Raw genomic sequence first — 55,392 nt, 5'->3', positions numbered from 1 at the left:
TAGGGAACTCCGACGCGCGCGAACAGCAGGCGCATGTAGTCGTAGATTTCGGTAACGGTACCGACTGTCGAACGCGGGTTGCGCGACGTCGTCTTCTGCTCGATCGAGATCGCCGGAGAAAGCCCTTCGATCTGATCGACATCCGGCTTCTGCATCATCTCCAGGAACTGTCGCGCGTAGGCGGACAGGCTTTCGACATAGCGTCGCTGACCTTCGGCGTAGATCGTGTCGAAGGCGAGTGAGGATTTTCCCGATCCCGACAGACCGGTCATGACGATCAGCTTGTTGCGCGGCAGATCGAGGTCGATGCCCTTCAGATTATGCTCGCGCGCGCCACGGATGGAAATGGTCTTCAGTTCGCTCATGGTACTCAGCTTGTCGGAGTTCGAAAGTCTCTATTTAAGATCGGCAATGCGCATGTCGAGCGCCAATCCCAAAAACAACGGGTCTTCGTGATTCAGTTGACAGGATAATAAACACAAATTAGAACAAAGAAAGAACAAATAATCAATATCATGTGGATACGCAAAATGGCGGGGCGTATCCTTCGGCGCCTGACGCTACTATACGCGCCATGATGAAGGGCCGCCTCCCGCGAGGCGCCGCAAGAGACAGGAAAGAGCGATATGGCTGGCAGTGTCAACAAGGTTATTCTGGTCGGGAACCTCGGAGCAGATCCGGAAATCCGCCGCACGCAGGATGGCCGGCCGATTGCCAACCTGAACATTGCCACCTCGGAAACCTGGCGCGACCGCAACAGCGGCGAGCGCAAGGAAAAGACCGAATGGCATCGCGTCGTCATTTTCAACGAAGGTCTCTGCAAGGTTGCCGAGCAGTATCTGAAGAAGGGTTCGACCGTTTATATCGAAGGTCAGCTCCAGACCCGGAAATGGCAGGACAAGGATGGTCAGGATCGTTACTCGACCGAGGTTGTGCTGCAGGGCTTCAACTCGACGCTGACCATGCTCGGCGGCCGTGGCGACGGCGCCGGGGCAGGCGGTGGGCGTGGCGGTTCGGATTACGGTGGATCCGGCGGCTTTGGCGGCGGTTCCGGCAATTATGGCGATGACTACGACCGTCAGCCTTCCGCTCCGGCCGGTCGCTCCGGTGGTTCCGGCAGCAACTTCTCTCGCGACATGGATGACGACATTCCGTTCTGATTTTGGGGCGAATAGCGAATAGAACTAGACGGCCTGCTAGATGTCCACATCATCTATTCGCTATTCGCTATTCGCTATTCGCTATTCGCTATTCGCTATTCGCTTCAAATCGCAAATGCCGATCGAATGCCATCCACCACGAACTGCACCGCCAGCGCGGCGAGAATAACGCCGAGAAGGCGGGTCAGGATGGCCCGGCCCGTGACGCCGAGAAAGCGATCGATGCGCTCGGCGATTACCAAGGCGGCGAAGAGGATGCCAAGGCAGAGCGCGATGACGGCAATCAACTCAAGCCGATCTATCGTGCTTGAGAATGAACCTGACAGCAGGATCGTCGCAGAGATCGCACCCGGACCAGCGATCAGCGGCAATGCCAGCGGAAAAACCGCGATATTATGTATGTGATCGCGGGTAATCGCGACCTCGCCAGTTTTTTCCTTCCGTTCGTTTCGCTTTTCAAAAATCATCTCGAACGCGATCCAGAACAGCAGCATGCCGCCGGCAATGCGGAACGCGCCGATGGAGATCCCGAGCAGGCTGAGAATGCCGTTTCCGAAAAGTGCGAACGCGGCGAGGATGAAGAACGCGATCAGCGAGCCTCGCCAGGCGACGATGAAACGCTGCTGACGGCTCATGCCCATCGTCAGGCTGAGGAAAATCGGCGCCAGACCTGGCGGATCGATCGTCACGAGAATGGTGGTCAGCGCATTGATCAAGAGATCGAGGTGGTTCATGCGTCGCTCCCCAGGCTCTGCTTTTGGCGGCCGTTTGCGCTATTCGTAGGCGAGTGCGACAGGGAAGGGAAGCGACTGCCACGCTTTTGCCTACTAAATGCCGTTTCACACCCCTGAAGGGCGAAAAGCCTGTTCAAAACCCACCCTCGAAATTGGCGCTATCGAGCGCATTCCGCTATAAAAATCTGTCTGATTCTGAACAAAGATCGTGATCGAAATTGACTGAGCAAAGCACCCCCGGCGGCGGCAAGAACCCACCAGGCATCGAACCCATTTCCATCATGGAGGAGATGCAGCGCTCGTACCTCGACTATGCGATGAGCGTTATCGTCAGCCGCGCGCTTCCCGATGTCCGTGACGGCCTGAAGCCGGTGCATCGCCGCATCCTGTTCGGGATGAGCGAACTGGGCATCGACTGGAACAAGAAATACGTCAAGTGCGCCCGTGTTACCGGGGACGTGATGGGTAAATACCATCCGCACGGCAACCTCGCGATCTACGACGCACTTGCGCGTATGGCTCAGCCATGGTCCCTGCGTCTTCCGCTGATCGATGGTCAGGGCAATTTCGGCTCGATCGACGGCGATCCGCCGGCGGCCGAACGCTACACCGAGTGCCGGCTTGAGAAGGCCGCCCATTCGCTGCTCGACGATCTCGACAAGGAAACCGTCGATTTCCGCGACAACTACGACGGCACGCTCAGCGAGCCGACGGTCGTGCCCGCGAAGTTCCCGAACCTCTTGGTCAATGGCGCGGGCGGTATCGCCGTCGGCATGGCGACAAACATTCCGCCGCACAACCTCATCGAAGTCGTCAACGGCTGTATCGCTCTGATCGACAATCCGGGCATTGAGCTTCCCGAAATGATGGAAATCATTCCCGGCCCCGATTTCCCGACCGCTGCTCTGATTCTCGGTCGTTCCGGCATCCGTTCCGCCTACGAAACAGGCCGCGGCTCTGTGATCATGCGCGGGCGCGCGACCATCGAGCCAATGCGCGGCGATCGCGAGCAGATCATCATCACCGAAGTTCCCTATCAGGTGAACAAGGCGACGATGATCGAGAAGATGGCCGAACTGGTCAAGGACAAGCGCATTGAGGGCATTTCCGACCTTCGTGACGAATCCGACCGGCAGGGTTACCGCGTCGTCGTCGAGCTGAAGCGCGACGCCAATGCCGAAGTCATCCTGAACCAGCTTTATCGCTACACGCCGCTGCAGACTTCCTTCGGCTGCAACATGGTGGCGCTGAACGGCGGCAAGCCGGAGCAGATGACGCTGCTCGACATGCTGCGCGCCTTTGTCGCCTTCCGCGAGGAAGTCGTCAGCCGCCGTACCAAGTACCTTCTGCGCAAGGCGCGCGAGCGCGCCCACGTCTTGGTCGGTCTGGCGATTTCCGTCGCCAACATCGACGAGATCATCAAGCTGATCCGCGAAGCGCCGGATCCGCAGACGGCCCGCGAACAGTTGATGACCCGCCGTTGGCCGGCGGCCGACGTCGAGGCGCTGATCCGTCTCATCGACGATCCGCGTCATCGCATCAACGAAGACCTGACCTACAATCTCTCCGAGGAACAGGCACGCGCCATCCTCGAGCTGCGTCTTGCCCGCCTGACGGCGCTTGGCCGAGACGAAATCGGCGATGAACTCAATAAGATCGGCACCGAGATCAGCGATTATCTCGACATCCTGTCTTCGCGCGTTCGCATCATGACCATCGTCAAGGACGAGCTTGCTGCCGTTCGCGACGAGTTCGGCACGCCGCGCCGCACCGAGATCACCCTCGGCGGCCCGGAAATGGAAGACGAGGACCTGATCGCGCAGGAAGACATGGTGATCACCGTGTCGCACCTTGGCTATATCAAGCGCGTTCCGCTGACGACCTATCGGGCGCAGCGTCGCGGCGGCAAGGGCCGTTCCGGCATGGCGACCCGTGATGAGGATTTCGTCACGCGTCTGTTCGTTGCCAATACCCATACGCCGATCCTTTTCTTCTCCTCGCGCGGCATCGTCTACAAGGAGAAGGTCTGGCGCCTGCCGATCGGCACGCCGCAGTCGCGTGGTAAGGCCCTCATCAACATGCTGCCGCTGGAAGCCGGCGAACGCATCACCACGATCATGCCGCTGCCTGAGGACGAGGCGACTTGGGAGAACCTTGACGTCATGTTCTCGACGACACGCGGTACGGTTCGTCGCAACAAGCTGTCGGATTTCGTCCAGGTCAACCGCAACGGCAAGATTGCGATGAAGCTTGAGGAAGAGGGCGATGAAATCCTTTCCGTCGAGACCTGCACGGATCAGGACGACGTGCTTCTGACGACGGCGCTTGGCCAGTGCATTCGCTTCCCGGTCGATGACGTCCGCGTCTTCGCGGGTCGCAACTCAATCGGCGTACGCGGCATTTCGTTGGGTGATGGTGACCGCATCATCTCCATGACGATCGTCGGCCATGTCGATGCCGAGCCATGGGAGCGCGCGGCCTATCTCAAGCGCGCTGCCGCGGAGCGCCGCGTTGCCACCGGCGAAGACGAAGAAATCGCGCTTGTCGGCGAGGAGGTTACGGAAGAAGGTCAGCTGTCAGACGAGCGTTATGAAGAGCTGAAGGCGCGCGAACAGTTCGTGCTGACGGTATCCCAAAAGGGCTTCGGCAAGCGTTCCTCGACCTATGATTTCCGCACCTCCGGTCGTGGCGGCAAGGGTATTCGGGCGACCGATACCTCGAAGACTTCGGAGATCGGCGAACTCGTCGCCGCCTTCCCGGTCGATGATGGCGACCAGATCATGCTGGTTTCGGACGGCGGCCAGCTGATCCGCGTCCCCGTCGGCGGTATTCGCCTCGCCAGCCGCGCGACCAAGGGCGTCACCATCTTCTCGACTGCCAAGGACGAGAAGGTTGTTTCGGTCGAGCGCATCAGCGAGCCGGAAAGCGAGGACGAAGAGGACGGCGCCGTTGAGGCGGTTGTCGATCCGCAGGCCCCGGAATCCGGAAGCAGCGACGAAGCCTGATCTCGAACAGACGGGCGGTCCAGACAAAACAGAGAAGCAGGGCGGCGAAAGCTGCCCTTTTTCATGCAAAAAACAAATAGTGATTGCTAATTGATTAGTATTTGCTATCATTTTTTTATGATTGAAGCTGAACCCGTCACATCCATCATGCGTGCGCTTGCCGATCCGACAAGGAGGGCGGTGTTCGAGCGCATCGCCCGTTCTGAGGAGATTACCGTCGTGGAACTGACCCGGGGCAGCAAGGTCACACAGGGCGCCATATCGCAGCACCTGAAGACGCTGAAGCTGGCGGGTCTTGTCAGCGAGCGTCCGGAAGGGCGCAATGTTTACTACCGCGCGGAGCCGGCCGGCCTAAAACCGCTCGCTGACTGGATGGAGCACTACGGCGTGTTCTGGCGCGAACGTTTCGCCGATCTCAGAAACCTGCTAAAGGAAATCGATCCATGAACAAGGCCATCGCCACGGAAACGCAGGCCATTGTCATCGACGACGTTTTTCCGCATCCCGTCGAGGTTATTTGGAAAGCCTTGACATCGGGCGCCTTGATGTCGCGATGGCTGATGGAGCCCACGGGCTTCGAACCTGTCGTCGGCAACCGCTTTACCTTTCAGACCACACCCGCGGGGGCCTGGGACGGAACGATCCATTGCGAGGTTCTGGAGGTCGTAGCCAACGAGCGTCTCTCCTATGCCTGGAAGGGCGGCCATGACAGCAACGAGGATTATGGATCGCGGCTCGAAACCGTTGTCACTTTTACACTCGCGCAAGTGGCTGAGGGCACGCGACTGAGACTTATCCATTCCGGTTTCATGCTTCCGAAGAACGACAGCGCCTATCGCAATATGAGCGAAGGATGGAAAAAGGTTGTGCGGCGGCTCGATACAGTGATTGCAGACGAAGTGTCGTCCCGGAAATTTCACTGATGAAACATCACTGATGGAGGAGAACGATATGAGCATTCCTTATGCTGGGGGCTGCGCCTGTGGCGCGATCCGGTACACCATCGCCGGCGAGCCCGCCGTCATGGTCGATTGCCAGTGTCGACAATGTCAGCGCGGCAGCGGCACAGGCCACCAGTCGCACCTGACATTTGTCGCCGCCGAGGTGGACATACAGGGAAAAGCCTCTGTCTGGCAGACCGTCGGTGACGGTGGGACCGTAAAACAGCGTGGGTTCTGCCCGACCTGCGGCTCGTCAGTGTACATGACGTTTCCCGCCATGCCGGATGTCTTCATCGTAACGCCGGCCAGTCTGGACGATCCAGGCCGATATGCGCCGCAACTTACGTCCTGGACCGCTGCGGGATATGCGTGGGATCACCTCGACCCGGCGTTGCCCAAGTTCGAAAGAATGCCGCCCGCCTGATGCGCAAAAGAAAACCGGACGGGCAGGGGAGCCGTCCGGTTTTGAGATTGCGGCACTGGAGGTTGCCGCAGAATTTGAAACGTTTGCTAGACCTGAAAGCCGCCATCCCTCATCTTAAGGTCGGCGCGGTCGCGCTGAAGCTGGACAATCGTCTTGGTAAAATCCACGAGGAACACGAGACTAATCACGGCGGATGCAATCATCATTGTTATTGCCATTGTCGCAGTCCTTACTTGAAGGCGACGTTTGAACCGGTCGACTTGCGATCCTGACGAGCTTCGTCTTTCAGCGCGTGAACGGTTGCAAAGAGCATTGCAAAAAACATTGTCATCGACAGAAGCATAAGTCCCATGGCGGTCATCCTTTCGTCTCAACAACGGCAGAGCCGCTGGAAAGTTCCGTCCTTTGAGCTTCACCCTAAGCTTCGTGCCTTGAAGCTGCACTGAACGTGCTCTTCATCTAGCGTTCATTTGGACGTGGAGATGTTTCCTAGGGAACAGCCTGCAAGCGGGGGGTCGTTTCCCTTGCGGTCAAGCACAGTCCATGACAAAAGGCTGGGCAAACGGAACAGGCGCGATGACGACAGCTTTCTATCCCGGCTCCTTCGATCCCATGACCAACGGACATCTCGATGTTCTGGTGCAGGCGCTTAATGTCGCATCAAAGGTGATTGTTGCTATCGGTATTCACCCGGGAAAAACGCCGCTTTTTTCCTTCGACGAGCGATACGTTCTGATACGCCAGTCGCTGGGTCAGTTCCTGCCTGAAAAGGTTGGCGACATCGATATCGTATCCTTCGACAACCTTGCTGTGGATGCCGCGCGAGCCCATGGCGCAACCATGCTCGTGCGCGGCCTGCGCGATGGAACCGATCTCGATTATGAAATGCAGATGGCCGGCATGAACCGCCAGATGGCACCGGACATCCAGACGCTGTTTCTGCCGGCAGGGGCCGCCTCCCGGCCCATTACCGCCACGTTGGTCCGTCAGATCGCGGCCATGGGCGGCGATGTCAGCGCCTTCGTACCCTCTGCCGTCAATCAGGCGCTTGCCGCCCGACGCAAATCCTGACGCCACGGCGTCGTTCTCACGGGAGCTACCATGAACATTCTGAAACTTGCTTTTGCCGGCGCATTGCTTCTCGCTTCGGTCTTGGGCAACGCCTTTGCCCAGGCGAAAGACTATCTGACGATCCAGTTGAAGGACGGCCCGGTCGTCATCGAGCTCGCATCCGATGTCGCGCCGAAGCACGTCGCGCGCCTGAAGGAACTGGCCGAGGCCGGCGAATACAACAACGTCGCCTTCCACCGCGTGATCCCGGGTTTCATGGCCCAGACGGGCGACGTTCAGTACGGCAATATGGAAAAGGACTTTCAGGCTGGCATGGCCGGCATGGGCGGCTCTTCCAAGCCGGACCTTGAAGCCGAGTTTTCCGAAGTTCCTTTCGCACGCGGCACGGTCGGCATGGCGCGCAGCCAGGACCCGAACTCCGCCAACTCCCAATTCTTTATCATGTTCGCGCCCGGCGACTTCCTGAACGGCCAGTACACGGTCGTCGGTCAGGTGGTCGAAGGCATGGAGAATGTCGACAAGATCAAGATGGGCGACGAAGCCAACAACGGTTCCGTCACCGACCCCGACCGCATGATCAGCGTCAAGGTCGGCAAGTAAACACCGTATAACCAAGGAGAAAAGCCATGGCCGAGATCAAGGATCCGGAAAACACCATCATCATGGAAACGACGCAGGGCAAGGTTGTGATCCAGCTCCTGCCGGACCTGGCCCCCGGTCACGTCGCGCGTATCAAGGAACTGGCGAACGAAGGCGCCTATGACGGCGTCGTCTTCCACCGCGTCATCGACGACTTCATGGCCCAGACCGGCGACGTCCAGTACGGCAAGAAGGGTTCCGAAAGCTTCAACCCGGCACGCGCCGGCATGGGCGGCTCCTCCAAGCCGGACCTCAAGGCTGAATTTTCCAACATGAGCCATGTGCGCGGCACCTGCTCCATGGCCCGCAGCCAGATGCCGAACTCGGCCAATTCCCAGTTCTTCATCTGCTTTGCCGACAGCCCGTGGCTGAACAAGCAGTATTCGGTCTGGGGCCAGGTCATCGAAGGCATGGAAAACATCGACAAGATCAAGCGCGGCGAGCCGGTCAAGGATCCCGACAGCATCGTCTCGATGAAGGTTGCCGCAAACGCCTGATCCGGGTTATTGCCAGAACCCGTCCCGCTGCCGTGATGGCGCCGGGGCGGGTTTGCCGTTTAAAGAAGACTGTGATGCGCGTCGATCTGTTCGATTTCAATTTACCCGAGGAAAACATCGCGCTGCGGCCCGCAAGCCCGCGTGACAGTGCGCGGCTGCTTGTCGTCAAGCCCGGCGAACCGCTTGAGGATCGCGGCGTGCTCGACCTCGTTTCCTACTTGCGCCCCGGCGATGCTCTTGTTTTCAACGATACCAAGGTGATCCCGGCCCAGCTCGAAGGCATTCGCCGCCGGGGCGAGGATGTGGCGACCGCGGTTTCGCTGACCTTGCATATGCGGGTCGCCGCCGATCGCTGGAAGGCCTTTGCGCGGCCGGCAAAGCGCCTGAAGCCGGGAGACCGGATTTCCTTCGGTCGCGAGGATGCCGGTGCCTGCATGGCGGGCACGCTGGATGCAACGGTGGAAGGGAAAGGCGATGCCGGCGAAGTCACGCTTCGCTTCGATCTGTCAGGCCCGTCGCTCGATGAAGCGATTGCGACTGTCGGCCATATCCCGCTGCCACCCTATATCGCGTCGAAGCGCCCGGAAGACGAAAAGGACCGGGCAGACTATCAGACCGTCTATGCGCGGGAAGAAGGCGCTGTCGCCGCGCCAACGGCCGGGCTTCATTTCACCGACCGGCTCTTTGAATTGCTGGATACGGCCGGCGTTGAACGGCATTTCGTGACCTTGCATGTCGGGGCAGGGACATTCCTGCCGATGAAGGTCGATGACACCGACGATCACGTCATGCACCATGAAGTAGGTTACGTCAGTGAAGCAACTGCCGAGCGACTGAATGCGGTCAAGGCGCGGGGCGGACGCATCGTCTGCGTCGGCACGACCTCACTGCGGTTGATCGAAAGCGCTGCGAAAGAGGACGGCGAAATCGAACCGTGGTCAGGGTCGACCGGCATCTTCATCACGCCCGGTTATCGCTTCCGCGCCGTCGATATGCTGATGACCAATTTTCACCTGCCGAAATCGACGCTGTTCATGCTGGTTTCGGCGTTCAGCGGGCTGGAGACGATGCAGGCGGCTTATGCTCACGCCATCGAGACCGGCTACCGTTTCTATTCCTATGGCGATTCCAGCCTGCTTTTCCGGGACAACCGATGACCGAAAATTTTGAATTCAAGCTGCTGGCGACCGACGGCAAGGCGCGTCGCGGCGAAGTCTCCATGCCGCGCGGCACGATCCGCACGCCGGCATTCATGCCCGTCGGCACCGTCGGCACCGTCAAGGCCATGTATCTCGATCAGGTACGGGATCTTGGCGCCGATATCATCCTCGGCAACACCTACCATCTCATGCTGCGTCCCGGCCCGGAGCGTGTCGCGCGCCTCGGCGGCCTGCATGAGCTGATCCGCTGGCCTTATCCGATCCTGACGGATTCGGGCGGCTTCCAGGTCATGTCGCTCTCGGGCCTGCGCAGGCTCGACGAGCAGGGCGTGACCTTCAAGAGCCACGTCGATGGTTCGCTGCACCATATGTCGCCGGAGCGCTCGATCGAGATTCAGGGGCTGCTCGACAGCGATATCCAGATGCAGCTCGACGAATGCGTGCGCCTGCCGGCCGAGCCGAAGGAAATCGAACGGGCGATGGAAATGTCCTATCGTTGGGCTGAGCGCTGCAAGGTTGCCTTCGGCAACCAGCCGGGCAAAGCGATGTTCGGCATCGTTCAGGGCGGCGATATCCCAGAGCTTCGCGTCCGTTCGGCGCAAGCCCTTTCCAGCCTCGATCTCACGGGCTACGCCATCGGTGGTCTCGCCGTCGGTGAGCCTCAAGCGGTCATGCTCGACATGATCGATACGACCAACCCGCATCTGCCGTCAGAGAAGCCGCGTTACCTGATGGGCGTCGGCACGCCGGACGACATCCTGAAATCGGTTGCCCGCGGCATCGATATGTTCGATTGCGTGATGCCGACCCGGTCCGGTCGGCACGGCTTGGCGTTTACCCGTCATGGCCGCATCAACATCCGTAACGCGCGCCACGCCGAAGACATGCAGCCACTTGACGACCAGTCGTCCTGCCCGGCGGCACGGGATTACTCGCGTGCCTACCTGCACCATCTCGTGCGCGCCAACGAGGCGCTGGGCGGCATGCTGCTGACCTGGAACAACCTGTCCTATTATCAGGATCTCATGGCCGGCATTCGCAAGGCGATCGAAGATGGTCGCTATGAGGATTTCATGGCCGAGACCCAGGAAGGTTGGGCCCGGGGCGAAGCGCTCAACCGCGGTTGATATGCCTCGGAAACAACAGGCGCCGGAGTTTCAGATTTCCGGCCCCGGTGCCTGTTGCAGCATCTGCACGCCGTTGATCTTGTAGCTGCCATCCGGCTGCTTTTCCAAAAAGTAAAGTGCGGTCCAATCCTTGCCATCCGGCGCCGAGATCAGCACTTCCTGCACAATCCGTCCGCCTTCGATCTTGCTGCGACCGAAGGCGAAATTTCCGGGCCGGTAGACCGGAGAATAACCGCGCCTTACCATCTCGAAGAAGACATCCTCATTGGGAAACTTGCTGCGGATCTGCGGCGAGGCAAAGGAGTAAGCCTGCGTCTTGTCATCTGCAAGGAAGGCTTCGATCTGCTGCTGGATGATCGATTGAGCGGTGTCGATTGGTTCCGCGGCATAGCCAGTATGCGGTAGGAGGAGGGCCGCGATCAGGGCGAAAGATCTTATGCGAGCGTCCATGCTCAGTCCCCTCTGTTCTCCATGGTTGCATGCTGTGCCGTTACGATGGATGGTCGGGAAAAGTTTCGTCACATCTAAAATTTGAAATAAATTATACAGATCATTGGCTTGCGCCACCGTGCGAATGTCGTTTCGTAGATTTGGAACGGCCCGCTTGGAATGCGTTGACGTTAACCCTACGCGTGAAGGTTAATTTTAGGTTGCGCTTGCGTGCGGCGGCGGTTCGGAGCGTTATGGCGTTGCCGGAGGAAACTTCGGTTTTTCAGCACCAAAATTATATTGCCCTTCCCCGGTGGCGGGGAAGGGCTCAATTTTTAGCTTCACGCGGGAATCGCGCAGCAATCACTTAAAACCAGCAGCCTATTGGTCGTCGACGATTGCCTCGGGGCGATCTCCACCTTCAGCGTGTTCATAGTGCCAGAGCCCGGCTTCATCCTGAAAGCTGATTTCTTCGTCTTCACCACCAACCTGCTGCTCGGCTGCCGCAGCCTTCGCCGCCGCCAGGGCGATCTCGCGTGTCGGAAAGGTCTCCGAAAACACGTCGGCGAGCTTGTAGGCCCAGCCGCCATCATGCTCCACGATTGAATACACCACTCTGGTCATGTTTTTCTCCCTCGGCAATTCATCTGAATGCTTGTTTCGATGCAGGCGCCCGTGAGCCAACTGCGCATCTGGAACGGCCGGGAGAGCATATTCGTTCCGGGATCGGCGTAGCCGTTCACCGCTGGGCATCCCCAGGGCCACGACAACCGTACCATTATTTTTCAGTGAAGGCGATTTGTACTTCTGCCTTTGCCCGAATGAAATCGGCGGCAACCTGCGAAGGTGCCGCCGATCTCAGCTTCAACGATGTACCACTTTTTAACGGATACGCTTTGCAGCCGGCTCCGGCGTGAGTTCGCCATTCAGGCGACGGTCGAGATAGTCTTCGCATTCGGCCATCAATGTCTCCACCTGGCCGTTGAAGAAATGGTTCGCACCCGGCACGGTCTTATGGGTGATCAGGATACCCTTCTGCGCCTTCAGCTTTTCGACGAGGTTGTTGACGTCTTTCTCCGGCGCCACCTTGTCAAGCTCGCCATTGATAATGAGGCCGGAGGATGGGCAGGGCGCCAGGAACGAGAAGTCATAGGTGTTCGGCTGCGGCGCGATCGACATGAAGCCTTCGATCTCCGGGCGGCGCATCAGCAGTTGCATGCCGATCCAGGCGCCGAAGGAGTAGCCGGCAACCCAGCAGCTCTTCGAATCCGGGTGCATGCTCTGCACCCAATCGAGGGCCGACGCAGCATCGGAAAGTTCGCCGGCGCCATGGTCGAATTCGCCCTGGCTGCGGCCAATGGAGCGGAAGTTGAAGCGAAGCGTGGTAAAACCGCGCTTCTGGAACATGTAGAACAGCTGGTAGACGATCTGGTTGTTCATCGTGCCGCCAAACTGGGGATGCGGATGAAGCACGATCGCGATCGGCGCGTTCTTCTGCTTGGACGGCTGGTAGCGGCCTTCAAGGCGACCGGCGGGGCCGTTGAAAATGACTTCGGGCATTGTGTCTCCGGGTACTCTTAACGGCTCTAAAAACCGATTCAGCGCTGAACTGTCTTGACGAAATCAGTCAGCTTTTCTAGAACACAGTTTAGAACCATTCAAAACTGATCACGGGTTTCCGTGGTGGTGTCGTCTCTTACGGCAAGCGAAGCGAAAATTTCAAGAAAAATGCACCGGCCGTTTGCCTTTAGATGGGTTGACGCCGCTGTTTGGCAAGGATCATGACGCAGCCACGCATCTATATGGACTGGAATGCGACGGCGCCGCTTCTGCCCGAAGCGCGCGAAGCCTGCATCAACGCGCTGGATCTCGTTGGCAACGGGTCTTCTGTCCATGCCGAAGGCCGGCGCATGCGTACGCTGATCGAAAACGCGCGCCGCTCCGTCGCGAGCCTTTGCGGCGCTTCCCCTGCGAGCGTGATCTTCACCAGCGGCGCAACCGAAGCTGCCAATCTGGTGCTCACGCCCGATTTTCGCATGGGCAAGACGCCTCTGAAGATCGGTCGTCTCTATGTCTCGGCGATCGAACACCCAGCTTTTCGCGAAGGCGGGCGGTTCGGCAAGGATCAGGTCGAAGAGGTTCCGGTTACGTCGGCCGGCATCATTGATCTCGATGCCCTGAAGGCGGCGCTTTCGGCTCATGATCGGGCAAGTGGTCTGCCAATGGTTGCGGTCATGTATGCCAACAACGAGACCGGTATCGTCCAGCCTGTCGAATCTGTGGCGGCCTTGGTGAAAGAGGCGGGCGGCATCTTCGTGGTTGATGCGGTGCAGGCGGCTGGCCGCGTGCCCTTGTCGATTGACGATATTGGCGCTGACTTCATGGTGATCTCGTCCCACAAGATCGGCGGCCCCAAGGGCGCAGGCGCGCTTGTTGCCCGTGGCGAAATCCTGATGCCGTCAGCCTTGATCCGTGGCGGTGGACAGGAAAAGGGGCATCGTTCCGGAACGGAAAACGCGGTTGCCATCGCGGGCTTTAGAGCTGCGGCTGAGGTTGCGGCTTACGATATCGATGGTCGCATGGCAGGGATCAGCGCCGAACGCGATCGGCTGGAAGCCGCAATGCTCGAAGCGGCGCCCGATGTACTGATCCATGGCAAGGATGACGCACGCATCGGCAACACCTCGTTTTTCACCCTTCCGGGGCTCAAAGCCGAAACCGGCCAGATCGCCTTCGATCTCGAAGGCGTCGCCCTATCCGCCGGTTCGGCATGCTCATCCGGTAAGGTCGGGCAGAGTTATGTGCTGACGGCGATGGGCCATGATGCAAGCCAGGGCGCGCTCAGGATCTCGATCGGTCCGGGCACGACGGATGCCGAGATTGATCGTTGCGCCGAGGTATTTGCAAAAATTTCGGGGCGCAGGCGGCTTCCAGTCGCGGCCGCGTGATCAGAAAAGCTGCGGAAACGCAATTTTCCGCTTGGCAAACGGGGTGAAAATCGCCCTTTAGCCACTACATAAGCGGTACGCCAAAAACGTATCGGGATGACAAGCTGCCGGACCTTGTATCCGGCAAGATTGGAGAACGACATGCCAGCTGTCCAGGAAACAATCGATCAGGTCGCCCTGATCGACGTGGACCAGTACAAATATGGTTTCGAAACCAAGATCGAGATGGACAAGGCCCCTAAGGGACTTTCCGAAGAGATCATCCGTTTCATTTCCAACAAGAAGCAAGAGCCGGAATGGATGCTTGAATGGCGCCTTGACGCCTATCGCCGCTGGCTCACCCTGGAAGAGCCGACATGGGCTCGTGTCGATTATCCGAAGATCGACTTCAACGACCTTTATTACTATGCAGCTCCCAAGGGACAGACCGGTCCGAAGTCGCTCGACGAAGTCGATCCGGAATTGCTGAGAGTTTACGAAAAGCTCGGCATCCCGCTGCGCGAGCAAGAGATGCTGGCTGGCGTCAAAACGTCCAAGATCGCCGTCGATGCGGTCTTCGATTCCGTCTCGGTCGTCACCACCTTCAAGGAGGAGCTGAAAAAGGCCGGCGTGATCTTCATGTCGATCTCGGAAGCCATCCGCGAATATCCCGATCTCGTGAAGAAGTACCTCGGCTCGGTCGTTCCCACGACCGACAACTTCTATGCGACGCTGAACTCTGCTGTTTTCACGGACGGCTCGTTCGTTTTCGTGCCGAAGGGTGTTCGTTGCCCGATGGAACTCTCGACCTACTTCCGCATCAACGAGAAGGGCACCGGCCAGTTCGAGCGCACGCTGATCATCGCGGAAGAGGGCGCGTACGTCTCCTATCTCGAAGGCTGCACCGCGCCGCAACGCGATGAAAACCAGCTGCATGCCGCCGTGGTCGAGCTCGTTGCGCTCGACGATGCCGAGATCAAGTATTCCACCGTCCAGAACTGGTATCCGGGCGACAAGGAAGGCAAGGGCGGCATCTATAATTTCGTGACCAAGCGTGGCGATTGCCGTGGCAACCGCTCTAAGATCTCCTGGACGCAGGTCGAGACCGGTTCGGCGATCACCTGGAAGTATCCGAGCTGCATCCTGCGCGGCGACGACTCGCGCGGCGAGTTCTATTCGATCGCCGTATCGAACGGTTATCAGCAGATCGACAGCGGTACCAAGATGATCCATCTCGGCAAGAACACGTCGAGCCGTATCGTCTCAAAGGGTATCGCCGCCGGCTTCAGCCAGAACACCTATCGCGGCCAGGTTTCGACCCACCGCAAGGCGTCCAATGCCCGCAACTTCACCCAGTGCGACAGCCTGCTTATCGGCGGCAAGTGCGGCGCCCATACCGTGCCCTATATCGAGGCGAAGAACTCGACGGCGCAGTTCGAGCACGAGGCAACGACCTCCAAGATCTCCGAAGACCAGCTGTTCTACTGCCTGCAGCGTGGCATTCCCGAAGAAGCCGCGATCGCGTTGATCGTCAACGGCTTCGTCAAGGAAGTCATTCAGGAGCTGCCGATGGAATTTGCGGTCGAAGCACAGAAGCTGATCGGCATCTCGCTCGAAGGAAGTGTCGGTTAACCACCGTCGTCATCCTCGGGCTTGTCCCGAGGATCTGCGGAGTTGCTTTGGAGAGGTGATTGAGCGGTTTCGTGTACATGATGTCCGACAAGCCCCGAGGAGTCATTTATATCGGGGTGACATCTGATCTGACGGCACGAATTTGGGAACACCGCAATCACATCCACGAAGGATTTACTGCGAAATATCGGGCGGAAAATTTGGTTTGGTTTGAAACGCATCCGAACATCGTTCTTGCGATACAACGCGAGAAATCGCTGAAGAGGTATCGAAGAGAATGGAAGATCGAATTGATCGAAGGCCTTAATCCGACATGGCTGGATTTGTTCGAACGGATCGGGGAAATCGACAATATCTACCGTCCACATCCGAGTACAAAAATGTGGAATGATTACAATTGATAGGCTGTTAGATCCTCGGGACAAGCCCGAGGATGACGACGGTCTGGTTAAGGCGCGGAAAACCTGCTGGCGCATGGGCTACGCGGACCTGCCATACTAGGGAAAGTAAAAATGCTTGAAATCAAGAACCTGCACGCCCGTATTGCCGAAGATGGCACCGAAATCATCCGCGGGCTGAACCTCACCGTCAAGGCCGGCGAAGTCGCTGCCATCATGGGGCCGAACGGCTCCGGCAAGTCGACGCTCTCCTACATCCTGTCGGGCCGTGAAGACTACGAAGTCACCGAAGGCGATATCCTTTACAACGGCGAGAGCATTCTCGAGCTCGATCCGTCCGAGCGCGCCGCCAAGGGTATCTTCCTGGCGTTCCAGTATCCGGTCGAAATCCCGGGCGTTGCCACGATGCAGTTCCTGAAGGTCGCACTGAACGAGCAGCGCAAGTATCGCGGTGAGGAAGAACTGACGACGCCGGATTTCATCCGCCGCGTCAAGGAAGCCTCTGCCCGTCTGCAGATCAACCCGGACATGCTGAAGCGTCCGCTCAACGTTGGTTTCTCCGGCGGCGAGAAGAAGCGCGCCGAAATCCTGCAGATGGCCCTGCTTGAGCCGAGCCTCTGCATTCTCGACGAAACCGACTCGGGCCTCGATATCGATGCGCTGAAGATCGTTGCCGATGGCGTCAACGCCCTGCGTTCGCCGGACCGTGCCGTGATCGTCATCACCCACTACCAGCGCCTGCTCGAATACATCGTTCCCGATACGGTCCACGTTCTCTACAAGGGCCAGGTCATCAGGTCCGGCGACAAGTCTCTGGCGCTCGATCTCGAAGCAAACGGTTATGCCGACATCATCGGCACGGCTGCCTGAGGAGGTTTTTCATGAACATCCAGACGGCAATCACGATGACGACTGCCGAGACGGCTCTCGTCGATGCCTATACCACCCAGCTCGGCGACCTTCCAGGCGATGGCGCCGTGCTTTCGGCGCGCGACGCTTTGCTGAACGCGCTGAAGACGGAAGGGCTGCCAACACGTCGCATCGAAAGCTGGCACTATACCGACCTGCGCGCTCTGCTGCGCAGCGTTCCGGCCTTCGATTCGACAGCCTTTGCCGAGGGCGTCGATCCGCTGGTCGAAGATTCGACGGTGCTTCGCATCATCAACGGCAAGGCCTCGGTCTCCGGCGTTCCGGATGGCATCCATGTTCGCCGCTACGGCGACAGCTTGGTGGATGGCGTGGCAGCTGCCGATCTCGTCGAACGTGGCTCTGACGATGCCATCGGCCGTATCAACGGCGCCTTTGTCCGAGACGGTTTCGAAATCGAAATCCCCGAGGACACGGAGCTTGCGCGTCCTTTAGAACTGCAACTCGTGCAGAGTGCCGGCCAGAGCCACAGCCGCCTGCCGGTGACCTTCGGGGCGAATTCGAAGGCGGTGGTGATCGAGCGTCATCTGTCGACCAACGATGCGCCGAGCCTCGTCAGCATCGTCAGTGATCTCATCGTCGATGATGGCGCCGATATCACCTGGATCATCCTGCAGCAGCAGGGCGCGTCCGACAATCATCTCGGCCAGATCAACTTCGACTTGGGCGCGGATGCCAAGCTGAAGCTATTCGTCATCAATGCCGGCGGCAAGCTGGTGCGCCAGGAGGTGCATGGCGTGACGACGGGCGAGGACTCCGACTTCCAGATGCGGGGGATCAACCTGCTCGGTGGCGACAGCCATACGGACGTGACCTTCACGCTCGGCCATGACGTGCCGAACACGACGTCGATCGAAGTCATCCGCAACGTGCTGTTCGATCGCGCCAAAGGTGTGTTCCAAGGTCAAATCCGGGTTGCCCCGGATGCGCAGAAGACCGATGCGCGCATGGCCTGCAACACGCTGCTGCTCTCCGACGACGCCGATTTTTCGGCCAAGCCGGAACTGGAAATCTTTGCCGATGACGTACAGTGCGGCCATGGCGCGACGGTAATCGATCTCAACCCCACGCACCTCTATTACCTGCAGGCGCGCGGCATTCCGGAAGGCAAGGCTCGCGGCATGCTGGTGAATGCCTTCGTCGATGAAATCGTCGAGGAACTGGAGGACGAGGCGCTGATCGAGCATCTGGAAACGATCATCGCCGCCTGGCTCGACAAGCACGCCTGATTGGACATTCGACATGGAACACACGGTACCGGTGCCCGCCTACGACGTTGACGCGATCCGCAAGGATTTCCCAATCCTGTCGCGTCAGGTCTATGGCAAACCGCTCGTCTATCTCGACAATGGCGCCTCGGCCCAGAAGCCGCAGGTGGTCATCGATGCCGTGTCCCATGCCTATTCCAATGAATATGCCAACGTCCATCGCGGCCTGCATTTCCTGTCGAATGCCGCGACGGATGCCTATGAAGCCGCGCGCGAAAAGGTGCGCCGCTTCCTTAATGCGCCTTCTGTCGACAACATCATCTTCACGAAATCCTCGACGGAAGCGATCAACACGGTCGCTTACGGCTACGGCATGCCGAAGATCGGGGAGGGCGATGAGATCGTCATCTCGATCATGGAGCATCATTCCAACATCGTGCCCTGGCATTTCATCCGCGAACGGCAGGGCGCGAAGATCGTCTGGGCGCCGGTCGATGACGAGGGCGCGTTCCATATCGACGATTTCGTCAAATGCCTGACCGACAAGACCAAGCTCGTCGCGATCACGCATATGTCGAATGCGCTGGGTACTGTCGTTCCCGTCAAGGAAATCTGCCGTATCGCCCATGAGCGTGGCATTCCGGTGCTGGTCGATGGTAGCCAGGGCGCCGTCCATATGCCGGTGGATGTACAGGATATCGATTGCGACTGGTATGTGATGACAGGCCACAAGCTCTACGGCCCGTCCGGTATCGGCGTCCTCTACGGCAAGGCCGATCGTCTGAAGGAAATGCGGCCCTTCATGGGCGGTGGCGAAATGATCCTTGAGGTGACCGAGGATGTGGTCACCTACAACGATCCACCACACCGCTTCGAAGCCGGCACACCGCCGATCGTTCAGGCGATCGGCCTCGGCTACGCGCTGGACTACATGGAAAAGATTGGCCGCGCCGCGATTGCGGCTCACGAAGCTGATCTTGCTGCCTATGCCTATGAGCGGCTGTCCACAATCAACTCGTTGCGCGTCATCGGCAATGCGCCCGGCAAGGGCGGTATTTTCTCCTTTGAACTCGAAGGCATCCACGCCCATGATGTGTCGATGGTGATCGACCGGGCAGGGGTGGCGGTACGCGCCGGCACCCATTGCGCCATGCCGCTCTTGAAACGCTTCGGCGTGACCTCCACATGCCGTGCATCCTTTGGCCTCTACAATACCCGGGCCGAAGTGGACGTTCTGGTCGAAGCGCTCGACCAGGCCCGGAAATTCTTTGGGTAAGGAAGACTACGATGAGCCTTGATACGACCGAAGACAAGATCGACGTGCGCGAAGGCATCGTGCATTCCGCCATTCCCACCGATGAACTGGCGCGCCTCAGCGACGACATCATCTCGGCACTGAAGACTGTCTACGACCCGGAAATCCCGGCCGACATCTTCGAGCTCGGCCTGATCTACAAGATCGACATCGAAGATGACCGCATGGTGAAAATCGTCATGACGCTGACAGCACCCGGTTGCCCGGTTGCCGGCGAAATGCCGGGCTGGGTGGAAAATGCCGTCGGCGCCGTGGAAGGCGTGTCCGGGGTCGAGGTCACCATGACCTTCGATCCGCCATGGACGCCGGACCGTATGTCGGAAGAGGCGCAGGTCGCGGTCGGCTGGTACTGAGTTGATCCGTTAAGATCGGCGCATTACATTTGATTCTGGAAGCACCGGGCCTTGAACCCGGTTGTGCAAGGAGAGTGGTCCCATGGGCTTTGCAGTGATGAGCTTGACCGAAGCGGCAGCGGTCCGAGTGAACGAAATCGTCGAGAATGCCGGCGACGACGCCAAGGGTATCCGCGTTTCCGTCAAGAAAGGCGGTTGCGCCGGCATGGAATATGCCGTCGATCTTGTAACCGAACCGAACCCTAAGGACGATTTGATAGAGCTTGGTGGCGCGCGCGTCTGGATTGCGCCGGAGGCGGTGCTTTATCTTCTGGGCACCCGCATGGATTTCGAAGTGACCAAGCTTCGCTCCGGCTTTACGTTCATCAACCCGAACCAGACGTCCGCGTGCGGCTGTGGTGAATCCGTGGAACTGAAACCCGCCGATCTTGCGGCGCTTGCTGCGGCGGGCGGTGCGACGGTCCGCGCGGTCTGAATCCAGATTTTCCGGCCCGCAACAAAGGCGTCGGCTGGCTCCGTATTGCATTTTGGTATTGATGTGTATGATGCGCCTCTCCATCGTCGCGCTGGGTTCATACCATGCCGTTTGCCAAAGAAAATTTCGAGAACGCACTCTTCGAGACCTTCCCGGAGTGCGTCATCTTTGCCGACGATAAGGGAATGATTCTGTCCCTGAACGCAGCCGGAAAAGCGATTTTTGGCTACAAGGATGAAGAACTCGTCGGCCGGTATGTCGCCATGCTGCATGCAGACGAGGGCGAGTTCAACATCGCGAAAGACCAGGGCTTTCTTTCGCAGTCCCCAAAAACCTTCGATCAGCTGGTGTTTCGCTACCGTCGCAAAGATGCCAGCGAGTTCCTCGGGCAGCTCACCGGCAGCAGGGTCTTGGATGCGGAAGGGGCCTTGCAAGGATATATCGGCGTCGTTCGCGACGTCACCGAACAGGTGGCCCGCGACGAATATAGGCGCGCGCTCAAGCAGGCCACGGATGCGGCGCTGGATGCCGTCCCCGTCGGGTTTGCGATCTTCGACGAAAACCTGAAAGTCCTTCTGTTCAATCAGGCCTATCGCAACATGTGCGGCAAAGCTGCCTACAGTGTGGCTGTTGGCGCTACGCTGGACGATATCCTGCAGGCGAACATGGCGGTTGGGAACTATCTCGATGTTCCGCCCGGTAGCCCGGGGGCACAAGAATGGCTGAAACAACGGCGAGCCGACAATTCTGGGCCTTCCAGCCCGGTCATTTTCCGCCATGGCGACGATCGCTGGATCCGCTCGGAAAGCCTTTCGACCCCGCACGGTCACATCGTCAGTTTACGGATCGACGTAACGGATATCAAACAAGCGGAACTGGCGCTGGAAGCCAAGCGACGCGAGTATTTTTCGCTTTTGCAGGTGTTGCCGGAAATGGTCCTGCGCGTCGACGACAAGCTGAACATCCTGTTCGCCAACAATCACTACGCCGCCCGCTACAACATGACCGGCGAGGAGATCGCAGGAAAAAACGGCCGGGACCTGTGGCCGGCCGAGCAATTGAACATGGTGACGGAAGCGTTTGATCGCTTCACGCCGGATCAGCCGGTGCGCTCGAAGGAATACCGCTACACCGGTGCTGACGGGCGGGACAGCTGGGTTCTTTGGACGGGCGTTGCGACCTTCGTTTCGGGCAAACCCGTTGAACTGGTAACGGTGGGGCGGGACGTAACGGAACTTAAGGACCAGCAGGACAGGCTTTCCGAACAAGCTGCCGAACTGCAGCGCAAGAACGACGCGCTGAACCAGTTCACGGCCACCGTCTCCCATGACCTCAAGGCGCCGCTGCGGCATCTTTCCATGTTCTCGGATATGATTTCCGAAGATGTCGCTTCGGGGCATCTCGATGAATTGCCCGTCTATACGCAGCATTTGCGGCAGAGTGCCCGCCGTATGGATCAGTTGATCGACAGCCTTCTGGAATATGCCCAGATCGTCGATCAGATCGACAACTGGCAGCATGTAAGCCTGAGCGATGTTATCGCCGATACGGTGTCGAATCTCGACAGTTTCATCCATGAAGCGGGGGCCATCATGGAGCTTGGCCCCCTGCCCAGAGTGCGCGGCGACGGCGAACTCTTGAAACGCCTGTTGCAGAATCTGATTGGCAATGCCGTAAAATACCGCCGCGATGACGTGGTGCCGGTCATAAAAGTTTATGGTGATGCGGAAAACGGCGTGGCGCGGCTCTATGTCGAGGATAATGGAATAGGCGTCGATCCTCGCTATGCGAAGAAAATCTTTGATGTCTTTCAAAGGCTGCACCGGGATGAATCGCGATACCCGGGCACCGGGATCGGCCTTTCGCTGGCAAAGCGTATCGCCGAAAGCCACAATGGTTCCATCGAACTTGACACGACCTTCCAAGGCGGTGCACGTTTCATCGTGACGCTTCCAGAAGCACCAAAAGCGGAAGATTAGAAAACGTGGCCACCGCCGTAAAAAGACTGCTTGTCGTCGAAGACGATATGGTGGATGCGCGTTTTGTAATTCGAGCTTTTTCCGCCATCGGCGGCAATATCGAGATCATTCATGTTGTAGATGCCGACCACGCACCCATTTCGCTGCATGCCGGCCAGTTCGATTATGTGCTGATGGACATCAACATTCCCGGCACGGATGGCATGGAATTGCTCAAGCAGATCCGCAGCAATGAAAAGACCGCCGTTTTGCCGGTTATCATGCTGACCTCGTCGATGAACCCGCGCGACGTCTACCGTTCCTATGCCTACGGAGCGAACGCCTACACGATCAAGCCATCCTCCATCAGCGGCTACCGGGAGTTTGCCGAAGGCTTTTCGCGATTCTGGCTGGAGGTGGCCGTGCATCCGCACACGACGTTGCCGCATTAACAGGCTTGTGCCGTCTACGACAAGGGCGCCCCATGGCGCGCGAGCTTCGCGCGCCATGGGGCTTTCTGAATTACTCGGCCGCCTCGGCATATTCCTCCAGAGGAGGGCAGGTGCAGACGAGATTGCGGTCACCATAGACGTTGTCGACACGGTTGACCGACGACCAGTATTTGTCGACCCGGAAGGCGCCCGGCGGGAAGCAGGCCTGTTCGCGAGTGTAAGGGCGATCCCATTCACCAACGAGATCTTCGACCGTATGCGGTGCGTTCTTGAGCGGATTGTTCGTCCGGTCCATGCGGCCTTCCTCGATGTCGCGGGCTTCCTGGCGGATGGCGAGCATGGCATCGCAGAAGCGGTCGAGTTCCGCCTTGGTCTCCGATTCCGTCGGCTCGATCATCAGCGTGCCGGCAACCGGCCAGCTCATGGTCGGGGCGTGGAAGCCGCAGTCGATCAGGCGCTTGGCAACGTCATCGACGGTCACACCGGCGCTTTCGACCAGCGGACGGGTGTCGATGATGCACTCGTGCGCAACGCGACCCTTGGCCGACTTGTAAAGCACGTCATAGGCGCCCTTCAGGCGGGCGGCAATGTAGTTGGCGTTGAGGATCGCCACCTTGGTCGCCTGGGTGAGGCCTTCGCCCCCCATCATCAGGCAGTAGCTCCAGGAGATCGGCAGGATCGAGGCTGAGCCGAAGGGAGCCGCCGACACCGCACCCGTGCCGCCGAGGCCCGGAATTTCCGGGTGGCTCGGGAGATAGGGAGCAAGATGCGCCTTGACGCCGATTGGTCCCATGCCGGGACCGCCGCCGCCATGCGGAATGCAGAAGGTCTTATGCAGGTTGAGGTGGCTAACGTCGCCGCCGATATCGCCGGGGCGGGCAAGGCCGACCATGGCGTTCATGTTGGCGCCGTCCATATAGACCTGACCACCATGCTTGTGGGTGATCTCGCAGACTTCGCGGACGTTTTCTTCGAAGACGCCGTGGGTCGAGGGGTAGGTGATCATGCAGCAGGAGAGATTGGCCCCATACTGCTCGGCTTTGGCGCGGAAATCGTCCATATCGATGTCGCCATTGTCCGAGACCTTGACGACCACGACCTTCATGCCGGCCATCTGGGCGGAGGCCGGGTTGGTGCCGTGGGCGGAGGTCGGGATCAGGCAGACGTCACGATGGTCGTCGCCCTGTGCGAGGTGATAGGCGCGGATCGTGAGCAGACCGGCATATTCCCCTTGAGCCCCCGAGTTCGGCTGCATCGAGATCGCATCGTAACCGGTGATCACGCAGAGCTTCTGCGAGAAGTCATCGATCATGGTGCGATAGCCTTCTGCCTGATCTGCCGGCACGAAGGGGTGGATTTCCGAAAATTCCGGCCAGGTGATCGGCAGCATTTCAGCCGTTGCGTTCAGCTTCATCGTGCAGGAGCCGAGAGGGATCATAGACCGGTCGAGCGCGAGGTCGCGGTCGGCGAGGCGGCGGATATAGCGGGTCATTTCGCTTTCCGCGCGGTTCATGTGAAAGATCGGATGGGTCAGGTATTCACTGGTGCGCAGCAGGGCTTCCGGCAGGCGATAATCAGGATCGAATTCCTCGACCTTGAAGTCGCCACCGAAGGCACGCCAGACGGCTTCCAGCGTCACCGGGCGCGAACGCTCGTCAAGGCTAATGCCGATCTTGGTGTCGCCGATCTTGCGCAGGTTCACTTCCTCGGCGACCGCGGTCTTCAGGATGATGCCCTGCAGCTTGCCGACATCGACGGTAATCGTGTCGAAGAACACCTCCGGCTCTACGGTATAGCCGAGCTTTTCAAGGCCCATGGCGAGGCGCACGGTCTTCTGGTGCACGCTCTGGGCAATCGCCTTGATGCCTTTCGGACCATGGAAAACGGCATACATCGAGGCCATGACGGCGAGCAGCACCTGCGCGGTGCAGATGTTCGACGTCGCCTTTTCGCGGCGGATGTGCTGTTCGCGGGTCTGAAGCGACAGGCGATAGGCGCGGTTGCCGCGAGCATCGACGGAAACACCGACAAGACGGCCCGGCATGGAGCGCTTGTAGGCATCCTTGACGGCCATGTAGGCGGCATGCGGACCACCGTAGCCGACCGGAACGCCGAAGCGCTGGGTACAACCGATGGCGATATCGGCGCCCATTTCGCCCGGCGACTTCAGAAGCGCCAGCGACAGCGGGTCGGCCGCGATCACGGCGATGGCGCCAGTCTGGTGCAGACGGGCGATCAGGTTCGAGAAATCGCGAACGTGACCAAAAGTGCCCGGATACTGGAAGATCCCGCCAAAAACATCGGCGGCGACCAGATCCGTGTCGGGATCGCCGACGAGGACCGACCAGCCGAGCGGCTCGGCGCGGGTTTTCAGCAGCGCGATGGTCTGCGGGTGGCAGTTTTCATCGACAAAGAAGGTCTTTTTCTTCGACTTCGAGACGCGCTCGGCCATGGCCATGGCTTCGGCGGCGGCGGTCGCCTCATCGAGCAGCGAGGCGTTGGCGACATCGAGGCCGGTCAGGTCGCATACCATGGTCTGGTAGTTCAAGAGCGCTTCGAGGCGACCCTGGCTGATTTCCGGCTGGTAGGGCGTATAGGCCGTGTACCAGGCCGGGTTTTCCAGAATATTGCGCTGGATGACCGGCGGCGTGATCGTACCGTAGTAGCCCTGGCCGATCAGCGAAACGAGCTTCTTGTTGTGGTTGGCGGTCTCGCGCATCTTGTCAAGCGCTTCGCGCTCGGTCATCGGCGCGCCCCATTCGAGCGGGCTCTTCTGGCGGATCGACGGCGGAACGGTGTCGTCGATCAGCGCATCGAGGCTCGGATAGCCGATGACCTTGAGCATCTCGGCCATCTCGTCGGGCGAGGGGCCGATGTGACGCCGGTTGGCGAAGTCATAAGGCTTATAGTCGGTAAAGGTGAAATCGGTGGGCATGCTCATCAGGCGATAAGCTCCTTGTAGGCGGCTTCATCGAGCAGCGCATTCACGGCCGAAGGATCGGAGAGTTTCAGCTTGAAGAACCAGCCGGACCCTTGAGGGTCGCTGTTGACCAGCGACGGGTCGTCGACGATGGCCTGGTTGCTTTCGACGATCTCGCCATCAAGCGGACAATAGACGTCGGAGGCTGCCTTGACGGATTCGACGGTCGAAGCGGTGTCGCCCTTGGCAAAGGCGGAACCTGCCTCGGGAAGCTCTACGAAAACCAGGTCGCCCAGCTGTTCCACCGCGTAGGCGGTGATGCCGACGGTCGCAACGTCACCCTCGATCTTCAGCCATTCATGTTCATCGGTAAATTTCAGCATCGGGTTCAGCTCCTGATCAGCGCTTGTAGCTTGGGGTGACAAAGGGAAGGGCAGAGACGGTCACGGGCAGGTATTTGCCGCGAACTTCCGCAAAAAGAATGGTGCCGGGGGAGGCGAGGTCGGTCGGGACATAGCCCATGGCGACCGGCGATTCCGCGCTGGGGCCGAAGCCGCCCGACGTAACGTTACCCACCTGCTTCTGGCCTTCGGCATCGGCAAAAAGTAAAGCACCACGGCGAACGGGTGCTTTGCCCTCAGGTTTCAGGCCAACGCGACGTCGGCTTGCGCCGCTCGATAGCTGGCGAAGGATGACATCCGCGCCGGGATAACCGCCTTCGCGGCTGCCACCGATGCGACGGGCTTTCTGCAAGGCCCATTCGAGACCGGCTTCCACCGGTGTCGTGCCGGTGTCGATATCATTGCCGTAAAGACACAGGCCCGCTTCGAGGCGCAGAGAATCGCGGGCGCCAAGGCCGATCGGCAGGACATCGGGATGCTGGAGAATACGGCGGGCAACATCTTCAGCGGAGACCGCCGGAATGGAGATTTCAAATCCGTCTTCGCCGGTGTAGCCGGAACGGGAGATGATGCAGGGCACGTCATGCAGTTCGGCCTCGGCCACATCCATGAAGCGCATCGTGGCGATATCCGCCCAGAGTTCCGCCAGAACGGTGACGGCATGGGGGCCCTGCAGTGCGATTAGGGCTCGATCCTCGAGCATTTCCAGATCGCAGCTATCGCCGAGATGCGCCTGCAAATGCGCGAAATCGGCATCCTTGCAGGCGGCATTGACCACCAGGAACAGATGATCGCCACGGTTCGCCACCATCAGATCATCGAGAATGCCGCCGTCGGCATTGGTAAAGAGCGCGTAACGCTGGCGACCTTCGCCAAGGCCGAGAATATCGACGGGAACGAGCTTTTCGAGCGCGAGCGCCGCGTCCTCGATCCGACCGGACTTCGCCGTCAGCCGGATCTGGCCCATGTGCGATACGTCAAACAGGCCGGCGGCGGCGCGGGTGTGCAGATGTTCCTTCAAAACACCGGCCGGATATTGCACGGGCATGTCATAGCCGGCAAAGGGTACCATGCGGGCACCAAGCTGCAGATGCAGGGCGTACAGCGGTGTCTGTTTCAGGGGGGAATGATCGTCCAAATCCGGCCTCCAGGTCTGGCGCAATGCGCCGGCTCCAACTCATCGGCACACTTATGGCGCCGTTCATAGAGCCCCCTCTGTCCCGTTGCCTGAGATTGTTATCCCTTCGGCGAGCGCAAGCGCTTCTCTCCAGAGTCCTATCGGCACCTTGCTGGTCCTTTGGCCTGAGAGTTTCCGGGGCGGTTGCTCCTTCGGCACCGGCATAGACCGGATTCTCCCAACAAGATCGTTTTCAGATAACGGCGATGGCCGATGCTTGGCAAGCGTAAAATGTCGCGCTCGAACAGATTTCTGTCGCTTCACATTCAATGCGCCGGCGGTGCAGGAATAGCGTACTATGACAAGTGGCTGGCAGAGATGAATATTCCGAGTGAAGCGGGTGAGGGGTCGGAACCGGCAGTCCAAACAAGACACGCATACGGTGCACTCAACGCAGTTCAGTCGTCTCGCTGTTCTTCGGGGTCAACCGACGGATCGTCTTCAAGGAACTCGCGGTAGGACCGCACGGCATCATTGTAGTTGCGCTGCGGCAGGCGTTCGCGACCGCTGAGCAGCATCAGGGAGGCGGATGTCGGGCTGCGCAGCGCGGCGAGTGCCGTATGCACGGTCTCGAGTTCCTGCCGATGTTCCGTCGCCAGGATATCCATGGCCTGTTCGGCTGCGCCATCGGCACGCACGCGCGCAGACGGCTTAACGGCTTCCGCCGCGTAAGCCGCTGTCACCGCGGACATGGTGACGACCTGCGTCATGGTTCGATACCCGAGGGGCCTCCATAAGATACGAAGGACCATGGTCGCACGACGCCATTTGCAGCCTGGTCAATTTTGATGCGTGCATTTTAGTCAAAGTTTAAACAGCGATTTCGACCGATTGCCGTGGTGCCGCTTCAGGAATGGACGGTTGACCTCGTTCGCAATAAAACGTGACCGAGGTCAACTGGGAGAAGGACGACAAACATGGACAGTTTCACTGGCGGTTGCCTTTGTGGGGACGTCCGGTTTGTTGCGTCGGGACAGCCATATCGTGTGGGAATCTGTCATTGTCTCGATTGCCGGAAACATCACGGCGCGCTTTTTCACGCATCTGCGATCTTCCCGGAGAATGCGGTGGAAATTGAAGGTGAGACGCACGATTACAACGGTCGACATTTCTGTCCACGTTGCGGCTCATCCGTTTTTTCTCGCACTGCGGACGAACTTGAGGTGAACCTGGGATGCCTCGATCTCACCGACCAGTTTAAGCCGACCTACGAACTATGGACCATAAGACGCGAAAGCTGGCTTCCGCCATTTCCGCTGGCAAAGCGATACGAGCAGGACCGCAGCGACAATGGACGAACCGAGGAGTAGGAGCCATGTAAATAGAATCTGCCCTGCTGTGGATTCATGCTGAACCGCGACTTGCGGGACGCTTGAAGCTAACCGGTATGCCGCATCTGGGCGAGCAGTTTCTTTCGAAAGACCTCTGCCGGCGTTCGATAGCCAAGGCATTTGCGCGGCGTTGCGTTTAGCCGGTTGCAGATCTCAATGAGATCGGCATCAGTGATGGATAAAGGGTCGACCTCTCTCGAAAGCCATTTCCGCACTCTGCCGTTGGTGTTTTCGACGGTTCCTTTTTGCCACGGCGACTGCGGGTCACAGAACCAGGTCTGGGTGCCGATGCTGGCTTGCAGATAAGGCCAGTCGGTGAACTCCGTGCCGCGATCGAAGGTGATGGAGCGACGCGCAAGATGGGGCAGGGCTTGCAGGGCCTGGACAAGGCCATCCATGACGGGTCTGGATTGCCGGTCATTGTTGCGAAGGAAGATGGCAAAGCGGCTCACGCGTTCGACGAGCGACGTCACATTGGCTTTTCCGAACTTCTTGCGGAACTGAATGAGATCGCATTCCCAGTGCCCGAACTGCTTTCGTTCAGCGACAGTATCGGGGCGGCGTAGAATGTTGAGTTCCGGGTTAAACCGTTGGCCATGCTTGCGTCTTGCATGTCGAGGTCGCCGCCGAGCCCGATGCTCCGGGAGGTGCCGCCATAGCTTGATCGCTTGGCCGTCGGGCGAATACGCGAACTTATAGATCGTTTCGTGACTGACCGATATCGGATGCCGCTCCAAACGCATCCTTCCTGCGATCTGCTGCGGCGACCAACCGTGCTTGATCCGATCAATCACCGACTGACGGACGCGCGAGAACCGCGCCAGCTTCCTCAGCTTGGCGCGTCGTTCGCGGGCCATGTCATGCGCCGTTACGCAGTAATAGCCGTTGAGATCCGGGATGACCTCGTCGATGAACATGTTGCGCTTGATCTCCCGGAAAATCGTCGAGCGATGACGCCCAAGCTTCTCGGCGATGATGCCAACAGTCAGGCCCGCCATACGCCAGCGGGCGATCTTGCGCCGTTCATCCATGTCGATATGCGAAAAGGTACGTTTCATTGCAGCTTCCTTGCGAGTGACAACCCATTGGTATCATTCGCAAGTCGCACTTCATCCTTGAACCCACCTGCTGATGAATCTATATCACATAAGATAGATTATGGAACTAATTCCTCTTGCTGAATTCCACTCAGTTGCCAATGACTTCGTTCCTCGCTTGACCTGCAATGCCGCTGCGGCTTAAGCGATGCTATACCAACCGTCAGCGAAAGACGAAAAGCCGATGAGCGATCTGCGCATTCTTTCCGATGCCTTCATCCCCGAACTTCCGGGACGCTATAACGGCAAGGTCCGTGAAAACTACGATCTGTCCGACGGCAGCCGCATCATCATCGCGACGGATCGGTTGAGCGCCTTCGATGTTATCCTGACGGCCATTCCGTTCAAGGGTCAGGTTCTGACCCAGACGGCACGCTACTGGTTTGAGCAGACCGCCGACATCTGCCCGAACCATGTCATCAGCTATCCTGACCCCAACGTCGTGATCGGAACGCGGCTCGATATCCTGCCGGTCGAGATCGTTGTGCGCGGTTACCTTGCCGGCACAACCAGCACGTCGATCCTGACCAAATACCGCAATGGGGAGCGCGCCATGTATGGCATTACGCTGCCGGACGGCATGAGGGACAACGAAAAGCTGCCGCAAGCCATCATCACGCCGACCAGCAAAGCCTTCGACGGCGGCCATGACGAACCGCTCTCGGCCGAGGACATTCTGGCCCAGAAGCTGTTGACGCCAGAGCAATGGGAAACGGTGTCGCGCTATGCGCTCGCCTTGTTCGAACGCGGCCAGCAGCGGGCCGCCGAACGTGGCTTGATCCTCGTCGACACCAAATACGAATTCGGCACGGACAAGGATGGCCGTATCGTTCTCGCTGACGAAATCCATACGCCGGACAGCAGTCGTTACTGGATTGCCGACAGCTACGAACAGAGCTTTGCCACCGGTGAAAGGCCGAAAAGCTTCGACAAGGATTTTGTGCGCGCCTGGGTTACCGAACGCTGCGATCCGTACAAGGATCCGATCCCGGAAATTCCACGCGAACTGGTAGAGCAGACATCGAAGGTTTACATCGAAGCCTTCGAGACGATCACAGGACAGGGCTTCGTTCCGGATCTTGCCGGCAATACGGTTCTGGAGCGTATTCGCGACAATCTGAAACCGTATTTCAGCTGATTGGAGCGGCCACGCCGCTTACAGCAACACGTCCAGACGCATGCCGTCATAGGCGGGCTCGATATGCTCAGGCGTTTCGCGCATCACGGTGTCGTAGTCCAGCGGCACATGCATGTGCGTCAGCACAGCGCGCTTCGGTGCAATGCGCTCTATCCAGCCTAGCGATTGCTCCATCGAGAGATGGCTGGGATGGAAGCGATACTGCAGCGTGTCGATCACCAGGACGTCGAGACCAGCCAGTCTTTCGACCGTTTCAGACGGGAAATCGCTGACATCACAACAATAGGCAAAATCGCCGATGCGGAAGCCAAGTGATGTAATGCTGCCGTGATGCTGCCTGAGCGGCATGAACTGGATCGGGCCACCGGCGCCATCGATCGTGATTGGCGACAGTTCCTCGTCAAAAAGATTGGCTTCGACGATCGGCGGATAGCCGCTTCCTTCCGGCGTTTCCAGGCAATAGCGAAAGCCTTCGCGGATCCGGTCCATCGTATAGCCATCGGCCCAGATCGGCATGCGCCGCGAAGAATTGATGACGTAGCCGCGCAGATCGTCGATGCCGTGGATGTGGTCGGCATGCGGATGGGTGTAGATCGCGGCATCAAGATGGTCGACACGCGCTGCGATCATCTGCTGGCGGAAATCCGGGCCGGTGTCGATGACGACAACGGTTTTGCCGCCATCTTCCGCGATCTGTTCGACAAGCAAGGCCGCGCGTGTGCGCCTATTCTTGGGATTTTCCGGGTCGCAGGCACCCCAGTCTCCGGTGATGCGCGGCACGCCGGGCGACGAACCGCAGCCGAGAATGGTGAAAGTTCGCCGCACCGCCATCAATTACGCAACCCGCGGCATTTTGGAGAACACACGGAAAGCGTTTTCGGTGGTGATGTCAGTAATTTCAGCTTCGCTGACACCGATGGTTTCGGCAAGAACCTGGGCCGTATGAGCCACATAGGCCGGTTCGTTGCGCTTGCCGCGGAATGGCTTTGGCGCCAGATAAGGCGCATCCGTCTCAACGATCATGCGATCATGCGGAACGGTCTTGGCGATTTCACGCAGCTCTTCCGATTTCGGGAAGGTCAGGATGCCGGAAAACGAGATATAACCGCCAAGTTCGACACCGACCCGCGCTAGGTCCGGACCCGAAGAGAAGCAGTGCAAAAGAAAAGGAAAGGCCCCCTTCCCTGTTTCTTCCGTCAGGATCGCAGCCATGTCCTCGTCGGCCGAACGGCTGTGGATGACCAGCGGCAGCCCGGTTTCCCGTGCAGCTGCGATATGCCGGCGAAGGCCGATGGCCTGCGCATCGCGTGGTGCATTGTCGTAGAAATAATCGAGACCGGCCTCACCGATCGCAACGACCTTCGGGTGGGCGGAAAGCCGCACCAGATCGGCGGTTTCGACATCCAATTCCTCATCCGCGTTGTGTGGATGGGTTCCAACCGAGCAGAAGACATTGTCATATCCTTCGGCGATGCCAAGGATCGTGTCGAACTTCTTCACACGCGTCGAGATCGTGATCATCTGTTTGACGCCAGCCGCCATGGCACGTTCCACCACGGCATCGCGCTCCGGTTCGAAATCCGGAAAATCCAGATGGCAGTGGGTGTCGATCAGCATCTTACGCTTCCGGTGCCACGTAACGCGGGAAGACCGGCTTCGGAGCTTCGAGCGGCGTGCCCGCAACCAGTCGGCCCGTTTCGCCGAGGAAAGCGAAACTGCGCTGATCTGCCGGTACCGCGACGAGATCGAGCAGTTTCGCTGCCGAGTCCGGCACGAAGGGCTGTAACAGGATCGCAACCTGACGCACGACATCGGCGGTCACATAGAGCACTGTGCCCATGCGGGCCGGATCGGTCTTTTTCAGCGCCCAGGGCTCCTGGCCGGCGAAATAGCGATCCGCCTCCGAGACGACGGCAATTATCGCGGTGACGGCGCGGTGAATGGCAAGCGCGTTCATGTCGGCGCGGGTCGAAGCGAGCAGCGCATCGGCGGAGGCAAGCATCGCCTTGTCCTCGTCCGTCAGCTCGCCGCAAACCGGAATCTGGCCGTCACAATTCTTGACGATCATCGACAGCGAACGACTGGCAAGGTTTCCGATGCCGTTGGCGAGGTCGGAGTTGATACGGGTCGCGATCCCCTCCTCGCTGTAGCTGCCGTCCTGACCGAAGGAGACTTCGCGCAGGAAGAAATAGCGGATCGGATCAAGCCCGAAATGCTCGACCAGATTGGCGGGATCGACGACGTTGCCAAGCGACTTCGACATCTTCTCGCCCTTGTTGAGCAGGAAGCCATGCGCATAGACCCGTTTGGGCAGCGGCAGGCCCGCCGACATCAGGAACGCCGGCCAATAGACGGCGTGGAAGCGGATGATGTCCTTGCCGATCATGTGCGTGTTTGCCGGCCAGTATTTTGCACGCGGACCTTCGGGATCGGTCAGATAACCCGTCGCGGTGATGTAGTTGGTCAGCGCATCGACCCAGACATACATGACATGGCCGGGATCGTTCGGGACGGGGATACCCCAGTCGAACGTCGTGCGCGACATGGAAAGATCCCGGAGGCCGGATTTCACGAAGGAAATCACCTCGTTGCGGCGCTCTGCCGGGCCAATGAAATCCGGGTTTTCCTCATAGTGCTTCAGGAGCCTGTCCTGATAAGCGGAGAGTTTGAAGAAATAGCTTTCCTCTTCCACCCACTCAACCGGCGTGCCTTGCGGGCCGTAGCGAACGCCATCGGCGCGCAGCTCCGTTTCGCCTTCCTGATAATAAGCTTCGTCGCGCACCGAGTACCAGCCGGAGTAACTGTCCTTGTAGAGATCGCCGGCGTCCGCCATGCGGTTCCAGATCACCTTGACGGCCTCGTGGTGACGCGGCTCCGTGGTGCGGATGAAGTCGTCATTGGACGAATTCAGGAGCTTGCCCATGGCCTGGAATTCGGCTGAGTTGCGATCGGCCAGCTCCTGCGGCGAGATACCTTCCTTGCGAGCGGTCTGCTGCATCTTCTGGCCGTGTTCGTCCGTGCCCGTCAGGAAAAAAACGTCGCGGCCGTCCAGGCGCTGGTAACGCGCCATTGCATCTGTCGCGATCAGTTCGTAGGCGTGGCCGATATGCGGCTTGCCGTTCGGGTAGGAAATCGCGGTGGTGATGTAAAACGGGGACGTGTCTGTCATGTCGGCTTCAGCCTTGGGTTCTCGCTAAATTTTGTTGACTGCTCTTATCGTAAGCAGCCCGCCAGGGAAACAGCAAGTTTGTTGCATTGCAGAGCAAATGCCATCAGGCGCCGGCAGCCTTGAGCTCGTCGAGGACGGAGAGGATCGTCTGCTTGCGATCAAGGTTGTAGGCCTCGGCGGTCGTCAGCTTATCGGAAAGGGTGGACGACAGCCGCGCCAGTCGCTCCGCACGAAGGATATCGCCCGAAATGGCGGCCTGACGCGCTGCGCCGACCACATGATTGCCGGCGATCTCGACGAAGAAGTCATAGATCGTTTCGCTGTCCTTGCCGGAAAGCACATCAGCAAGCTTGTGCATATCGCTGCGCCGTCCTTCGCCAATCACTATGGTCTCGAAGGCTGCCTTGATATCGAGCCCGCCATAGTTGATGAGCTTCAATGCTTCGGACACACTGCCGTCCGCCGCAGAGATTACAGCCGGATCAGCGTCAAGCCCGAGGCTCTGTAAGGCTTGTTGCAACGCATCATCTGGAAGCGGCTTGAGCTTCAGCGGCAGGCAGCGGGAGCGGATGGTCGGCAACAGCTTTCCGGGCGCATGGGTCAGCACGAGGAAGAGCGAGCGCTTCGGAGGCTCTTCAAGGATCTTGAGGATCGCATTGGCGGCATTGCGGTTGAGGTCGTCGGCGGGATCGATGATGACGATACGCCAGTTGCCGGTGCCCGAGGTCTGTGAAAAGAACTTCCCGGCCCTGCGCACTTCATCGACCGTTATGGCGCCTTTCATGCGTCCAGTTTTTTCATCGACCGGTCGGCTCAGGTGCAGCAGGTTGTGCGACGCGCCGGACGCAATCTGCCGGCTGACAATGCTGGTGGGATCAGGATCGGCGAGCTCTGCCGGCGCCAGCGAAGGCTCCGGGTTCGAAAGAATGTGATTGGCGAAGCGGAAGGCCAGCGTTGCCTTGCCGATGCCTTCCGGGCCCTCGATCAGAATGGCGTGATGGCCTTTGCCGGAGCGATAGCTCTGCGCCAGAAAATGCTCGGCCTCCGCGTGGCCGAACAGTCTGCTGTTTTCCGAAGGTGCAATGGCGCCATCGAGAATGCCAGGACGTTCCGTGCTCATCACTGGCTCTCCGACATCGCCGAGGTCGCGGAACGCGCACCAAGCCGATCCGAAACAAGCCGCAGCACCTCCGCCGCGATGTCCGCCTCGGTGGAATCGGCATGCACGACACAGCAACGCTCCGGCTCCTGGGCGGCGATATCCAGAAAGGCCTGGCGCCGCTTTTCCTGCGTGTCGAGTTCTTCCTTCTCATAGCGATCGAAGTCGGTGACGCCAGCGGGTTTATCCGTGGCACCGACGCTGCGCCGCCGAACCCGTTCCAGGCCTACTGCCGGAGAAAGATCGAAAATGATGGTGCAGTCGGGATAGACGCCATTGACGGCAACCCGCTGCAGAGCCTCAATAAACGGCGGTTCGAGATTGCCTGTAACGCCTTGATAGACCCGCGACGAATCCATAAACCGGTCGCACAGGACCACCGCTCCGCGCTGAAGAGCGGGGCGAATAACGGCTTCGACGTGATCGCTGCGCGCGGCAGCGAACAACACCGCTTCCATGCGCGTGCCATGTTCTTCGGCAGCCCCGGACAACAGAACGTGCCGCACAGCTTCTGCGCCGGGCGAACCGCCGGGCTCGCGTGTGGTCAGAACGTCAAAACCGCGCTCGCGCAGCGCCGCGGCAAGCAGCCTGATCTGTGTCGACTTGCCGGCCCCCTCGCCGCCTTCAAATGTCACGAACAAACCGCTTCCGACCGACACTCTGCTTTTCCAAATCCGAAAAATTGCCCCATGCGCAAACACATGGCTTTCCAACCAAACGGGTTGGTCTGTGCGATCTGTTTAGACGATTGTCTCCGGCTGTTAAACCACAGACGGACGAGAAACTCCGACTGCACCGCACTTTGATCGGGCGCATGGTCTCAAAGCCAGAAGAAAAGCATCTCCTGCAGGGCATCCAGCGCCCTGCTCGACAGCGAGCCAATTTCAACACCGGTCGCCGTCTTCACCGGGATCTCGCGCAACAGCCGATCACCGCTCCAGATTTTCAATGTTCCTGCCGCCTGCCCGGGCTCGATCGGCATTGCCAGCGGCCAGCGGTAGACAACGCGCGCGATGAGCCTATCCGGATTGTTGACGGGGACAAGCACATCCACCGACTCCGCCGTGACCAACGCCACATGGCCGCTGGCACCACCATAGACGGATGCTTCCCCGACAGGTTCGCCGGCCTCGAACAGCCGCCGCTTTTCGAAGGCAGACATCGCCCATTCGAGAATTTTCCTGGTTTCCTCAAGTCGCTCCTTGTCCGTTTCCAGGCCACCGATCGCCAGGAAGACGCGTTTGCCTGATCGCTGCATGGAGGCAACCATCGAATAGCCGTAGCCCTCGGCAAAGCCCGTCACGAAACCATCGACCCCGATGTTGCCGGAAATCAACGGATTGCGATTGCGCTGCCTGATCTTGTTCCACTCGAAATCGGCCTGCGAATAAAGCGGATAAAATTCAGGATAGGTGGTCTGGATGTGACGGGCGAGGGTCACGAGATCGCGCATCGTCACCTTGTTGTCAGGATCGGGAAGGCCGGTGGCATTGTGGAAGCTGGAGGACGTCAGCCCGAGTTCCCCTGCCCGCTTCGTCATGCGCTCTGCAAAGGCCGCCTCGCTCCCCGCAATGCCTTCGGCGAGGATGATGCAGGCATCATTGGCGAACTGAACCGTCACACCGCGAATGAGATCTCCAACGGGAACGCTGGACTTGATGGCGGCAAACATGGTCGATGTGCCGGAGGGCGCACCGCCGGTACGCCAGGCGAACTCCGAAACCGGAAATGCCGTATCGACGCTGATCTCACCCTTTTGCAGGGCGCCGAATACGATCTCCATCGTCATGAGCTTCACCAGCGATGCGGGCGGAACCTGTTGATTTTCGCTCTTCGCGAAGAGAACCGTGCCGGTTTCAGCATCGATCAGGTAGGCCTGCTTGGCCTTCGTCTCGAAGACGGGAGCGGCCGCCTTTGCCGTGCCGTAACCGCCGAAGACCACAAAAAGAAGAAGAACCGCCCGTATCAGCATGAAAACCCCGACTTTGAGCGGATGATGACCGCCACGCGGCTGAATTCAATCATGAAATACGCAGCCTGTCTTGTGCATTGCAGTCACAGAGGCTTCCCGGACGAAGCCCCTGCGAATTGCTCAGAGGCCGAATTTCTGACGCTTGGCATGCTCGACAATCGAAGCCGGCGTCAGAGGGTTCTCGTCAACCAGGACAGCATCGAAAGCCGTTTCCGAATCGCTCACGCGCGCTTCAACGTAGGCGGCCGCGTAGGCAATATTGCCATCCGGCATCGGGATATAGTCGGGGCGGTCGCGCGGGACCGGCCCAATTTCAGGCAGCATCGCAAAGGACGAATCGAGGGCAGCACTTGCCGGAGACGGCGTTGGCTGTTCCTCGAACGCTGTGATCGGCACACCGGAATCAAGATTGGATTTCGGCGGGACCGTCAACGTGCCGAGGCTGTTGACCTGTTTCCCAAGTGGTTCGTTTGAAGCCACCATCACGCCTGTCGCGATCTGCCCCTCGGGGAAGATACCCCGCCCGCGCTCGCCCTTCTCGACATAAGATGCCATCAGATAGGGCATGTCATTGCCTTCAAGCGGCGCCTTGCCGATGTATTGCACACGAACCTGCGCACTGCCCTTCTGCTTCATATCCAGAAGATCGGCCGTCTTCGAGGAGACATCGATAATACGGCCATATTCGTAGGGACCGCGATCGTTGACGCGCACGACTACGGAAGAGCCGTTTTCGAGATTGGTCACACGAGCGTAACTGGGGAGCGGAAACGTCGGATGGGCGGCCGAGAGGTGGTATTTGTCATAGACCTCGCCATTGGCCGTCAGGCGCCCGTGAAATGCGGACCCGTACCAAGAGGACATACCCACCTTGCTGTAGCCCGGCTCTTCCTTGGGCTGGTACCACCTGCCCTTTACCTGATAGGCTTTTCCGACCTGATAACGACCGCCGCCCTTGGGGATGTTCTTGCCGTTCGCGACACGGGGGCTCGCCTTCACGCCGTAAACGGATTCAGCAAAATATTCCTTGCTGCGCGTCTTGTTTTTCTTGACGCTTCCGGTGCTGCCGCAAGCCGTCAACGCTGCACAAATCATCGGAATCGCGGCGATACGCAGGCCTACCGCCAAGTAGGCTGCCGCACTCTTGCTGGTTTTCATCTGTCCCACATCGTCACTCGTAATGGCCGTACTCGGTACTGTTCCGTTGCTGTCCTCAACGAAATCAACCGGCGTCACTAAACGTAACGGTCAATTAATCATGACAACAACATGGCCAAATTGCGAATGGTTAATGCCCGACGGAAAGGGAATTGAAAGTTATGGTTTACAAATACTTAACGCCATCAAGCATAACGTGCTCGAAAGCTGGTCGGCAGTGTACGGCGGGGTGTATTCCGTATTTGAAAAGCACCTGTTGACGTCGTAGTCAAGCAAGCTATAAAGCGATCCACGACGGATCGCAGCATATCGCTTTGCTAGCAACGTCGCCCGGAAGAGTGTCCGAGTGGTTTAAGGAACCGGTCTTGAAAACCGGCGTGCGGGAAACCGTACCGTGGGTTCGAATCCCACCTCTTCCGCCAATATTTCCTAGCGATGAGTACGACCGATCAAAAAGCCTTGTCGATGTCATGACGAGGAGAAGCAGGTCGATGGTGTTCCCTTTGCCAGCGCATGGCGTAGGCTAAGCCTATTCCAACCACCCCGGTTCCGACGGCAACAGCAAGCAATGCCAGAAAATTTTCCATGATTTAGTCCTCCCTTGGATCAAGCATATCATGGATTTCTCACGTATCTAGTTCAAACGTTTGCGATTGCTGCGTGTTCCAAGGGATGCTCGCAAACCGCGTGAGTTTTCCAACACGCCTGACGGTCAGGTGCTGGACTGAGAGCGGCGCGCCCACCAGACCGTCAATCTGCGTCGCAGGCGCCGGACGAAGGGCAGATCGTGCGAGAGCACCAGCAGACCCAAGGGAATCATCCAGAATCCCAAAATCGGCAAAAATCCGAGACAGCCCAGAAGAATGAGGAACACACCAATAGCAATGCGGAAGATGCGTGACTGCGGAAGCGGCAGGCGGAATCGCCCCAAAACAAGCTGATGCGTTGCTGCATCAATGCCGAATGTCTTGTTTTTCTGCTCTGCCATAAATTTTCCTTCGCACATGGATTGTCCACAGAAGCAACGCGGAGCCTTGCTGCACAGGCGTTCGCTGCCTACCCCACATGGGGTCTCATCCACAGTCCGACAAGATTGTGCGCGTTTTTTGGAAAAAGCGCTTGGCAAATCGAAAAAGCATTTGTATTAGCAGCCTCACTTCTGCAGCGCACCGCCGCGCAGATGATCCCTGGTAGCTCAGCGGTAGAGCATTCGACTGTTAATCGACAGGTCGCCGGTTCGAATCCGGCCCGGGGAGCCAGTTTCAAGGGCCCACATTTGCGATGCAGATGTGGGCTTTTTCTTTTTGTCTGTTGATTCGCGCCCTTGGCATCCGCCCCCCTGTCAGGCAGCAGATTTTGCGATATATGCCGGTGTCCATTCAGGGGCTGCCGATGACAAAAGACGAAACCAACTCTTCCCCCCAGATTCTGTGGTTCAGGAAAGACCTTCGGCTATCAGACAATCACGCGCTTTCGGCAGCGATCGCCTCCGGCCGACCGATTATTCCTCTATACATAAGGGAACCGGAAAGCTCCGGAAACGGTCCCCTGGGTGCGGCCCAGGCATGGTGGCTGCATCATTCTCTTGACCGGTTGTCCAAGGACATCTCCCGCCTGGGAAACAAGCTTATCCTCAGGTCCGGGCCTGCGTCGTCGGTTCTTGAGGCAATCATCGCGGAATGCGGAGCCCAGGCGGTCTATTGGAACCGCCGATATGATCCCAGTGGAATCGAAACGGATAAGCTGCTGAAGGCAACCCTCGTTGAAAAGGGAGTGGAGGTTCAGAGCTTCGCCGGCCAATTGCTGCACGAGCCATCGCGCCTCAAAACCGGCGGCGGCACGCCTTACAAGGTCTACACGCCCTTCTGGAGGGCTTTGGAAGCCTCGGGAGAACCGCGCCCGCCCCTCGATGCCCCGGATCATATTCCCGCGCTCAGCAAAAAGCTGAAAAGCGAAGAGTTGGGGGATTGGGGTCTCCTGCCGAAACGTCCCGATTGGGCCGCACGGTTTGCGGACATATGGTCGCCCGGCGAAGCTGCTGCCCATGAAAAGCTGGAAGATTTCGTCTCCGGGCGTCTGGCAGGATACAAGGACGCCCGCGACAAGCCCGCAGAAGACGGTACGTCGATGCTGTCACCCCATCTCGCGCTTGGCGAAATCACGCCCGCACGGATTTGGCATGCGACAAAAGGGTTGCGCGGCGTTCCGGCGGACGACGTGATCACGTTCCGCAAGGAACTCGCCTGGCGCGATTTTTCCTATCATCTTCTGTTTCACAATCCGGAAATGGCCTCCGTCAACATCAACCGGAAATACGATAGTTTTCCATGGCGTGACGACGATGATGGCTTTGCCGTGTGGACAAGGGGTCTGACCGGCTATCCCATTGTCGATGCGGGCATGCGTCAGCTCTGGATATTCGGAACGATGCACAATCGCGTGCGCATGATCGCGGCTTCTTTTCTCATAAAAGATCTGCTGGTCGACTGGCGCAAAGGCGAAGCGTGGTTTCGCGATACCCTTGTTGACGCGGACCCCGCGTCGAACGCGGCAAGCTGGCAGTGGGTCGCCGGAAGCGGTGCCGACGCTTCGCCTTTCTTCCGCATCTTCAACCCCATCCTGCAGGGTGAAAAGTTCGATCCAAAGGGCGACTACGTACGCCGCTACGTGCCTGAAATTGCCGCCCTCCCCGACAAGTACATCCACCGGCCTTTCGACGCCCCTCCGTCTGTGCTGGAAAAGGCCGGCGTCAGGCTGGGCGATGGTTACCCTAAGCCCGTCATTGATCATTCTTATGCGCGCGACCGGGCACTCGACGCTTTGCGATCACTGAATATCGAATGATATCACTTTAAATTGCGGTCACATCTTGCCACTTGCATCCCGTTTATCGAATCCTAGACTCCTGCGAGGCCGGAGCGGAATGACGCCGCCGTTCAGTCAGGATATTGAAACAGAACAAAAAATCGTGATCTGGACTATGCGGCAAAGGTTGGCGCGCCGGCCAATTGAGGTTATTTTGTGTCTGAGCAACGACTGCCGAGGATGTACCGTATGTTGACAGCAGATACCTATGTCTCGGAATGCAAGGATATCGTGCGCCTTTCGAGTGAAAATATTTCCCGCGTCATCAAAGACTTTCCCGCAAAGGCGCAGATGATCCTTCGTGGCCTTGTCCATCTGCAGGCTGGCTCCCTGAAGCTTACCTTTCCAGACAGCAGAACCGTGCTCGTGAAAGGACAGAGCCAAGGCCCTGCAGCAGCGATAACCCTGCACAACTGGCGCCTGCCGCAACGGGCATTGACGGGCGGCACGATCGCGGTGGCGGAAAGCTATATGGATGGCGACTGGGACAGCCCGAATGTCGGCGCATTCCTCGAGCTTTTTCTCGTCAACGCGCATATCGGCCAGAAATTTCCCAATGGTGCGCGGGGCATTCTGCGTCTTGTCGAAAAAATGCGCCACTGGATGAACGCCAACACGAAGAAGGGTTCAAAGCGCAACATCTCTGCACACTACGATCTCGGAAACGCGTTCTATAAGGAATGGCTTGATCCGACGATGACCTATTCTTCGGCGCTCTATTCGACGGGAGCAAACGATCTCCAGTCCGCACAGCGGGCCAAATACAAGGCCTTGGCGGAAGCAGCCGGCATCCGCGCCAGTGACCATGTGCTTGAGATCGGGTGCGGCTGGGGCGGCTTTGCCGAATTTGCTGCCGGCGAAATCGGCTGCAAGGTGACGGGTCTTACAATCAGTCGCGAGCAGCTCGCCTTTGCGAGCGAGCGCATGCAGAAGGCCGGCCTTTCCGACAAGGTCGAGATCAAGTTTCAGGACTATCGCGACGAAACCGGCGTCTATGACAAGATCGTTTCGATCGAAATGTTCGAAGCTGTCGGTGAAAAATACTGGCCGACCTATTTTTCGCAGTTGCAGCGGTGTCTTAAACCTGGCGGGAAAGCCGGTTTGCAGATCATCACCATCAAGCCGGAAGCCTATAAGGAATATCGCGCCAATCCGGACTTCATCCAGAAGTACGTCTTTCCCGGTGGCATGTTGCCGACGAGAGAGCATCTGGTCGACCTTGGCCGAAAGGTCGGCTTGAGGATGAGCGGCGATTTCGGTTTCGGGCTCGATTACGCGCGCACACTCGCCGAATGGCGCGAGCGCTTCCTTGGCGTCTGGTCGAAGGTGGAGCCGCTTGGCTTCGACACCCGCTTCAAGCGCCTTTGGGAGTTTTACCTTCATTACTGTGAAGCAGGCTTCAGGGCACGCAATATCGACGTTCGGCAGATCGTCTATGAGGGAGCCAAGTAACAGCAACTCATACGTTTTTGATCTATGGCGGGCAATTTTTGCCTGCCTTTCTGTTCCGTTGAAACACTATTCCTTGCGAAATTTGGTCAACCAACGGAAAAAGCGAGTTGCCAGATCAACCTGATCGCTGGCGCAATCTTTGCTTTTCAACACGCCCTGCCGATACCCGCCTTTGAAAGGTTTTTCCATGTCCGTCCTGCCCTCCGTTATTGAAGCCATCGGCAACACGCCGTTGATCCGTCTCAAGGGGGCTTCGGAAGCGACCGGCTGCAACATTCTCGGCAAGGCAGAGTTTCTCAACCCCGGCCAGTCGGTCAAGGACCGCGCTGCCCTTTCGATCATTCGCGCTGCGGAACGCTCTGGCGCGCTCAAGCCTGGCGGTGTGATTGTAGAGGGCACGGCCGGCAATACCGGGATCGGACTTGCCCTCGTCGCTCAGGCACTGGGCTACCGTACCGTCATCGTGATCCCGGAAACCCAGAGCCAGGAAAAGAAGGACGCGCTTCGTCTTCTCGGGGCCGAACTGATCGAGGTGCCGGCCGTTCCTTACCGGAATCCCAACAATTACGTAAAACTCTCCGGCCGGCTCGCAGAGCAACTCGCCAAGACCGAGCCGAACGGCGCCATCTGGGCCAACCAGTTTGACAATGTTGCCAATCGCGACGCCCATATCGAAACCACCGCACCCGAAATCTGGCGCGACACCGACGGCAAGGTCGATGGCTTCGTCTGCGCCGTCGGCTCCGGCGGCACGCTTGCCGGCGTCGCCAAGGGGTTGAAGAGCAGAAATGAAAACATCAAGATCGGTATTGCCGATCCAGACGGTGCGGCCCTCTATAATTTCTATGCCCATGGCGAGCTGAAATCCGAAGGCAGCTCGATTACCGAAGGCATCGGCCAAGGCCGAATCACAGCCAATCTCGACGGTTTCACCCCTGATTTCGCCTACCAGATCCCGGATTCAGAAGCCGTCCAGCTGGTCTTCGATCTCATTGAAAACGAAGGCATTTGCGTAGGCGGTTCGAGCGGCATCAATATCGCCGGCGCAATTCGCCTGGCAAAAGACCTGGGGCCCGGACATACCATCGTGACGATCCTGTGCGACTATGGTAACCGCTATCAATCAAAGCTGTTCAACCCGGCGTTTCTGAAGTCGAAGGGCCTGCCTGTTCCTGCCTGGATGACGAAAACATCGGACATCAGCATCCCTTATGAAGCTGCAGGATAAGCATGACCACCGCCCTGTTCCGTGACGACTTTTATCTTTCTACGGTCGAAGCCATTGTCACGGAGATCAGAGAGGATGGCGGCATCATCCTTGACCAGACGTGCTTTTATGCCACCTCCGGCGGTCAGCCCGGCGATATCGGTTTTTTCGAACGCGCGGACGGAACTCGGGTTGATATCGCGGCCACCCGGCATGGCGACAGCAAGGATGTCATCATCCATGTCCCTGCCCCGGATCAGCCGGAACCGCTCGTTGGCGAAAAGCTTGTCATTCACATCGACTGGCCTCGCCGCTACAGGCTGATGCGCATGCACACAGCCTGCCATCTTCTTTCCGTCGTCTGCCAGTATCCGATCACCGGTGCCGCCGTCGGCGATGAGGAGAGCCGTGTCGATTTCGACATGAGCGAGATCATCGATCGTGACGCCGTGACGGCGCAGCTCATGGCGCTGGTCGAGGGGAACCACCCGGTTTATGTTCAATGGATCACCGACGAGGAGCTTGCCGCCAATCCGGGCATCGTCAAATCCAAAAACGTTCGTCCGCCCATAGGGCTTGGGCGCGTCAGTCTCGTCTGTATCGGCGAAAACGCCGCGATCGACAGCCAGCCTTGCGGCGGTACGCATGTCTCCGAAACGCAGGAGGTTGGGCAGATCCACATCTCCCGTATCGAGAAAAAGGGTAAGGAAAACCGGCGGTTCCGCATCCGCTTCGGCGCACCGGAAACCGCAGCGCCGTAAGGGAGAAACACATGCCGCAGGAAAAGAGCCGTTTCGTCGTCAGCCCGGACTGGCTGCAGGATCACCTCAATGACCCCGCAATCAGGGTTGTCGATGCCTCATGGTATCTCCCGGCGCAGAAGCGCGACCCCAAGGCTGAATACGCCGCGGGACACATTCCTGGCGCCGTGTTCTACGATCAGGACCTAATTGCCGACCTTAACAGCGGCTTGCCCCATACGATCCCTTCGGTGGAGGCGTTTGCGGATGCCGTCGGGAAACTCGGTATCAGCGACACCAACACGATCGTTGTGTACGACGGCCCCGGCATTTTCAGCGCCCCGCGTGTCTGGTGGCTGTTGCGAACCTTCGGCGTGAAAGACGTCTTCGTGCTGGACGGCGGCCTTGATGGCTGGAAGGCGCAGGGACGGCCGTTATCGACGGACACACCGACGCCGGCACCTGCCGTTTTTCACGCCGATTTCGATGCGACCGCCGTTACCTCGTTTGAGGCCATGAAAGGCATCGTTGACGACGGCTCGCGCCAGATTGCCGACGCGCGCGGCGCCGGCCGGTTTTCCGGGGAAGAGCCGGAACCGCGTGCCGGCATGCGGTCGGGCCATATGCCGGGCGCAAAGAACCTGCCTTCGAGCATTTTTTCCGAAAACGGCCACTTGAAGCCCCTGGATGACCTCAAGACCATCATCGAAAACGCGGGTATCGATCTTCAGAAACCCGTCACGACCACTTGCGGCTCCGGGGTAACGGCAGCGATCATCATGCTATCGTTGCAATCGCTCGGTCATACCGACAACACGCTTTACGATGGCTCCTGGTCTGAATGGGGCAGCCGGGCGGATACGTCCGTCATCACAGGCAAGGACTGATCATGACAGAATCGCCTTTGGAGTTGCCAGTCCGTGTCACGGAACTGGAGATGACCGCACCGCCCAAGCAGAGCCTGCCGGTGCCGGTCAACATCCAGACCGCCATAATGCGCGTCCCCTTAATACCGCCAGCCTTCTATCGCTTCCTGTATCTTCAGGTCGGGCGGCGCTGGCACTGGGTCGATCGGTTGCGGATGGATGACGAGGCGCTCTCTGCAGTGCTCCATGATCCCCGGAACTCGGTGACGGTTCTCTACGTGAACGGTGCCCCCGCCGGCTTCTTCGAACTTTTGAAGATCGACGACGACACAGTCGAAATCAGCCATTTCGGTATCTTTGAACATGCCCTTGGGTTAGGAATCGGCAAATGGTTTCTGCTGCAGGCTTTGTACGCCGCCTGGAGCTCGAACCCGAAACTCGTTCGGGTGTCCACCAATGACCTCGACCATCCCCGGGCTCTTCAGCTTTACCAGCGGTTCGGTTTTTCGCCTGTGGCCACACGCGAAACCACATTGAAACCGCTTACGGAAGCTGAAGCGTCTCAGGTGAGCGCATTTTTCTAACCGGCAAGTTTCGGGTGTCGCGCGAGAATACTCCATGCGATCCCTGTCCTCCCGAGCAAGGAGGACGATATGCTGCGATATACACCCGTTCCAAGCGATGAAGCCGCCCGTCTTCGTGGCGGCGGTTTGGACGCCTATGGCATGCCACCAGAACGGCACGTTTCCGACGGTCAGGGCATGCCTTGCAGGCATTGCCTTGGAAACATAGAGGATGGCCACCCCTACCTGATCCTGGCCTACAGGCCTTTTCCGGCGGTACAGCCCTATGCCGAAACAGGACCGATCTTCCTGCATGCCGAAGAATGCGAAGTCTATGACGGGGCGTCGCCCCCTCCCATACTGAAAACCAGCCGGGATTATCTTCTGCGCGGATATGACGAGGCAAACCGCATCGTCTACGGTACCGGCGCGGTAACGGATGTCGACAAGATCGAGGAGCGCGCAACCGAACTCCTAAAGCGTGCCGACATCGCCTATGTTCATGTGCGCTCGGCGCGCAACAATTGTTTTCAATGCCGTATAGACAGGGAGTGAGCCCGCAAGGGGCTCACTCCGGCTCCATCAGGCCGTTTTCAATAGGGCTTCCGGCGCGTGGTTTTCATATCCCAGCGCTTCGGCAACAGCGGCATTGGTGATGCGGCCCCTGTGGACGTTGAGGCCGGCCCGCAAATGCTTGTCTTCCGCGATCGCGGCCACGCCTCGGTCGGCGAGCTTCAAACCATATTGCAAGGTCGCATTGTTCAGCGCCTGCGTCGAGGTGATCGGAACGGCGCCAGGCATATTGGCCACGCAATAATGAACGATACCATCTACTTCGTAGGTCGGCTCGGAATGCGTCGTCGCATGGGAGGTCTCGAAACAGCCGCCCTGATCGATGGCGACGTCCACAAGCACGGCGCCTTTTTTCATGCCCGATAGCATCTCGCGGCTGACGAGTTTGGGCGCGGCGGCACCCGGTATCAGGACCGCGCCGATAACCAGATCGGCGGTGAACACCTCTTCATCCAGCGCCTCGATTGTCGAGTAACGGGTGTGAACACGCCCGCCAAAGATGTCATCCAGCTGGCGCAGACGAGGGATGGAACGGTCAAGGATTGTCACATCCGCACCGAGCCCAGCTGCCATGCGTGCGGCATGGAGCCCCACCACGCCACCGCCTATCACGGCGACCTTCGCCGGAAGGACGCCGGGCACGCCCCCAAGCAGAATGCCGCGGCCTCCGTTGGCCTTTTGCAAGGCCGTGGCCCCGGCCTGTATCGCAAGGCGGCCTGCGACCTCCGACATCGGCGCCAGCAGCGGCAGCCCGCCCCGTTCGTCCGTGACGGTTTCATAGGCGATCGCGGTGACGCCGGACTGGAGCAGCCCCTTGGTCTGTTCCGGATCCGGCGCGAGATGCAGGTAGGTGTAGAGTATCTGCCCGTCCCGAAGCTGCACCCACTCGCCCGGTTGCGGCTCCTTGACCTTGACGACCATGTCGCATTTTTCGAAAATTTCGCGCGCCGTACCAACGATTTTCGCACCGGCCGCGCGGTAGGCATCATCTTCTGCGCCGATACCGGCGCCTGCCTTGGTTTCGATATGAACCTCGTGGCCGTGCGCCACATATTCCCTCACCGCTCCGGGCGTCAGACCCACGCGGTATTCATGGTTTTTGATTTCCTTCGGACAACCGACACGCATCAAGCGCTCCTCTCCTCGTTGGTTTTTGCTGACTCCAGCCAATCAGGAATGGGGCGGCATGTCCTTGCAAAATGCGGGTCGTCGGCGATAGTCTTTCGAAGAAAACCTGGAAATCACTGTCATATGTCGAAGGATATTCGAATGCCTGCAATGGATGCCATAGATGCTGCGATACTCAGGATTCTGCAGCAGAACGGGCGCATCGCCAATGCCGAACTGGCAGAGCGGGTGGGCCTGTCCGCATCCGCATGTTCGCGGCGGGTCGATATCCTTGAAAAAAACGGCGTGATTAGCGGCTATCACGCGCGGCTATCACACAAGGCGCTCGACTATCGCATCATGGTGATCGTCCACATATCGCTTTCCGGTCAGTTCGCAAAAACACTGACCGAATTCGAGGCTGCGGTAAAACTCTGCCCCAACGTTCTCGTGTGCTACCTGATGTCGGGCGAATACGATTATATTCTCCGGGTGGCCGCCAAGGATCTGGAAGATTACGAGCGCATTCACCGCGACTGGCTCTCAGCCCTGCCGCATGTGGTGAAAATCAACTCGAGCTTTTCCCTGCGTGAAATCATCGACCGGCCGAACGTGGGGATATAGGTTCAGGGACCGACCGTCCCGACCACGCAGTTGCGGCCCTGTTTCTTGGCGCGGTAAAGGCGCTCGTCCGCGGCGGACAGCAACGCGTTTACGGTCTCGCCATCCCCCGGCGTTCCAGCGACGCCGATGCTGATGGTCACCGGCATGTGGTCCGGGGTGAGCACGCTGCCTGTTACCAACTGCAGGATATCGTTTGCGCGCGAGGTCGCATGGATCGGATCGAGCCCTTCGCAGACGACGACGAACTCCTCCCCGCCATAGCGGAACAGGTGATCCGTCTGGCGCAGTCCGAGACTGAGCGCGCTGGCAATCGACTTCAGAACCTGATCGCCCTCCAAATGACCGAAGCGGTCGTTGATGTTCTTGAAGTGATCGGCATCGATCATCATCAGGCTGACGTTGTTGCCGGATGTGATCGCGTTGCGTACCAGGCGCGGCGCCATGAGTTCGAAGCGGCTTCGGTCAAGCACACCCGTCAACGTATCGCGTCCCGAGCGTGAAAGCAGGTCCTCATAACGTTCTCGGAAGGTGAGTGTATTGAAGATGTCGCCGAGCTTGCGGTCCGGATCGTTGACCGGCGCGAAGCGGAGAAAATGCAGGTAGCCACCCAGGGTTACCGCGTAGAACAGCGCCGCCACCATCTTCGCAATCCAGCCGCCCCAGAAGACCGCCGCCGGAGCGCCGTTCATCAGATAGAGGGCCAGATAGAAGCCAGCCTGATCAAATGTCAGCACGGTTGCGCCACAAATGAAGAAACGGATGCCGGGCGCGCCACGCAGATACCGGCCGATCTTCTCATACATCAGGATGATCAGGATCGAGTCCAGGTAAAGGAGAAGCGTCCCCCAAATCATCAGCCAGCCGATTTCATCGATGAACGCAAAATCAGCGGCGCGGTGTCCGGCGGTCATCAGGCCAACATGCTGTTGCAACAACAAACCGAACGCCACAGTCAGGAAGTTGCCCGCAAGCAGGCCGTAGATGGGCTGGCGAACGGTTGCAGCGTCCTCTTTCACATAGAGAAGCAGGATCATCATGAGCTTGCCGGAGAAAAGCACGACCGAGCCGGGCGAGATGAAGCCCACGGGCACCTGGACGTAAATGACGGCGGCCAGATAGGTCTCGATGAAATGCAGCACGCCGAGCGCAGCCACGAAGACGCCAAGGCCGATCAAGTGGCGCAAATGAAGCAGCGCCACCATCACGGCCACATAGAGAAGCCCTTCACAGAAGAAAAGGAATATGTCTGCCATCTGAATGCTCGGCGTCGGTTCTGGCGCGAGCATAGGTGGCAAATTTAAAGAATTGTTTAGGGAAAAGCCGACGCGTTATCCCTAGACCTGGCGAGGCTCTGCCCCGTCCGAGAACAGCGACGGCCCGTTCTGATCGATAATCTGATGCGCTTTGCGCAACGTCGCATCGATCGCATCCTGCTCCGAGGTGAAGAGATCGGCACGGATGAAATTGCGCACACGTACCTCTCCATCGATCGTCTTCTCGATCGAGCCGGCCAGCCGGAACTGCGATCCCTCACGCATCGGCAACGCCTTGATCAGGCAATCCGCATACGTTTCTGTTTTCGCTGCGCCGCCGCCCGCCGGCTTTTCGGAGGAGCCGCCGGACAGACCAAATAATTTTGAGAAAAATGATGCCATATGAGAGACCTAGCATGGCGCCCGAAGCTGTGAAAGCTTAAGTTTCAACCATCCACCGGAGCAGCCCGTTGCCGATAAACTCGCATCTCGCGATGCCCGCCCACATCACGAATGGCAAAGACCTTTAAAACTGGCTCGCTTCCAAAGAGGCCAGTGTTCCCGATATCCGTCCCGGTCTTGCAAAGCAGATCGTCTGGTCAGACCCGGTTTCCCGCCGTAAGACCGATGTCTGCATAGTCTATGTCCATGGCTTTTCGGCTTCGAGCGGTGAGGTGCGCCCGCTTCCCGATATCGTCGCCCAAGCTTGTGGCGCCAACCTGTTATATACGCGGCTGAGTGGCCACGGCCGCAGCAGCGAGGCGATGGCGCAAGCGACGATCGAGGATTGGCGGGCGGACGTCGTCGAAGCGATCGCGATCGGTGAGCAACTGGGGGAGCAGATCATCCTCATGGCAACCTCGACCGGCGCGACGCTTTGCGCGGAAATCCTCGCCGGCGACCATCCCTGTGCGAAACGGATAAAGGCCGCAATCTTTCTCGCGCCGAATTTCGGCCTTCGGGCGCTGGCCGCGCCGCTGTTGACCGGTCCGTTTGCCAGGCAACTTGCCCATCTCCTCCTCGGCAGGCTGCGCAGCTTCAAGCCAATCAACACGCTTCACGCGACCTACTGGACGAACGACTATCCCGTGGATGCGCTGCTACCGATGGCGAGGCTTGTCAAAGAGGCCGGCATGCTTGCCTGCGAGACGGCCCGTATTCCGACGCTGTTCGTCGTGTCCGGCAAGGACCGGATCATCGATCCGGCCAAGGCAAGGCGGGTTGCTTCCAGATGGGGTGGACCGACAGACATTATCGACCCGGGCGACGTAGGCGACCCTTACGGGCACGTTCCTGCCGGCGACGCCCTTTCTCCGTCAACCACCAAAACACTATCTGAAATCATTATAAAATGGATTAGGAAATTGATTTAATTAACTGTTTTAACTAATAATCAGACGACCAGATTAGAGAGGATTTCGTTGTCGGTTATGTCCTGATATCGCAATCCGGCGCCATCGAACCGCGCCTTCAAGGCCGGGAAATTCTGCGGATTTTTCGTTTCTATCCCGATCAGGATAGAACCGAAATTGCGGGCAGACTTTTTCAGATACTCAAAGCGAGCGATATCGTCTTCCGGCCCAAGCAGGCTCAGAAAATCCTTCAGTGCACCGGGGCGCTGGGCCATGCGGAGGATGAAATATTTCTTCAGTCCGGAGTGCCGCATTGCGCGCTCCTTGACATCGGGCAGCCGCTCGAAATCGAAGTTGCCGCCCGAGACGACCGCGACGATGGTCTTGCCCTGCAACGCCTCTGCCCCCAGCGTTTCCAATGCGGTGATCGAGAGAGCACCGGCAGGCTCAAGGACGACGCCCTCCACGTTCAGCATGTCGGTAATAGTGACGCAGATCGCGTTCTCCGGCATGAGAAGCACCTGCTCCGGTTTGAAACGCTGCAGCATCTGAAAATTCAAATCGCCGATTCGACCAACGGCCGCGCCATCGACGAAATTGTCCACCTGCTCCAAGGTAACGACCGCCCCGCTTTCGAGGCTTTGCCTCAGGCTTGGAGCACCCTCGGGCTCGCAGAAAATGAACCCCTCCGGATCAACTTGATCAGAGAGGAACGTCGTCATGCCAGCAGAAAGGCCGCCGCCGCCGACAGGCATGATCACCAGATCCGGCATGACGCCCTCCGGCAGCTGCTCCATTATTTCCTGGGCCACGGTAGCCTGTCCTTCGATGATGTCGCGATGATCAAAGGGAGGAACCATCACGCCGCCGATCGCGTCCACATGATCGCGGGCAGCCTGATAGCACTGGTCGAAGAAGTCGCCGATAAGACGGATGGTGATGAATTCTCCACCGAACATGCGTGTCTTGTCGATCTTCTGCTGCGGCGTGGTGACCGGCATGAAGACCACACCGGGAACGCCGAAGTGCCGGCAGACGAAGGCAAAACCCTGTGCATGATTGCCTGCCGAGGCGCACACGAAAGTCTTTCCAACAGCCCCCGCAGCAATAACCTTGCGGAAGAAATTGAAAGCGCCGCGGATCTTGTAGGAGCGCACAGGAGAAAGATCCTCGCGCTTCAGGTAGATGTTTGCACCATAGCGCGCGCTGAGATGCTCGTTGAGCTGCAGCGGTGTGGCCGGAAAAAGGCCACGCAGAGCTTCTGTTGCGGTTTCAACATCCAATGTCATCGGTTGGTCTTCCATGGTTCTCGCTGGCCCCGCTATGCCACACCGCAGTCGCTCTGGCTACCGCCCGCAATAGATATATGATTTTCACAATCATCTTTTAAACACCTTGCGAAACTCCGGCCATCGGGTTGACTCATAACGGTAAATGCCGATGATCCATCTTGCTACAGGCTGGGAGGCAGGCATGAGATGGTTTAGGTTGAAAGAGCTCAGAACCGTCTGGCTTGCATCCTTGCTTGCCGCGACTTCCGCGGCGAGCGGTCACGCAGGGCCTTTGGCGGAAGCGGCAGCGAAGGCTGAAAGCCTTGCTCAAGCCGGCGACGCAGTCGGCGCCTATGATGCCATGCGAAGCGCCATGAGCGACTTTTCCGTCAAACTGCCCTTCTCCATCGGAAAAGCCGTCTTCGTGCGAGGTGAGCCCGCCGGCTACGCTATGTACGACACCAAGGATACGTCGATCTTCAAGCCCGGTGAAACGCTCGTCTCCTATGTCGAGCCGATTGGCCTCAATTGGGTACCCTCGACGACGCAGGGAAAAATCCAGACCAACTTTACCGTCGATTTCGATATCCTCAATAAGCAGGGCGAAGTGCTTGCCAGCCAGAAAGGCTTCGGCAACTTCACCTTCAATGGCTATTTCCGCAACCAGGAAATTTACGCCACGCTGTCCATCGACGTGACCGGAGCGCCGGCGGGAGACTATATCCTGCGGTTCCATTTTAACGACACGAATAGCAAGAAGACCGCGAGTGTCGAACAACCTTTCACGGTGTCAGGCCCGTAAAACCATGGCAGGCAACCTTCCCCTCCAAAAGGTCACCACCATCGGCTTCGACGCAGATGATACGCTCTGGCAGAACGAGCATTTCTATCAGTTGACCCAGGCGGAGTTTGCTGCGCTTCTCAGGGATTACGTTGAACCGGATCACCTTTCAGAACGATTGCTCGCCGCCGAAAAGCGGAACCTCGCCTTGTACGGCTTCGGCATCAAGGGGTTCACGCTTTCGATGATCGAAACTGCGATCGAGGTCAGTCAGGGCGAAATTCCGACAAGCGTCATCCACGAAATCCTGAACGCCGGACGCGAGATGCTGAAGCATCCTGTCGAGGTGGTTCCGCACGCACAGGATACGCTTGCAGCGCTTCACGACGACTACAGGCTTGTGCTGATCACCAAGGGCGATCTGTTCGACCAGGAGCGCAAGCTCGCAGCCTCCGGGATTGGCGACTACTTCCATGGCATCGAGATCGTCAGCGACAAGTCACCGCAAACCTATGAGAAGGCCTTTTCCCGCCATGGCGATGGTCCTGAGCGCAGCCTGATGGTTGGCAACTCCCTGAAATCGGATGTCCTGCCGGCTCTAGAAGCCGGAAGCTGGGGCGTTTATGTGCCCCATGCGCTGACCTGGAGCTACGAACATGCGGACAAGCCGGAAGACCATCCGCGATTTCACGAAATCGTCCATCTCGGCGAGCTCAACGAAATTCTAAGGAAAATCATCTAAGCTGCTGGATCAGCTTTAACTTTCTCAGATTTTATCGATTCTATCATAGCAATGACGTCGGCTTCGGCCGCTGAAAGCAAGGTTTCATCCCGGGCTCGAATGACGAGTTCGGTCGAGAAAAATTTCCCGTCGAATTTCGGATAGGAACCGATACTGGTTTCCGGATGGCGCTTCTGTACTTCGCCCAACGGCCCACCGATATCGCCTTCACCGTAAGGCGACGTGACGGAACGCGACATCACGCGGGCTCCGCCGCGCAACGTCGGCAACACCGCATCCACCATGGCCTGGAAAACCTGGGGCACGCCGGCCATGACATAGACATTGCCAATGGTGAAACCAGGTGCCGTGGAAACTGGGTTGGGGATGTGGGTTGCGCCTTCAGGCATGCGTGCCATGCGTTGACGGGCTTGCGTGAATTCCATGCCACGCCGCTCGTACATGGCGGCAAGCAGCTTCATCGCTTCGGTCTCATGAATGCACGGCACGCCAAATGCCTTTGATACGGCATCTGCCGTTATATCGTCATGGGTTGGACCGATGCCGCCCGAGGTAAAGACATAATCATATTTTTCCCGCAGCGCATTGAGCGCGGCAACGATTGCATCCTCTTCATCCGCGACGATACGGACTTCCTTCAGGTCAATACCTGAAAGAGTAAGCAATTCAGCAAGATGCCCGATGTTCTTATCCTTGGTTCTCCCGGACAGGAGTTCATCGCCAATCGCCAGAATGGCCGCGGTTACAATCGTCTGCTGGGTCATGGAAACACCATAGGAAAAATGGGATTGTTCATCGTCGAAATGTCACTGTCAATTATTGTCAAACAGTCTGTCGCCTGCCTGCCTTCTGGCAGAGCGACACCAAATTGCTAGATTGCATGCCCATAGGCAATCGAACGAACAAGCCTTTTCACAGGAGAACACAATGGCAAAGGTACTGGTCCTTTACTACTCGGCTTACGGCCACATCGAAACTATGGCTTATGCCGTGGCTGAAGGCGCGAAGTCTGCTGGCGCCGACGTCACCGTCAAGCGCGTTCCGGAACTCGTACCGGAAGATGTCGCCAAGGCCTCTTATTTCAAGGTCGACCAGGCTGCGGAAATCGCAAAGCCAGATGAACTGGCAGACTACGACGCCATCATCTTCGGCGCCGGCACCCGATATGGCACGGTCGCTTCGCAGATGCGCAACTTCATCGACCAGACCGGCGGTCTGTGGATGAAGGGCGCGCTGGTCGGCAAGGTCGGCTCGGTCTTCACCTCGTCCGCTACCCAGCACGGCGGCCAGGAGTCCACTATTCTCGGCTTCATCCCGACCCTGATGCACCACGGCATGGTCGTCGTCGGCCTTCCCTACGCCTTCCAGGGCCAGATGGGCGTTGATGAAGTCAAGGGCGGCTCGCCTTATGGTGCATCGACGATCACCGGCGGCGACGGCTCCCGCCAGCCTTCGGAAATCGAACTGGAAGCAGCTCGCTACCAGGGCGCCCATGTCGCAAAGATCGCTGCCAAGCTCGCTTAAAGCTTTCCGTGATCTCTATGCATAACTGAAAGGCCGCGTCGATCACGACGCGGCCTTTCTGGCATTAACACGAAATCCGCCACTGCACGGCTCTTCGCTAATCACTCTCAGCAACCTT

General features: G+C 58.5%; 62 protein-coding genes, 2 tRNA genes and 1 riboswitch (2 of these 65 running past the window's edge). Of the genes, 36 read left to right on the top strand and 28 right to left on the bottom strand.

Annotated features, from left to right (window positions below):
* On the bottom strand, positions 1-365 hold the 5' end (the start) of the coding sequence (gene uvrA / locus BLX89_RS02820; RefSeq protein ID WP_075289095.1) for an excinuclease ABC subunit UvrA. The gene continues 2,554 nt to the left of window position 1, outside the view; 365 of the gene's 2,919 nt are visible here — the first part of the coding sequence; it begins with the start codon at positions 363-365; its stop codon lies beyond the left edge, outside the window.
* A gap of 261 nt (positions 366-626) precedes the next feature.
* On the opposite strand from uvrA, the gene BLX89_RS02815 reads away from it, so the two are divergent.
* Positions 627-1,160, top strand: coding sequence for a single-stranded DNA-binding protein (locus tag BLX89_RS02815; protein WP_075289094.1), 534 nt, complete (start codon positions 627-629; stop codon positions 1,158-1,160).
* 104 nt (positions 1,161-1,264) lie between these two features.
* On the opposite strand, the gene BLX89_RS02810 is transcribed toward BLX89_RS02815, so the two are convergent.
* Positions 1,265-1,894, bottom strand: a complete 630-nt coding sequence (locus BLX89_RS02810) for a MarC family protein (RefSeq protein ID WP_075289093.1) — start codon at positions 1,892-1,894, stop codon at positions 1,265-1,267.
* Between the two features lie 218 nt (positions 1,895-2,112).
* Here BLX89_RS02810 and gyrA point away from each other — a divergent pair, with 218 nt between their 5' ends.
* From gyrA to BLX89_RS02790, 4 genes are all read left to right on the top strand, one after another.
* Positions 2,113-4,899 (top strand): DNA gyrase subunit A, encoded by a 2,787-nt coding sequence (gene gyrA, locus BLX89_RS02805; RefSeq protein WP_075289092.1) that lies wholly within the window; start codon positions 2,113-2,115, stop codon positions 4,897-4,899.
* A 117-nt stretch (positions 4,900-5,016) separates the two neighbouring features.
* The gene (locus BLX89_RS02800) at positions 5,017-5,346 is read left to right on the top strand and encodes an ArsR/SmtB family transcription factor (RefSeq protein WP_075289091.1); all 330 of its coding nucleotides are present in this window, start codon (positions 5,017-5,019) and stop codon (positions 5,344-5,346) included.
* A complete protein-coding gene (locus BLX89_RS02795; RefSeq protein WP_075289090.1) occupies positions 5,343-5,822 on the top strand; it encodes an SRPBCC family protein in 480 nt (159 codons plus the stop codon). Before BLX89_RS02800 ends, BLX89_RS02795 begins: the two co-directional genes overlap by 4 nt.
* A gap of 28 nt (positions 5,823-5,850) precedes the next feature.
* Entirely contained in the window at positions 5,851-6,264 is a 414-nt protein-coding gene (locus BLX89_RS02790; protein WP_075289255.1) for a GFA family protein, read from the top strand.
* Positions 6,265-6,350: 86 nt separating this feature from the next.
* Here BLX89_RS02790 and BLX89_RS25300 read toward each other — a convergent pair whose 3' ends face one another.
* Both BLX89_RS25300 and BLX89_RS25295 read right to left on the bottom strand, forming a co-directional pair.
* Complete coding sequence (locus tag BLX89_RS25300; protein ID WP_280950552.1) at positions 6,351-6,482, bottom strand: hypothetical protein; 132 nt, start codon at positions 6,480-6,482, stop codon at positions 6,351-6,353.
* An 11-nt stretch (positions 6,483-6,493) separates the two neighbouring features.
* Entirely contained in the window at positions 6,494-6,616 is a 123-nt protein-coding gene (locus BLX89_RS25295; protein WP_280950551.1) for a hypothetical protein, read from the bottom strand.
* A gap of 224 nt (positions 6,617-6,840) precedes the next feature.
* Here BLX89_RS25295 and coaD point away from each other — a divergent pair, with 224 nt between their 5' ends.
* From coaD to tgt, 5 genes are all read left to right on the top strand, one after another.
* Complete coding sequence (coaD, locus tag BLX89_RS02785; RefSeq protein WP_075289089.1) at positions 6,841-7,335, top strand: pantetheine-phosphate adenylyltransferase; 495 nt, start codon at positions 6,841-6,843, stop codon at positions 7,333-7,335.
* Positions 7,336-7,365: 30 nt separating this feature from the next.
* Positions 7,366-7,935, top strand: a complete 570-nt coding sequence (locus BLX89_RS02780) for a peptidylprolyl isomerase (RefSeq protein ID WP_075289088.1) — start codon at positions 7,366-7,368, stop codon at positions 7,933-7,935.
* 26 nt (positions 7,936-7,961) lie between these two features.
* The gene (locus BLX89_RS02775; protein ID WP_075289087.1) at positions 7,962-8,471 is read left to right on the top strand and encodes a peptidylprolyl isomerase; all 510 of its coding nucleotides are present in this window, start codon (positions 7,962-7,964) and stop codon (positions 8,469-8,471) included.
* 74 nt (positions 8,472-8,545) lie between these two features.
* The gene (gene queA / locus BLX89_RS02770) at positions 8,546-9,628 is read left to right on the top strand and encodes a tRNA preQ1(34) S-adenosylmethionine ribosyltransferase-isomerase QueA (RefSeq protein ID WP_075289086.1); all 1,083 of its coding nucleotides are present in this window, start codon (positions 8,546-8,548) and stop codon (positions 9,626-9,628) included.
* On the top strand, positions 9,625-10,758 hold the full coding sequence (tgt, locus tag BLX89_RS02765) for a tRNA guanosine(34) transglycosylase Tgt (RefSeq protein ID WP_075289085.1): 1,134 nt from the start codon (positions 9,625-9,627) through the stop codon (positions 10,756-10,758). The genes queA and tgt overlap by 4 nt, the downstream gene beginning before the upstream one ends.
* A 30-nt stretch (positions 10,759-10,788) precedes the next feature.
* Here the strand turns inward: tgt and BLX89_RS02760 are convergent, their stop codons facing one another.
* From BLX89_RS02760 to BLX89_RS02750, 3 genes are all read right to left on the bottom strand, one after another.
* Positions 10,789-11,208, bottom strand: a complete 420-nt coding sequence (locus BLX89_RS02760; RefSeq protein ID WP_075289084.1) for a DUF4864 domain-containing protein — start codon at positions 11,206-11,208, stop codon at positions 10,789-10,791.
* Positions 11,209-11,568: 360 nt separating this feature from the next.
* Entirely contained in the window at positions 11,569-11,811 is a 243-nt protein-coding gene (locus BLX89_RS02755) for a DUF2188 domain-containing protein (protein ID WP_075289083.1), read from the bottom strand.
* A 258-nt stretch (positions 11,812-12,069) separates the two neighbouring features.
* Positions 12,070-12,747, bottom strand: coding sequence for an alpha/beta hydrolase (locus BLX89_RS02750; RefSeq protein WP_075289082.1), 678 nt, complete (start codon positions 12,745-12,747; stop codon positions 12,070-12,072).
* Positions 12,748-12,968: 221 nt separating this feature from the next.
* Between BLX89_RS02750 and BLX89_RS02745 the strand changes: the two genes are divergently transcribed.
* The 10 genes from BLX89_RS02745 to BLX89_RS02700 all read left to right on the top strand — a co-directional run bounded on the left by BLX89_RS02745 (position 12,969) and on the right by BLX89_RS02700 (position 22,832).
* Positions 12,969-14,135, top strand: a complete 1,167-nt coding sequence (locus BLX89_RS02745) for a cysteine desulfurase family protein (protein ID WP_075289081.1) — start codon at positions 12,969-12,971, stop codon at positions 14,133-14,135.
* Positions 14,136-14,276: 141 nt separating this feature from the next.
* Positions 14,277-15,746 carry a Fe-S cluster assembly protein SufB gene (gene sufB, locus BLX89_RS02740; protein ID WP_075289080.1) on the top strand — a complete coding sequence of 490 codons (1,470 nt, stop codon included), beginning with the start codon at positions 14,277-14,279 and terminating at the stop codon, positions 15,744-15,746.
* A 59-nt stretch (positions 15,747-15,805) separates the two neighbouring features.
* Positions 15,806-16,147: a GIY-YIG nuclease family protein gene (locus BLX89_RS02735; RefSeq protein ID WP_075289079.1), complete on the top strand. Its 342-nt coding sequence runs from the start codon at positions 15,806-15,808 to the stop codon at positions 16,145-16,147.
* A gap of 111 nt (positions 16,148-16,258) precedes the next feature.
* Positions 16,259-17,014: a Fe-S cluster assembly ATPase SufC gene (gene sufC, locus BLX89_RS02730; RefSeq protein WP_075289078.1), complete on the top strand. Its 756-nt coding sequence runs from the start codon at positions 16,259-16,261 to the stop codon at positions 17,012-17,014.
* A gap of 11 nt (positions 17,015-17,025) precedes the next feature.
* Positions 17,026-18,300, top strand: a complete 1,275-nt coding sequence (gene sufD / locus BLX89_RS02725; RefSeq protein ID WP_075289077.1) for a Fe-S cluster assembly protein SufD — start codon at positions 17,026-17,028, stop codon at positions 18,298-18,300.
* Positions 18,301-18,313: 13 nt separating this feature from the next.
* Positions 18,314-19,555: a cysteine desulfurase gene (locus BLX89_RS02720; protein WP_075289076.1), complete on the top strand. Its 1,242-nt coding sequence runs from the start codon at positions 18,314-18,316 to the stop codon at positions 19,553-19,555.
* A gap of 11 nt (positions 19,556-19,566) precedes the next feature.
* On the top strand, positions 19,567-19,947 hold the full coding sequence (locus BLX89_RS02715; protein ID WP_075289075.1) for an SUF system Fe-S cluster assembly protein: 381 nt from the start codon (positions 19,567-19,569) through the stop codon (positions 19,945-19,947).
* Positions 19,948-20,029: 82 nt separating this feature from the next.
* Positions 20,030-20,422 (top strand): Fe-S cluster assembly scaffold SufA, encoded by a 393-nt coding sequence (gene sufA, locus BLX89_RS02710; protein WP_075289074.1) that lies wholly within the window; start codon positions 20,030-20,032, stop codon positions 20,420-20,422.
* Positions 20,423-20,526: 104 nt separating this feature from the next.
* Positions 20,527-22,401, top strand: coding sequence for a PAS domain-containing sensor histidine kinase (locus tag BLX89_RS02705; RefSeq protein WP_075289073.1), 1,875 nt, complete (start codon positions 20,527-20,529; stop codon positions 22,399-22,401).
* A 5-nt stretch (positions 22,402-22,406) separates the two neighbouring features.
* Positions 22,407-22,832, top strand: coding sequence for a response regulator (locus BLX89_RS02700; protein WP_083637303.1), 426 nt, complete (start codon positions 22,407-22,409; stop codon positions 22,830-22,832).
* A gap of 70 nt (positions 22,833-22,902) precedes the next feature.
* On the opposite strand, the gene gcvP is transcribed toward BLX89_RS02700, so the two are convergent.
* The 4 genes from gcvP to BLX89_RS02680 form a co-directional block, all read right to left on the bottom strand.
* Positions 22,903-25,773 carry an aminomethyl-transferring glycine dehydrogenase gene (gcvP, locus tag BLX89_RS02695; RefSeq protein WP_075289072.1) on the bottom strand — a complete coding sequence of 957 codons (2,871 nt, stop codon included), beginning with the start codon at positions 25,771-25,773 and terminating at the stop codon, positions 22,903-22,905.
* Positions 25,773-26,135: a glycine cleavage system protein GcvH gene (gcvH, locus tag BLX89_RS02690; RefSeq protein ID WP_075289071.1), complete on the bottom strand. Its 363-nt coding sequence runs from the start codon at positions 26,133-26,135 to the stop codon at positions 25,773-25,775. Before gcvH ends, gcvP begins: the two co-directional genes overlap by 1 nt.
* A gap of 16 nt (positions 26,136-26,151) precedes the next feature.
* The gene (gcvT, locus tag BLX89_RS02685) at positions 26,152-27,291 is read right to left on the bottom strand and encodes a glycine cleavage system aminomethyltransferase GcvT (RefSeq protein ID WP_075289070.1); all 1,140 of its coding nucleotides are present in this window, start codon (positions 27,289-27,291) and stop codon (positions 26,152-26,154) included.
* A 142-nt stretch (positions 27,292-27,433) separates the two neighbouring features.
* Positions 27,434-27,521: riboswitch (glycine riboswitch) on the bottom strand.
* A gap of 207 nt (positions 27,522-27,728) precedes the next feature.
* Positions 27,729-28,040: a hypothetical protein gene (locus BLX89_RS02680; protein ID WP_075289069.1), complete on the bottom strand. Its 312-nt coding sequence runs from the start codon at positions 28,038-28,040 to the stop codon at positions 27,729-27,731.
* Between the two features lie 207 nt (positions 28,041-28,247).
* Between BLX89_RS02680 and BLX89_RS02675 the strand changes: the two genes are divergently transcribed.
* Positions 28,248-28,640, top strand: coding sequence for a GFA family protein (locus BLX89_RS02675; RefSeq protein ID WP_075289068.1), 393 nt, complete (start codon positions 28,248-28,250; stop codon positions 28,638-28,640).
* Positions 28,641-28,708: 68 nt separating this feature from the next.
* On the opposite strand, the gene BLX89_RS02670 is transcribed toward BLX89_RS02675, so the two are convergent.
* Positions 28,709-29,719, bottom strand: a complete 1,011-nt coding sequence (locus BLX89_RS02670) for an IS30 family transposase (RefSeq protein WP_075289067.1) — start codon at positions 29,717-29,719, stop codon at positions 28,709-28,711.
* Positions 29,720-29,951: 232 nt separating this feature from the next.
* Between BLX89_RS02670 and BLX89_RS02665 the strand changes: the two genes are divergently transcribed.
* A complete protein-coding gene (locus tag BLX89_RS02665) occupies positions 29,952-30,896 on the top strand; it encodes a phosphoribosylaminoimidazolesuccinocarboxamide synthase (protein ID WP_075289253.1) in 945 nt (314 codons plus the stop codon).
* Positions 30,897-30,914: 18 nt separating this feature from the next.
* Here the strand turns inward: BLX89_RS02665 and BLX89_RS02660 are convergent, their stop codons facing one another.
* The 7 genes from BLX89_RS02660 to BLX89_RS02630 form a co-directional block, all read right to left on the bottom strand.
* Entirely contained in the window at positions 30,915-31,727 is an 813-nt protein-coding gene (locus BLX89_RS02660) for an MBL fold metallo-hydrolase (RefSeq protein ID WP_075289066.1), read from the bottom strand.
* A 3-nt stretch (positions 31,728-31,730) separates the two neighbouring features.
* Positions 31,731-32,513: a TatD family hydrolase gene (locus tag BLX89_RS02655; protein ID WP_075289065.1), complete on the bottom strand. Its 783-nt coding sequence runs from the start codon at positions 32,511-32,513 to the stop codon at positions 31,731-31,733.
* 1 nt (position 32,514) lies between these two features.
* Entirely contained in the window at positions 32,515-34,065 is a 1,551-nt protein-coding gene (gene metG, locus BLX89_RS02650; protein WP_075289064.1) for a methionine--tRNA ligase, read from the bottom strand.
* 103 nt (positions 34,066-34,168) lie between these two features.
* Complete coding sequence (locus BLX89_RS02645) at positions 34,169-35,185, bottom strand: DNA polymerase III subunit delta' (RefSeq protein WP_075289063.1); 1,017 nt, start codon at positions 35,183-35,185, stop codon at positions 34,169-34,171.
* Complete coding sequence (gene tmk, locus BLX89_RS02640; RefSeq protein ID WP_075289062.1) at positions 35,185-35,883, bottom strand: dTMP kinase; 699 nt, start codon at positions 35,881-35,883, stop codon at positions 35,185-35,187. Before tmk ends, BLX89_RS02645 begins: the two co-directional genes overlap by 1 nt.
* A 161-nt stretch (positions 35,884-36,044) precedes the next feature.
* Positions 36,045-37,196: a D-alanyl-D-alanine carboxypeptidase family protein gene (locus BLX89_RS02635; RefSeq protein WP_075289061.1), complete on the bottom strand. Its 1,152-nt coding sequence runs from the start codon at positions 37,194-37,196 to the stop codon at positions 36,045-36,047.
* A 120-nt stretch (positions 37,197-37,316) separates the two neighbouring features.
* Positions 37,317-38,354 (bottom strand): septal ring lytic transglycosylase RlpA family protein, encoded by a 1,038-nt coding sequence (locus BLX89_RS02630; protein WP_075289252.1) that lies wholly within the window; start codon positions 38,352-38,354, stop codon positions 37,317-37,319.
* A gap of 332 nt (positions 38,355-38,686) precedes the next feature.
* Here BLX89_RS02630 and BLX89_RS02625 point away from each other — a divergent pair.
* Positions 38,687-38,776, top strand: a tRNA-Ser gene (locus BLX89_RS02625).
* Positions 38,777-38,803: 27 nt separating this feature from the next.
* Here the strand turns inward: BLX89_RS02625 and BLX89_RS24575 are convergent.
* Positions 38,804-38,941, bottom strand: coding sequence for a hypothetical protein (locus tag BLX89_RS24575; protein ID WP_158025931.1), 138 nt, complete (start codon positions 38,939-38,941; stop codon positions 38,804-38,806).
* A 125-nt stretch (positions 38,942-39,066) separates the two neighbouring features.
* Positions 39,067-39,342, bottom strand: coding sequence for a hypothetical protein (locus BLX89_RS02620; protein ID WP_143523434.1), 276 nt, complete (start codon positions 39,340-39,342; stop codon positions 39,067-39,069).
* 196 nt (positions 39,343-39,538) lie between these two features.
* On the opposite strand from BLX89_RS02620, the gene BLX89_RS02615 reads away from it, so the two are divergent.
* The 3 genes from BLX89_RS02615 (at position 39,539) to BLX89_RS02605 (ending at position 42,671) form a co-directional block, all read left to right on the top strand.
* Positions 39,539-39,613 (top strand) — tRNA-Asn (locus BLX89_RS02615).
* A gap of 133 nt (positions 39,614-39,746) precedes the next feature.
* Positions 39,747-41,198, top strand: a complete 1,452-nt coding sequence (locus BLX89_RS02610) for a cryptochrome/photolyase family protein (RefSeq protein WP_075289251.1) — start codon at positions 39,747-39,749, stop codon at positions 41,196-41,198.
* 210 nt (positions 41,199-41,408) lie between these two features.
* The gene (locus BLX89_RS02605; protein WP_075289059.1) at positions 41,409-42,671 is read left to right on the top strand and encodes an SAM-dependent methyltransferase; all 1,263 of its coding nucleotides are present in this window, start codon (positions 41,409-41,411) and stop codon (positions 42,669-42,671) included.
* 66 nt (positions 42,672-42,737) lie between these two features.
* Here BLX89_RS02605 and BLX89_RS25290 read toward each other — a convergent pair whose 3' ends face one another.
* Positions 42,738-42,860 carry a hypothetical protein gene (locus tag BLX89_RS25290; protein WP_280950550.1) on the bottom strand — a complete coding sequence of 41 codons (123 nt, stop codon included), beginning with the start codon at positions 42,858-42,860 and terminating at the stop codon, positions 42,738-42,740.
* Here BLX89_RS25290 and BLX89_RS02600 point away from each other — a divergent pair.
* From BLX89_RS02600 to BLX89_RS02580, 5 genes are all read left to right on the top strand, one after another.
* Positions 42,859-43,899 carry a cysteine synthase A gene (locus BLX89_RS02600; protein ID WP_075289058.1) on the top strand — a complete coding sequence of 347 codons (1,041 nt, stop codon included), beginning with the start codon at positions 42,859-42,861 and terminating at the stop codon, positions 43,897-43,899. The genes BLX89_RS25290 and BLX89_RS02600 overlap by 2 nt on opposite strands.
* A 2-nt stretch (positions 43,900-43,901) precedes the next feature.
* Complete coding sequence (locus BLX89_RS02595; RefSeq protein ID WP_075289057.1) at positions 43,902-44,639, top strand: alanyl-tRNA editing protein; 738 nt, start codon at positions 43,902-43,904, stop codon at positions 44,637-44,639.
* 11 nt (positions 44,640-44,650) lie between these two features.
* On the top strand, positions 44,651-45,505 hold the full coding sequence (gene sseA / locus BLX89_RS02590) for a 3-mercaptopyruvate sulfurtransferase (RefSeq protein ID WP_075289056.1): 855 nt from the start codon (positions 44,651-44,653) through the stop codon (positions 45,503-45,505).
* A complete protein-coding gene (locus tag BLX89_RS02585; protein WP_425348591.1) occupies positions 45,505-46,068 on the top strand; it encodes a GNAT family N-acetyltransferase in 564 nt (187 codons plus the stop codon). The genes sseA and BLX89_RS02585 overlap by 1 nt, the downstream gene beginning before the upstream one ends.
* 69 nt (positions 46,069-46,137) lie before the next feature.
* Positions 46,138-46,602, top strand: a complete 465-nt coding sequence (locus BLX89_RS02580; protein WP_075289054.1) for a DUF1203 domain-containing protein — start codon at positions 46,138-46,140, stop codon at positions 46,600-46,602.
* Between the two features lie 27 nt (positions 46,603-46,629).
* Here BLX89_RS02580 and ald read toward each other — a convergent pair whose 3' ends face one another.
* Positions 46,630-47,748, bottom strand: coding sequence for an alanine dehydrogenase (gene ald / locus BLX89_RS02575; RefSeq protein WP_075289053.1), 1,119 nt, complete (start codon positions 47,746-47,748; stop codon positions 46,630-46,632).
* Between the two features lie 141 nt (positions 47,749-47,889).
* Between ald and BLX89_RS02570 the strand changes: the two genes are divergently transcribed.
* Positions 47,890-48,351 (top strand): Lrp/AsnC family transcriptional regulator, encoded by a 462-nt coding sequence (locus BLX89_RS02570; protein WP_075289250.1) that lies wholly within the window; start codon positions 47,890-47,892, stop codon positions 48,349-48,351.
* A gap of 2 nt (positions 48,352-48,353) precedes the next feature.
* Here the strand turns inward: BLX89_RS02570 and BLX89_RS02565 are convergent, their stop codons facing one another.
* Positions 48,354-49,610 (bottom strand): GGDEF domain-containing protein, encoded by a 1,257-nt coding sequence (locus BLX89_RS02565; protein ID WP_075289249.1) that lies wholly within the window; start codon positions 49,608-49,610, stop codon positions 48,354-48,356.
* Positions 49,611-49,685: 75 nt separating this feature from the next.
* Positions 49,686-50,006, bottom strand: a complete 321-nt coding sequence (locus BLX89_RS02560; protein WP_075289052.1) for an HlyU family transcriptional regulator — start codon at positions 50,004-50,006, stop codon at positions 49,686-49,688.
* A gap of 164 nt (positions 50,007-50,170) precedes the next feature.
* Between BLX89_RS02560 and BLX89_RS02555 the strand changes: the two genes are divergently transcribed.
* Positions 50,171-50,977, top strand: a complete 807-nt coding sequence (locus tag BLX89_RS02555) for an alpha/beta fold hydrolase (protein ID WP_083637302.1) — start codon at positions 50,171-50,173, stop codon at positions 50,975-50,977.
* A gap of 20 nt (positions 50,978-50,997) precedes the next feature.
* Here the strand turns inward: BLX89_RS02555 and ilvA are convergent, their stop codons facing one another.
* Complete coding sequence (ilvA, locus tag BLX89_RS02550; protein WP_075289051.1) at positions 50,998-52,245, bottom strand: threonine ammonia-lyase; 1,248 nt, start codon at positions 52,243-52,245, stop codon at positions 50,998-51,000.
* A gap of 184 nt (positions 52,246-52,429) precedes the next feature.
* On the opposite strand from ilvA, the gene BLX89_RS02545 reads away from it, so the two are divergent.
* A complete protein-coding gene (locus BLX89_RS02545; protein ID WP_075289248.1) occupies positions 52,430-53,029 on the top strand; it encodes a hypothetical protein in 600 nt (199 codons plus the stop codon).
* Between the two features lie 4 nt (positions 53,030-53,033).
* Positions 53,034-53,750: an HAD family hydrolase gene (locus BLX89_RS02540; RefSeq protein ID WP_075289050.1), complete on the top strand. Its 717-nt coding sequence runs from the start codon at positions 53,034-53,036 to the stop codon at positions 53,748-53,750.
* Here BLX89_RS02540 and BLX89_RS02535 read toward each other — a convergent pair.
* Positions 53,747-54,514, bottom strand: a complete 768-nt coding sequence (locus BLX89_RS02535) for a competence/damage-inducible protein A (protein WP_075289049.1) — start codon at positions 54,512-54,514, stop codon at positions 53,747-53,749. The two genes, BLX89_RS02540 and BLX89_RS02535, sit on opposite strands and share 4 nt — an antisense overlap.
* Positions 54,515-54,677: 163 nt before the next feature.
* Between BLX89_RS02535 and wrbA the strand changes: the two genes are divergently transcribed.
* Positions 54,678-55,274, top strand: coding sequence for an NAD(P)H:quinone oxidoreductase type IV (gene wrbA / locus BLX89_RS02530; protein ID WP_075289048.1), 597 nt, complete (start codon positions 54,678-54,680; stop codon positions 55,272-55,274).
* A gap of 97 nt (positions 55,275-55,371) precedes the next feature.
* Here wrbA and BLX89_RS02525 read toward each other — a convergent pair whose 3' ends face one another.
* Positions 55,372-55,392 carry the 3' end of a hemolysin family protein gene (locus BLX89_RS02525; RefSeq protein WP_075289047.1) on the bottom strand. It continues 1,269 nt past the right edge of the window, so only the last 21 of its 1,290 coding nucleotides appear in the window; its start codon lies off the right edge, out of view — the gene reads right to left on this strand; its stop codon occupies positions 55,372-55,374.

Source organism: Pararhizobium arenae (genome assembly GCF_001931685.1).
GTDB classification, from domain to species: Bacteria; Pseudomonadota; Alphaproteobacteria; order Rhizobiales; family Rhizobiaceae; genus Pararhizobium; species Pararhizobium arenae.
The sequence above is the reverse complement of the archived record's forward strand: the minus strand, read 5'-3'. Positions and strand labels throughout refer to the sequence as shown.

Coding starts and splice junctions, on each gene's coding strand:
- wrbA (WP_075289048.1), top strand. CDS start 54,678: ATGGCAAAGGTACTGGTCCTTTACTACTCGGCTTACGGCCACATCGAA.
- BLX89_RS02750 (WP_075289082.1), bottom strand. CDS start 12,747: ATGCCCGAAGTCATTTTCAACGGCCCCGCCGGTCGCCTTGAAGGCCGC.
- BLX89_RS02660 (WP_075289066.1), bottom strand. CDS start 31,727: ATGGCGGTGCGGCGAACTTTCACCATTCTCGGCTGCGGTTCGTCGCCC.
- BLX89_RS02635 (WP_075289061.1), bottom strand. CDS start 37,196: ATGCTGATACGGGCGGTTCTTCTTCTTTTTGTGGTCTTCGGCGGTTAC.
- BLX89_RS02630 (WP_075289252.1), bottom strand. CDS start 38,354: ATGAAAACCAGCAAGAGTGCGGCAGCCTACTTGGCGGTAGGCCTGCGT.
- sufC (WP_075289078.1), top strand. CDS start 16,259: ATGCTTGAAATCAAGAACCTGCACGCCCGTATTGCCGAAGATGGCACC.
- BLX89_RS02535 (WP_075289049.1), bottom strand. CDS start 54,514: ATGACCCAGCAGACGATTGTAACCGCGGCCATTCTGGCGATTGGCGAT.
- BLX89_RS02645 (WP_075289063.1), bottom strand. CDS start 35,185: ATGAGCACGGAACGTCCTGGCATTCTCGATGGCGCCATTGCACCTTCG.
- BLX89_RS02800 (WP_075289091.1), top strand. CDS start 5,017: ATGATTGAAGCTGAACCCGTCACATCCATCATGCGTGCGCTTGCCGAT.
- BLX89_RS02790 (WP_075289255.1), top strand. CDS start 5,851: ATGAGCATTCCTTATGCTGGGGGCTGCGCCTGTGGCGCGATCCGGTAC.
- BLX89_RS02580 (WP_075289054.1), top strand. CDS start 46,138: ATGCTGCGATATACACCCGTTCCAAGCGATGAAGCCGCCCGTCTTCGT.
- BLX89_RS02680 (WP_075289069.1), bottom strand. CDS start 28,040: ATGACGCAGGTCGTCACCATGTCCGCGGTGACAGCGGCTTACGCGGCG.
- BLX89_RS02655 (WP_075289065.1), bottom strand. CDS start 32,513: ATGCTGATCGACACCCACTGCCATCTGGATTTTCCGGATTTCGAACCG.
- BLX89_RS02715 (WP_075289075.1), top strand. CDS start 19,567: ATGAGCCTTGATACGACCGAAGACAAGATCGACGTGCGCGAAGGCATC.
- BLX89_RS02670 (WP_075289067.1), bottom strand. CDS start 29,719: ATGAAACGTACCTTTTCGCATATCGACATGGATGAACGGCGCAAGATC.
- BLX89_RS02810 (WP_075289093.1), bottom strand. CDS start 1,894: ATGAACCACCTCGATCTCTTGATCAATGCGCTGACCACCATTCTCGTG.
- BLX89_RS02620 (WP_143523434.1), bottom strand. CDS start 39,342: ATGGCAGAGCAGAAAAACAAGACATTCGGCATTGATGCAGCAACGCAT.
- BLX89_RS02720 (WP_075289076.1), top strand. CDS start 18,314: ATGGAACACACGGTACCGGTGCCCGCCTACGACGTTGACGCGATCCGC.
- BLX89_RS02745 (WP_075289081.1), top strand. CDS start 12,969: ATGACGCAGCCACGCATCTATATGGACTGGAATGCGACGGCGCCGCTT.
- BLX89_RS25295 (WP_280950551.1), bottom strand. CDS start 6,616: ATGGGACTTATGCTTCTGTCGATGACAATGTTTTTTGCAATGCTCTTT.
- coaD (WP_075289089.1), top strand. CDS start 6,841: ATGACGACAGCTTTCTATCCCGGCTCCTTCGATCCCATGACCAACGGA.
- BLX89_RS02605 (WP_075289059.1), top strand. CDS start 41,409: ATGTTGACAGCAGATACCTATGTCTCGGAATGCAAGGATATCGTGCGC.
- sufB (WP_075289080.1), top strand. CDS start 14,277: ATGCCAGCTGTCCAGGAAACAATCGATCAGGTCGCCCTGATCGACGTG.
- ald (WP_075289053.1), bottom strand. CDS start 47,748: ATGCGTGTCGGTTGTCCGAAGGAAATCAAAAACCATGAATACCGCGTG.
- sufD (WP_075289077.1), top strand. CDS start 17,026: ATGAACATCCAGACGGCAATCACGATGACGACTGCCGAGACGGCTCTC.
- gcvP (WP_075289072.1), bottom strand. CDS start 25,773: ATGAGCATGCCCACCGATTTCACCTTTACCGACTATAAGCCTTATGAC.
- BLX89_RS02775 (WP_075289087.1), top strand. CDS start 7,962: ATGGCCGAGATCAAGGATCCGGAAAACACCATCATCATGGAAACGACG.
- BLX89_RS02545 (WP_075289248.1), top strand. CDS start 52,430: ATGAGATGGTTTAGGTTGAAAGAGCTCAGAACCGTCTGGCTTGCATCC.
- BLX89_RS02815 (WP_075289094.1), top strand. CDS start 627: ATGGCTGGCAGTGTCAACAAGGTTATTCTGGTCGGGAACCTCGGAGCA.
- queA (WP_075289086.1), top strand. CDS start 8,546: ATGCGCGTCGATCTGTTCGATTTCAATTTACCCGAGGAAAACATCGCG.
- BLX89_RS02570 (WP_075289250.1), top strand. CDS start 47,890: ATGCCTGCAATGGATGCCATAGATGCTGCGATACTCAGGATTCTGCAG.
- BLX89_RS25290 (WP_280950550.1), bottom strand. CDS start 42,860: ATGGAAAAACCTTTCAAAGGCGGGTATCGGCAGGGCGTGTTGAAAAGC.
- BLX89_RS25300 (WP_280950552.1), bottom strand. CDS start 6,482: ATGGCAATAACAATGATGATTGCATCCGCCGTGATTAGTCTCGTGTTC.
- BLX89_RS24575 (WP_158025931.1), bottom strand. CDS start 38,941: ATGGAAAATTTTCTGGCATTGCTTGCTGTTGCCGTCGGAACCGGGGTG.
- BLX89_RS02755 (WP_075289083.1), bottom strand. CDS start 11,811: ATGACCAGAGTGGTGTATTCAATCGTGGAGCATGATGGCGGCTGGGCC.
- tgt (WP_075289085.1), top strand. CDS start 9,625: ATGACCGAAAATTTTGAATTCAAGCTGCTGGCGACCGACGGCAAGGCG.
- gcvH (WP_075289071.1), bottom strand. CDS start 26,135: ATGCTGAAATTTACCGATGAACATGAATGGCTGAAGATCGAGGGTGAC.
- BLX89_RS02595 (WP_075289057.1), top strand. CDS start 43,902: ATGACCACCGCCCTGTTCCGTGACGACTTTTATCTTTCTACGGTCGAA.
- ilvA (WP_075289051.1), bottom strand. CDS start 52,245: ATGACATTGGATGTTGAAACCGCAACAGAAGCTCTGCGTGGCCTTTTT.
- BLX89_RS02675 (WP_075289068.1), top strand. CDS start 28,248: ATGGACAGTTTCACTGGCGGTTGCCTTTGTGGGGACGTCCGGTTTGTT.
- BLX89_RS02705 (WP_075289073.1), top strand. CDS start 20,527: ATGCCGTTTGCCAAAGAAAATTTCGAGAACGCACTCTTCGAGACCTTC.
- BLX89_RS02610 (WP_075289251.1), top strand. CDS start 39,747: ATGACAAAAGACGAAACCAACTCTTCCCCCCAGATTCTGTGGTTCAGG.
- BLX89_RS02600 (WP_075289058.1), top strand. CDS start 42,859: ATGTCCGTCCTGCCCTCCGTTATTGAAGCCATCGGCAACACGCCGTTG.
- BLX89_RS02760 (WP_075289084.1), bottom strand. CDS start 11,208: ATGGACGCTCGCATAAGATCTTTCGCCCTGATCGCGGCCCTCCTCCTA.
- BLX89_RS02780 (WP_075289088.1), top strand. CDS start 7,366: ATGAACATTCTGAAACTTGCTTTTGCCGGCGCATTGCTTCTCGCTTCG.
- BLX89_RS02540 (WP_075289050.1), top strand. CDS start 53,034: ATGGCAGGCAACCTTCCCCTCCAAAAGGTCACCACCATCGGCTTCGAC.
- BLX89_RS02795 (WP_075289090.1), top strand. CDS start 5,343: ATGAACAAGGCCATCGCCACGGAAACGCAGGCCATTGTCATCGACGAC.
- sseA (WP_075289056.1), top strand. CDS start 44,651: ATGCCGCAGGAAAAGAGCCGTTTCGTCGTCAGCCCGGACTGGCTGCAG.
- BLX89_RS02560 (WP_075289052.1), bottom strand. CDS start 50,006: ATGGCATCATTTTTCTCAAAATTATTTGGTCTGTCCGGCGGCTCCTCC.
- sufA (WP_075289074.1), top strand. CDS start 20,030: ATGGGCTTTGCAGTGATGAGCTTGACCGAAGCGGCAGCGGTCCGAGTG.
- metG (WP_075289064.1), bottom strand. CDS start 34,065: ATGACAGACACGTCCCCGTTTTACATCACCACCGCGATTTCCTACCCG.